Below are 57,671 nucleotides of genomic sequence, written 5' to 3'. Positions count from 1 at the left end.
CAGTACCCAGCAAATTGGTGCTGATAAATGCTGTATAGGTAATCTGTGGGGTTACAGGCGGGTTATAGTCATTTGCAGAAAACATGATGACCTCCGGCGCAAGCAATCCGCCCAGACCATACGTGTGATTCGCTGAATAAATGAGAGGATCTGTTGCAACCGTGCCACGTACAATCGTAATTCGGACTCGAAAAAGAGCGAGTGGAAGTTTTACAGTAATCGTTCCTTTGAGAGAAACTCTGGGATTAGGACCTGCCCCTGCTGTCAGTAACCCGATCTGTGCAAATAATGTAGGTGTGTTAATGACAGGAATAGGAATGGCGATAGAATTAAACGTGGTCGCATTTAAGGATATTCTGGCATCAAGTAATTGGGTCAAGGGATGTCCCTCCTTCGCATTCAGATAGAATACCATATTCAATGAAGTCACATCCGCATGGACGAGCGCTCAGGACTAGCCAAATTAGGAAAGTTGGATTGAGTATTAAACCAGTTTTGAACGTATCTTTTGACACATCAAGAGTGAAATGAGAAAATACGTTTCTATGATATAAAGTAAAAATAAATAATTTGAAGTTGGAGGCATAACAAAATGAATCAGCGCTTTAAAATAACGAGATCCATGCAGCAAAACAGTTCGGAACAACGTATTTCGTTGGAGGAATGCAAAGCGTATTTTGCTACCAAGCCGGAGTTTACCTACTCCACAGTGCTTAATATCGTCGGGGCGGAGAGTACGATGACCATTGAAGGTGACTTTTTTATGTGGGAGCATGAAGGACAACAATACCCATTCCGATTGTATATAGGGGAGTTGTACGTAGCTATTTCGAATGAAGCGATCGTTCAGGTTATGATGGAAGCAGCGTCGCATCTGCATGCGGATATTGTAGAGGGATAGTAGTGCTCCGAGGCGTACGAAGAGGCAAGCTGAAAGAGGAGAGCACCTGTATTTCGACAAAAAAATAAGCAGTGAATATCATACTTTATTGGTTGAATGAGACTAAAATACCATTTTATTTGCATTTTATAAATTGTAAAATGTGGATATCTCATTTCACAGGAGGATGATCTGATTGAGAAGGTTAAGACTACTGCTAATTGTTTTGATGAGTGCGATTTTTGCTTTTGCTTTACCCGGAATTGGGCAGAGTACGACCGCTTCTGCTGCCACTGCGCGGACACCTATTGTCTTTGTTCATGGATTGACAGGGTCGGATAGTAATTTTGCTTTAATTGAGAGATACCTGCGGGGTGAAGGATGGTCAAGTGATGAATTATTTGCCATGGATCTCCCGAGCAAAGCAGGGAATCAGCTGTTGAACTCTGCGGCGATCAGTCGATTTGTGGATGATGTGCTTCGCCAGACGGGACATACCAAAGTACATATCGTAGCTCATAGCATGGGCGGTGCCAACAGCCTGTATTACATATTGAACCGTGGAGGCATAGATAAGGTGGATAAACTGATCACGCTGGGTGGTGCGAATCGGTTGACAACGAACAGAGCACCAAGCGGCGTTAAGGTGACCTCAATCTATTCAACGAGTGATACGATTGTATCACCTGCCTTATCCCGACTGGACGGGGCAAACAATATTTCCATTAATCTGGTATCGCATATCGGATTGCTTTATAACTCTAGGGTCAATGCATTAATCAAGGCTGCTCTTATAGAATAGCTGTGGTTAAAGCGCTTATATGCCTATCATATATTACCTCTTATAACAAGGCTGACCATTTCTGGTCAGTCGTTTTTCTGTTCAGGAGTAAAGTGGTGCTTACAACCCTGGAAGTTGAAAGATAGATAAACAAACGAAGGATAGGACAAGGCAAAGTCATCGCTGTGTTGTTCTTTTTGCATTTGAATGCATTTCAGGGTGCTGTAAGTGCATTTTAACCCATTCCTGCACTTCTGAGCGTCATAAAATAGTATATTAAAATAATAAGTAAAATTGCTTGCGTTCGGGAAAGGCGGGATGGCATGTATCATATAGCTATATGTGATGATGACGGGCAACAGCGGGAGCTGGTGAGGCATATGGTAATTGCGTTTTCGCTCAAAACTCATATTGAGTTTCATATCACGATGTTTAGTTCGGGAGAACAACTTTTGGCTCATTACGCGGATCAGAAAGAGACGTTTCACCTGCTTATTCTGGATGTAGAGATGGGCGGGTTGAATGGTATACAGACGGCAAATGAAATTAGAAAATTGAAGATCATGGATGTGCAGATTATGTTCCTAACCAGTTACCCCGAGTATATGGTCCAAAGTTTTGATGTCATGACGTTCCAATATTTAATTAAGCCGATTCAGGCAAGTGTTCTGGAGGAGAAGTTGATCAAACTTCACCAGTACTTTCTAGCTATGGATAAAAAGTACGTTGTAATTAAATCGGATTACGATGATTTGATGTTGAAATATGAAGATATTTTATGGATTGAGGTCATCAAAAGCCTCACGGTCAAAAACAAGCTTAAGGTTATCACTAGTGATAACGCTTATGAAACGAAAGGTATTTTATCGGCTTATGCTGCCACGCTGAAAGAGCACGGTTTTATGCAGATTCACCGATCCGTCCTTATTAATCTAATGCATGTACACAAGTTCACGGGTGCACAGGTCACGATGCTGGATGGAACCTCTTTGCCCATAGGTCGTTCCAAAATCAAAGAAGTCAAGGACACCTACACCAAATACATGATCATGAGGGTTCAGTAGATGAATATTCTACATCTGGTGCCCGTTATTTTGTTGACCTTGCTCATGACCTTTCAAGCTAATTATTATTTTGATTCTGTGCTGGGCAAGTCCAGACGTAAACCTCGCAGAACGATTTATTTCGTTGTGTTTATCCTGTTGAATTTCTTTTATTTGGCTACGCGATTACCTTCTGTTCTATCGACTGTTCTTGCATTGATTTATATCTTCACTCTGGCACAATCCTACCGGGTAGAATTAAAACTGAAGATTATGTTTACGGTAATGTATGCAGCACTGTTAACGACAGTGAATATCATTTCAGTTTATGTTTTTAGTGTAATTGACGACATCGACTACCTGAAAGAGGCTGTCTATGGCTCGGAAGCGATATGGTTGTTTTCCAAAGTACTAGTGTTAGGGTGCAGTATCATGTTTGTTGTCATTCCCATTGTTCATCTGATTGCCAAACGCAGGAGCTTCAGGGTGCACCATCGGTCTTATCTTTTATTTTTAATCGTAACTGCGATTACGGTGTACCAGATTAATTTCATTTCGATATACAGCGAAAAAAATATTTATTATATTTTTTCCGTCATGGGTTCGCTTTTTCTCAATGTATTTATCGTATATGTATTTGATAATATCGTGGAGAAAGCGCAGCTTGCACATGAGAATGAACAATTGCAACGGCAGATGGATTATCAGGATGCCAATTATGAGAAGACCGTACACAATTTCAAGAGCATTAAAAGTATAATCCACGATATCAATCAGCAGTTCTTATACATTGAAGAATGTGTGAAACGTAATGAATTGGCAGCAGCGACAGAGCATATGCATGTAACCTTGAACACCATTGAGCATGCTTACCAACGTGTAAATAGCGGTAATCTGGTCATTGATGCACTGGTTACCAATACGTTGACGGTTGGACAGGCAAACGGCATTCGGATCGATACGCGCGTTCACCTGCACTCCCAGCATGTAGGCATTGAAAGGTACGACCTGTGTGTGGTGCTTGGAAATGTTCTGGATAACGCTGTTGAGGCATCCAAAAAAGTACGAATTGCCGAAGATCGCTATATGTTAGTATCTATCCATTCTACGGCGTCAGCTCTGGTGATTCAGGTGATGAATCATGCGATACAACCGGCAGCGGGCCTGAAGAGTGACAAATCGGATTCAGAATTTCATGGTTTTGGCCTGACCAATATATCGAGAATATGCAGCAAATATGGAGGACATATGACGATTGAACAGGGACAGGGGTCGTTTAACAATATGGTTGTTCTTCCATACAACACAAACAACGTCTGAATTGTCGTTCAGGGGTTGTTTTTTTCCATTCAGGTTTCTTTTTCGCAGGCGGCGCCTTTACCGGATATGATGAATGCAATCAAGTATATCCATCACAAGGAGGAAGTCTGAATGAAAAGAATAATCACCGTTTTGTGTGCCTTCATGCTTGTTATTATGCCTGTAACAGGTGTTAAAGCTCAGGCAAATGAGAAGCAGACAATCCAAGGAAAAGCCACACAATTAGCTGAAATGCTGGTTCAAAATTATGGTGTCACGAGTGTGCAATATGCCATTATGGACAAAGGAAAAGTCATTGTATCGGACGGTGCAGGATTCCATGACAAAGCGAGCCAGAAAGCAGTGGATAAAGACACGATGTATGGCATAGGCTCCGTAAGCAAAATGGTGGTGACATCAGCGGTCATGATGCTGGTGGATGCGGGTCAGGTTGACCTTGACAAGCCGCTTACAACGTATATTACCGATTTCAGAATGGCTGATCCCCGCTATAAAGAAATCACGCCGCGTATGTTAATGAATCATTCATCCGGGTTATATGGCTCGCATTATGGAAATAGTATGCTGTTTGATGATAACGACACACGTAATCAGGATGAATTACTGGTCAAACTCCAGTCCGAACGTCTTAAGTCTAAGCCTGGTGAATACTCCGTTTATTGTAATGATGGATTTCAATTGCTGGAGATTTTGGTGGAACGCATGAGTGGACAAAGTTACAGCAAATATGTGGAACAGTCTATCAGCAAGCCGCTGCAGCTGAATTCAACGAAGACGCCACTGGATTCATTTAATAGAGACAGGTTGGCTGAGACCTATTGGCCAACATTCGAATCTAAGATGCCTGTTGAAAATGCAAACATCATCGGTACCGGCGGTATTTATTCGACGGCTGAGGAGTTGACAAAATTTGCTGAGGTACTGATGGGCAACCGCCCGGAACTTCTGTCAGAATCTTCAGTCAAAGCGATGCAAAGCGCTGAGTATCGCAAAGGCATATGGGTATCTGATGAAATCAATTCGTTTAACTACGGACTTGGCTGGGATGCCGTTGAGCTTGCTCCGTTCAGTGAGTACGGTGTCAAGGCACTGACCAAGGGTGGGGATACGATGATGTATCACGCTTCCTTAATTACCATCCCGGAGCACGACATCTCCATGGCTGTGTTATCTTCAGGCGGCTCTTCTATTTTTGACCAGATGTTTGCCACTAAAGTGTTGCTGGAGGTACTGAAGGAACAGGGCATCATTGACAACATCAAACCGGATCGTACTTTCTCTGCGCCAGTCCAGACGAAGATGCCTGCTGAGCTGAAAAATTACTCCGGATTGTATGGGACCGTTGGTGCTACTACGGAAATCGATATTCAGAATGGAGCATTTACATTACCAGCTATGCTGGGCGGACTGGTTGCTGAACAAACCTATGTGTATACAGGTGACGGGTACTTTACCAGCAAAGACGGAAGTGTGAACGTGAGCTTTGTGAAGGAACGCAACGCCAAGACCTATGTGAAAGTCCAAGGATATCTTAGCTTGCCAGGGCTGGGACAGATGGGCATGAGTACGTTTGATTATCAGAAGCTGGAGCCTAACAAACTGGACGCAGTTACCCAAGAGAAGTGGGCTGCACGGAACGGTTTGAACTATTTTGCACTGGACGAAAAAATTACATCGATCTTCTATCTGGTTCCATCACAGCTGATTAAAAACGTTAAGGTCAACGCAGAGCATGGCTATGTGAATGGGACTCAAATTAGGGATGTGAATCATTCCGTTAATGTTGCGGAGATCCCTGTTATGAACGGCCGAGATGCATTCGACTTGGAATTAATGATGAAAAAAGATACTGAAATTCTCACACAGAACGGACAACAATACATCTCGGAAAAGGCTATACGGCCGATTTTTAGTGGGAAATCAGGAATTGCGAGCATTCCAGCGAGCGGTCAAGCACGATGGTATGCCATTGGCGGGAAGTCTGCTGAAAAGACGATAACGGTGGATTCTCCTGAGCACGGCGGTTATGCAGTTTATGATGATCAAGGTCAGGTGCTTCATTTCTCCATCGCGACGGGTAAACAGACAACCAAGCTTCCGAAGAAAGGTTTTATCGTATTTGGCGGTAACGCCGGTGACGTTTTCCAGATTCGTCTGAAATAAAGAAAAACGGTTTGCATACAACGTTCATCGCAAAGGGCTGCCATATGGCGGCTTTTTGCCGTATGACACAAAGTGAAATGGAAACATTTTGCTCACCCGCTGCGTTATATATGTGATGGCTTACATATATTTTTCAGGAGGTAAAGTGACCATGTTATCAAAAAAGAACCATCGCATCTCAGGAACTCGCAAGACTGGTAAACTGAAATCCGTTGCTGCTGGGCTGACTGCTGGAGTATTGATGCTGCAATGCGCTGTCGTGGTTTTACCATCACAGGTTTATGCCGAGCAAGCAGATATCTCTGCGCGTAATTGGTATGCCGGACAAAACATGCAACTACCTGAATTGAAACCTTCCTGGACGGCAAAGGTCGATAATTATCTGAATATGAGCGAACGGTTTATGGCGAGTAACGCGGTCGCAGAAGATGGAAAAATATATACGTTTCGAGATTCAAAGCTAATCGCGCTGGATGCAAAGACAGGCAAGGTATTATGGACTTATGGCAGTAAATTAAACCCAACGATCGCTTACCTTGATGGTGTTCTCTACGGACTTAGCGGTAGTCACAAGCCCTATGCTTTGAATGCCAAAACGGGCAAAGTGAAGTGGCAATCCAGTATAACGACTTCTAGCGATACTGATCCATATACCCAAGCAGTAGTCCCAACCAAAAATAGGTTATACGTCATATACGGCAGTCAAACCTATGCATTAAATATCGAGTCAGGCAAGCTTCGGTGGAAAGCCAATGAAGCGGCAGGAGAAGGAAATGGAACAGAGTATCTGGTAGAATCCGGAGACGTTGTACTTCGAAGTTTTATGGTGCAAGGTGCACTGACATCTATTCAGCTTAATGCTTATGATCAAAAGACGGGCAAGAAACTGTGGGATAAATTTGGTCAGGGAGAAGCCATTCAGATCAAAAATGGACTTGTTTATTCGGTGGACTATCACTCACCCGCGCTCCAAGATGATGAGTCTTCACCTATTCGAAAATGGACGATCAACGTTTATAACTTGAAGACAGGGGTGTTAAAAGGAAGTCAAGAATACAGCTGGAAGCTATCTGGACAAGCACCATATGCAAATGGCCGTGGAGGAATTATGGCCTTCGAAGGCAAGCTGTATATGGAACAGGACGGCATAATTGCAGAGTATGCGCTTGATCAATATAAGTCTGGAGCTGCTCCTTTGCGCACGTTTTTGAAACCTTATGGTGATAATATGGAAATGCTTGGTGTTGCACAACAACGTTTGATATTCAGAAACCCTGCGAATGGAGAACTTGCTGGTGTAAAGCTGGCCAATGGACAAAATGTATCATGGAACGGGGATGCTCCTGTTTCTCAGCTTGATGTATATGGAAAAGGGATGTACCGGGCGCAACGCAATGGCACACTGATCGCGATGAATATGGTCACAGGCCAACCTGTTTTTCGTATAAAAACCGGTGGGGATAGGTATAATCAAACGTTGAAAACTGGAGATATGATCATCATCCAGTCGGAGGGTAAACTAACTGGAGTCAGACTGCCAGCATCATTGAAATAAAGATTAGTGTACGGCTATCATCATTATTTGAAAGAATGTTTTAACGGGCATGATTTGACTTCGAGTTCACTCTAAGGTGTAGACTGATTATAGAAGTCCCAACAGGGATAAATACTATAAGCAGTTACAGTCAGAGTATAAGGAGCTGAGTCGAATGAATATAAATAAAGACACAAGAACAGTGCAGAAGAACATAAATTCAGGTTTTGACAAGAGCAGCACAGCGGATGAGGTCTTACATGGCCTGGATCTGTCAGGGCGCCTTGCTGTCGTGACAGGTGGATATTCCGGTCTGGGACTGGAGACAACACGCGCACTGGTCCGAGCGGGAGCACATGTTGCTGTGGCTGCACGCAGACCTGATGCTGCACGTGAAGCTTTGGCAGATCTTGAGAACGTCGAAGTGCACGAGCTTGATCTGGCTGACCTGTCCAGTGTTGCTGCATTCGCAGAACGTTTTCTGGCAAGTGAACGCAGCATCGACATGTTAATTCTGAACGCAGGTATTATGGCCTGCCCGGAGACACGTATTGGACCAGGGTGGGAAGCGCAGTTTGCAACGAACCATCTGGGACACTTTGCGTTAACGACTCAATTATGGCCTGCTTTGGTTAGTGAAGGGGGCGCTCGGGTTGTTTCGCTTTCCTCTGCAGGGCATCATTTCTCGCCGATTCGCTGGCATGATATTCATTTTGAACAGGGATACGAAAAGTTTCCGGCATACGGTCAGTCCAAAACGGCGATCAGCTTATTCACGGTCGAACTTGATAGAATTGGCAAGCAGCATGGAGTTCGTGCTTTTGCTGTACACCCGGGCGGGATTATGACTCCGTTACAACGTTATATGCCCAAAGATGAGATGATTGCACTTGGCTGGATTGATGAGTCCGGCAATGTGGCTAATCCGGGGTTTAAATCACCCGAGCAGGGTGCAGCAACCCAAGTTTGGGCTGCAACTGCTCCTCAGCTTGAAGGCATGGGCGGTGTTTACTGTGAAGATTGTAATATCAGTGAGATGGCTCCCGAAGACGGCGGTTTTTACGGCGTGAAGCCATATGCGATTGATGCAGAGCAGGCGGAGCGTTTATGGGCGTTATCTGCTGAATTGACAAAGACGGATATACCCGTTGACGGACGGTTATGAACTGGACTTCTATTCAAATGATAGAGGGATTCAAGAATGTGTGGTAGAATGTTCAAGCGCTGCGGGTAATAAAACCGCAGCGCTATTGCTTTTTTTTATGCCGGACGATCTGAAAATTGTAGTTCATTTATAATTTAACGTGTACTTGAGTACCAATTCAGCAAACAGGCGAATATCATTATAGTATACGGTTGAATTTCATCGGTCTGTACAGGGAATTATGAGGATAGATTGTCATCGGAGTGTGTTTCGATTTACAATGTAGGAATCATGTTCTTTTTGAAGAACGCAGGGAGAGAAAATCATGAATATTTTTGAGAATCACATACCTAACGAAAAAGTGAAATGTAATGAACCACTAAAAAACCATACGTTTATCCAAATTGGGGGCAAGGCTGATATCCTCGTGCATCCAACCACGGTGGAGGAGATCACCAAAGTTGTGGAAATTGCGAACAGTCATCAGCTGCCGTTGACCGTCATTGGCAAAGGCTCTAACGTTATTATTAAGGATGGAGGCATCCGGGGCGTCACCATTTCGCTCAGCCGTTTCGACCAGATCGAAGTCCATGGTACACGCATGTTGGCGCAAAGCGGCTCCGATATTATAGACGTATCCAGAGCTGCTCTGGAACATAGCCTGACCGGTATGGAGTTCGCTTGTGGCATTCCTGGCAGTACAGGAGGCGCTTTATATATGAATGCCGGTGCTTACGGTGGTCAGATTGCAGATGTGATTGAAAAGGCGACGGTCATTACCCGTGAAGGCAAGGTTATCGTGATCCGGCGGGAAGAGATGAAGCTGAGTTACCGCAACAGTCTTTTCAAGATGGATCATTATATTATTCTGGACGCCGAGTTCATGCTTAGCGAAGGGAATAAAGAAGAAATCTCCAGCAAGATGAAGGAATTAACGTTCCTGAGAGAATCGAAGCAGCCTCTGGAATACCCTTCATGCGGAAGTGTGTTCAAACGTCCGGAAGGACATTTTGCCGGTAAACTGATTCAAGATTGCCAATTGCAAGGCACACGCATCGGAGGAGCTGAAATCTCGACCAAACATGCAGGATTTATCGTGAATGTGGATCACGCTACCGCCAAGGATTATGAGGATCTGATTCAGTTTATTCAGAAAAAGGTGTGGGATACGTTTCAGGTGGAATTGGAAACCGAAGTGATCTTCCTTGGAGAATATTAAGTGAGGATACGACATATGAAGAATGGAGCACTAGGGCATGCGTAAGGCATGACTAGACTATGCGCCGTTAATAAGATAAAGCCGCCGTTTGGCGGCTTTTTTTGTCTTTCATTATAGAAATGAAAGAGTGATTATGATAATTATGGTAATATTAGATAGGTTTATGTTTTATATTATTAATTTATCTATTTTAAGAAGGAGGCTTGAACATGAGTAAAGGAAAAGGAAACATCCTCAAGATTATAGCCGTAACGATCATGCTCTTAGCACTCTCTGTGATATCGGTATACACCTATATGTATATCAAAGAAAAGCCAGGTGGTCTGGCGGATCGGACCTTGTCCAAAGCTATGGGGCTGGACAAAACCATGTCGATTCCGATCGGCAGTACGCCTGAGGATGCAGTTCAACAATTAAGGAATTCAACCTCTAATGTCCATTTAGTTCATAAGGAGCCTGTGGACGATGGGATGATTTTGTTTACGCAGAGAACCAACAGTGAGGCATCAAGTAATTTGCAGCTGGAGTACGTGCGAAAAAATAGTTTTGGGTGGAAGTGGGTATGGGGCGGAGGTTATGGAATCGGAGATATAGATCCGTCTGAGTATGCATTGTATTATATGAACTTACCGATGCTTGACGGGATAGACACTCCTTTTCCGATGGTATTTGGTACAATCGAGCATCCGGGTATCCAGCGTGTAACTGCTGAAACAGAACAGAACGGCTCCATGTCCATAACGGAAGCCAAGTTGATCAGAACAGATATGGAGGAGTACGTCTGGTTTGTGATGTTACCTTCATCGGAAGGTACACCCTATACCATTAAAGTATATGATGAAGAGGGGAAACAAGTTGGCAGCAAGCAAAATGAAATGGTAAACGATAGCGGATCACTGAAGTTGGGTGAAAAGTCAGCTTCGATGTGATCCGCACATGGTCTTCTTGAAGTTATTTTGCTGTGCGATTGGCTTTCACGTGTTTGAGCTGTGCAACGATGATTACACTGATAATGACCAGCAGAAACCATGAACTGATCTTGCTGAAGCTCACCAGTTGCCAACTCTCATGTTGATCCGGATATTTCCAGCCGTTGAAGAAGGTAGCGATATTTTCTGCCAGCCAGATAAAGAAACCTACAATAATGAAAGCAAGAGACAATGGCATACGGTAGGTTGTCAGGCGTACCCGGTAGATAATCCACGTTTTCCAGAAGACTACAAATACAAGTGCTGTCAACCACCAGCGAAAATCCGGGATAAAGTGATGGGTGAAAAAATTAAGATAGATGGCTCCACCAAGCAGCATGGAGGGAATCACACCCGGCCAGCTGGTCATATCCATACGCAGTCTTCGCCAGATTTGACACATGAAGCTGGCTACACTGGCGTACATGAATCCGCTGTACAGCGGAACGCCAAATATTTTGCTATACGCAGGTTCCGGATAAGACCATGATCCCATATGTACTTTGTAAATCTCCAGCAGGAGACCGATCAAGTGGAATACACATATGACCTTGATTTCGTCCAATGTCTCTAACCCACTGCGAAACATCAAATATTGAACAGCAAGCAGAATAAGCAGGATTGCATCATAGCGGTGGATATAAGGAAATGGAATGACCGTTGAAAGAGCCAGTGTACCAAAAATAGCTACAGGAAAAATGCAGCTCATGGCTTGATGATAGCCAAAATGTAATAACTGTATGATCGATTTCATGGGGAGCAGCTCCTTTTGATGCTTCTGATCTTGAATAAATGTGAGAGATATAATGGTACATATACTAATCTAATCGATTTTGTACCATTTGAAAAATAAAGATTGCAGAAGAAAGTTCATGTTTTCGAGGACAAAGCCTTGTCATTTTATGCTTCTGAGCAGCTTTAAATGTATATTCCTTGTTGCATATGATAAAATGGAGTTCACACTTAACATGAAACAGGGAGGCCGTCATGCAACTGATACAACCACAAGATATTCAGCTTCGGCTAGATCGCCTTGTTAATCAGGATGTATATATGCATCTTGAAATGACAACAGGCGCTTACGCTCAACATTACGATAGTTCACGGCATCCAGCTTCGGCCTTTATTACCAATGCGGCTATTCGATATACACAGGGCTCCATCTCAGGTGAGGGACCTTATCGTGTCGGCTTGAAGACGACAGATGGCTGGGTTTATGCCGAAGGACTTACACATATTGATGAGCAGGAACAAGAAAGATTGATTATGGCCGGCCATGACAGCCAAGGCAAACTGGTTGTCGCATTACAGCTGAGCCGGGAGAAGTTCTAATGGGAGCGGAGGAACAACATATGGCAAAGAATTCACATGATGAGCACCAACGCATCCTGGTGGTTTATCCCCATCCAGACGACGAAGCATTCTCGGTATCGGGCACGCTAGCTAAATATATTGATCGTGGAGCACACGTTACATATGCTTGTCTGACTTTGGGCGAGATGGGACGTAACATGGGCATTCCGCCGTTTGCGAACCGCGTGACCCTGCCAGCCATCCGCAAAGATGAGCTTATTGAAGCAGCTAGTGCGATTGGTATTCAAGATTTAAGGATGCTTGGTTTTCACGATAAAATGGTAGAGTTCGAAGACCCTCAATTGCTGGATGGCAGCATTATGGCTCTGCTTGAGGAGATCAAACCTACACTGATCTTTACTTTTTATCCTGGATTCAGTGTACACCCCGATCATGATGCGACAGGAGCCGCAGTGATCCGAGTGGTTAGCCGTTTACCACTGGAGCATCGTCCAGTCGTTCACTGTGTAGCTTTCTCTAATAATCACGAGCAGCATATTGGTAAACCAGATGTAACCGTAGATGTCTCCAAATTTCTGGAGCAAAAGCTGGCCTCGATTCGTGCCCACCGCTCGCAGTTTCAAGCAGCAGAGTTGCTTGGTAATCGCAAGCTGAACGATGAAGAACTTCAAGCACGTTTTGGGCGTGAACGCTTCTGGACCTATCCATTTGCATAAACTGAACATGTCATGTCTAAAGTCGCCAATCTGGCGACTTTTTTCATTCAATCACAATTTGGACACAAAAGGAAGCAGACTATAGCCTAATGGGGCTATATGGGAAATTTATCATTTTCGATACACTGTGTGAAGGACTGGGATAACGCTTTACTGTAACACTATAGACTAGGAATGGAGGGAAGTGGTGATGAAATGCATGAAAAATGCAGAGGAATTGGGGGTTTACACATTCTGAACGTGAATGATCGATGTAAAAACAAAAATAAGCTTAAAAAGAAAAATACAATTAAAAATAGGAATACAAATAAACGATTCCAATTCAGTAAACTAGCACTGGTTGCTCTCATTTTGATCGGATTTGGACTGCTTCCCGCATTTCAAAGAGACGTGGCTGCAACTGGAGTAAATGAAGAAAAGCAATCTGTTCCACTTCAGCCAATCATAGATCAAGCGGATGCTGGAGCAGAAATCCATCTGGAAACCGGTCGATACTCTGGGCCCGTTGTCATTACTAAGCCGCTTACTCTAATTGGGAATACGGCGGTTACCGTACACAATGAACAGGAACAAGCAGCTATATCCATTCAAGCAAGCGATGTAAAGTTGGAAGGGTTCAGGGTTGAGCATAACGGTCGTCAGCCAGCCGCCGCCGTGCAAATTACGGGCAGCAATAGCGAAGTCGCTGAACTTACGATTCGCTCCAAAGGGGCTGGCTTGCTTCTGCGTGATGCAGCTTCTGCCGTAATACAAGACAATACGATTGAATGGGCAGGGACAAGCACCACCCCCAGCAGTCAAAAAGGCAATGGTATCGATCTCTACAATTCCGCTAACAGCCGGATCGAAGGCAATAAGATTCACGGAATGCTCGACGGAATCTATCTGGAGAATAGCCGGAATACTGTGGTGAACGATAACCGTTTAATTCGAACCAGATACGGCATTCATTGTATGTATATCGATGGGTCATCGGTCACGAATAATACTGGAGAAGAAAACATGACAGGCGCGATGATTATGGGTGTGAAAAATACGGTTGTGTCAGGTAATACCTTTCGGAAACAGAGCACGAATGTTCATTCCCAAGGCATTTTACTCTATGACGTACATCGTTCCAAGGTTCAGAATAATACGATTGAAGGCAACCGTGTGGGCATGAATATCGCGGAATCTTCAGGTAATGAAATCCAAGACAACGGCTTAATCCGTAATTTCGTTGGAATCCAGATGGTGCTTGCTGAAGGAAATCAGTTTATGCAAAATCGATTTATTTCCAACGTTATTGATGCATCGGCAATGGACAGCAAGGATAATATTTTGAAGGAAAACTATTGGGATTCGTTTCAGGGACTGGATCTGAATCAGGATGGGATCAGCGAACTTTCATATGCAATTAACCCGTTCTATGAACAACTGGTGAGCCGGAATGCTGCATATCAACTGTTTTTTCAATCACCCGGTATGGTCTTTCTGAGTGAGTTGCATTCGGAAGGGAAAAACAAATGGACATCAGACGAATCACCACAGATGAGCATCGAGAACACAGAATTATCTGGAACACCCGGGACAGATGGAACAAATGTGAAAACCCGCTCAAGTCTCGTATGGGTGATTGGTTTACTTCTGCTCGGCTTGTCTACAAGTACGATGATTTATATGGGGGTATGGAGAAAATGAATAAACGATGGATTATAGCGATAATGTTGCTCTTAGGTACGGTGATGTTAACGGCATGTGGGCAGAAGTATGCGGCAGTGCCGATTAACGAGGACGTGGATATCTGTGTGATCTGTAACATGCAGGTGAAAGATGATGCATTTGCCACACAACTCACAACAAAGGACGGTAAAAATCTGAAATTTGATGATCTCGGCTGCATGAATCAATGGAAAAAGGAAAATGGAACAGACAATATTGGCATGGATTATGTGCGTGATTACAACGACAAAAAATGGATTGAATTCAATAAAGCGACTTATGTTTATGATGCTTCGCTTAGAACACCTATGGCTTACGGGATTGTCAACTTTAAGGATAAAGCTTCTGCTGAAGCATTCGTAGAGGAACAAGGTGTAGGCAAGATCATGACTGCAGAAGATCTCGCCTCTCATGACTGGACTCAGAACATGGATAAAATGAATATGGACGGGGAAGGGCATGGACACGACGAAGGTGAATCGAAAGAAGGATCAGGCAGCCACTGATGCTGACAAGGAATGGTGAATTCAATGTCTGACATGATACAAATTGCCAAGAGAGAGTTAAAAACAGGATTTCGCAATCCCTGGGCATATTCGTTTTTAGTTCTTTTTTGTACATTTAGCTTAAGTTTATTACTTCTCAATGCACAGAATCCGGTACAAGGATACTCGGGTACAACAGGTTCGATGCTGAATTTGATTCTTTATCTATTACCGCTGATGACATTGTTCCTGGGTTCTTTCTCGTTGACCGCTGAAAAGGAGGACGGCAGTTGGCAACTGTTATCGACCTATCCTATCGGAACGCTATCCTTCATTACAGGTAAATATGTTGGACTAGCAGCCGTTTTACTGACGATTGTGACCTTTGGATATGGACTGATGGGAGTTGTCAGCGGCTTGCTTGGCAATCCGATTGATCTGTTGACCTATCTTCTGTTTCTGGCATTCTCTTGCGGACTTGTACTGTTATTTCTGAGCATTGCTCTCTGGATTGGGTCTTTGTCGCGTAATCGCTGGCAAGCATTGACGATTTCTGTATCGGTCTGGTTTTTCGCCGTTATTGGCTGGCCAACATTATTGCTTGCGATATTGGGGCTAATGCCGTACCTCTGGATCAAACCGATGCTAGTGGTGTTAACTTTTCTGAATCCGGCTGAATTGGTACGTCTATTTATCGTGATCAAGCTGGGCGGCGGTTCTATACTGGGACCTGAGTATTATCAATGGGTGACGTGGGTGCAACAGCCATGGGGAAGTACGATATTTATCGGGATCTGCCTGTTATGGGTAAGCTTTTCTATCCTCATGGTCTACGCCATCTGGGAAAGGGGGCGCTCGCGTGCTTGAATCGGAAGTTATGGTAAACGGACTAGTTAAACAAATCAAAAAACAAACCATCGTCCAAGATATCTCCTTTCATCTCGGTTCCGGTCAGGTGCTCGCCGTATGCGGTGGAAACGGTGCAGGCAAAAGTACCTTACTGCGTATGCTTGCAGGCATTCTGCGTCCAACGTCAGGGGAGATTATGGTAAATAACGTACGCTGGTCACAGGATCGCAAGCGGTATGCGAATCAGATTGGGTATATGCCGGATGACTATCAGTTCAGCCAGGGACTTACAGCCGAGGAAGTTTTGTCATTCTGGGCTTCTCTGCGTAAACTTCCCCGAAAGAGAGTGGAGGAAGTATTAGTGATGGTTGGACTTGGCGAGCAAAAACATAAACGGGTGACCACCTTTTCCAAAGGGATGCGGCAACGTGTATTGTTTGCCCAGGCGATGCTTGCAAAGCCCGCTCTTCTGATCATGGACGAACCTACCAATGGATTAGATCCCTTTTGGATGCAGGAGTTTATACATTTGCTGAGAGGGGTCAAACAGGAAGGACACATGGTTGTATTCTCCACACATCAGCTTGAAGTGGCGAATGACATTGCAGATCAGGTGATGTTTATGAATCAGGGATGTAACGTCGGGGAAGGTACCGTAGAAGATATTCGGAATCAGTATGGTTCACTTCATGCTGCTTTTCATCAGAGTCTGGGATTAAAGTGAAGGTGATGTGATCATGCAAAACAAGCCGCAAAGCATGGGTACGAGCAGTGCGCAACAGGACGTACAAAAGAAAGTGGCGAAAATAAGACGTATCGTTACGATGTTTATTGCACTGACAGCATTGGTTACAGGGGTATGGGCTGTGCTGGCGAATTTATCGAACTCTGATTCAAAAAGCAACAATCCTATTCAGGCAGGGGAAGAGGCTCCTGATTTTACAGCTTTTAATTCCAAAGGCGAGCAAGTCCAATTGTCTAATTACCGGGGCAAAGCCGTGATGATTAACTTCTGGGCATCCTGGTGTACGCCTTGTGTAAGGGAAATGCCCTTGGTTCACGAGCTTGCTCAGCAAAATGAAAACAGCGTGGAGACACTGTTTGTCAACGTGGGGGAGAGCAAAGGTACAATTAACGAGTTTATGAACAGCCATCAGTTTGATTTTCCGGTGATCGTTGATGCGACAGGTAAGGTATCCAAGCTGTACCGTATCACGGGCATGCCAGCCACAATGGTTATTGATCGAGCCGGGCAGTTCAGCCATATCTTGCTTGGTGAACTGACAGAGGATATTCCCTTACAGCAATGGCTGGAGGAGAGTATGTGAATGTTGACGATTATCAATCGGAAAATAGTTACAAGAAAGGACAACGATTAGTTATCGTTGTCTTTTTTTCTTTCATAGTTCTATAGCTTAGGACACTTCTTCGTACATCATAGGCTTCACAAACAATCACTTTTCAGTAACAACATTTCAATGAAAGAAAATACAATTCACTCTAAAATCAGCCATTGATTTTAAAGTGAGTTGTATGCTATTCCAACATGATTTTCTCGTTAACCATTTGATAGTAATACTCATCCATCTGTTCTGCCGTAACATCTTCTTCAAGATGATATATCCACCACGTAACAAGTAAACGTATGACCCCTGAATGATATTCGGCTAAAAGCTCTATGGGAGGTGAAAATGGTTTACCTCTTCTTTTAAGTTCCAGAAAATCTCTTCTGGATATATCCCCGATATAATTTCTGAAAAATTCAGTAAATCCCTTGTCATTCTTCTGATTTTGAACAATCGGCTCCAGTAAATTCTCCAACATGATTCTAGATAGGCTTTGTAAAGGTTGCCGTAACCGATCTTCTATATTCATGTGTAAATAATCATGTAACACCCAAGTCAGGGTCGAGTGTAACAGCGCAAATTTATCCTCAAAATGCTTGTAAAAGGTAGTACGGTGAACCATGGCTTTGTCACATATTTCTTTAATCGTGATATTGCTGAATAATTTTCCTTGCTCGGATAACAGGTCTTTAAAGGCAGTAGTTAACAACTTTTGAGTTCGGGCAACTCTTAAATCAACCTTTTTCTCTATAATTTCATCTACACCTCTTCCATATCGTAGTTTAACTATACAGCATGTCTATATTGATTCTTACCAGAAGAGAGATTTTCATTATATATTGGTATTATAAGTAATATTTTTAATGAACAACAAGCGTAGAATAAATAATTTGGAAGAAAGGATGAAGTCATAATGTCTGACATGAAAAAAGCGGTAGTCATTGGGGCTGGGATAGCGGGGTTGATTACAGCCAGAATGTTATCTGATTTTTATGAAGACGTATATATCATCGAAAGAGATGAATTCCCTACGGAGCCATCGAACCGGCAGGGGGTACCTCAATCTTTTCATCCACATCGTGTACAACCGCGCGGCGCGCTGATTTTGGAACATTATTTCCCAGGATACAATGAAGAATTGATAGATTTGGGGGCAATCTCTTCACATGATGAGAGGATTGTCGTTAGCAATCGGTACGGTACATTGGCTAATAAGGAGGATACCTCCTCATTTAAAATTGCATCGTGCAGCAGAGCTTTGCTGGAATGGGTGCTGCGCAAACGAATCCAGGATATTTCTCATATAAGCTTCTTAACCAGCATGGAAGTTACCGGGCTAATGGTCTCTGAAGATCAGCGCTCCATTACAGGCATTTACACCAAAGAGAGAAACGGGGAAAAGCGAGAAGAACAACTTCCAGCGGATATGGTTATTGATGCCTCAGGTCGTTCCTCCAAATTGATCAGATGGCTTGATCAGATTGGATTGTCTGTGCCGGAAGCGGAAGTGCTGAAGGTATCTCTTGGTTACAGCACCCGTTATTACAAAATAAAATCCCCTATTCCAAATGAATTGGTGATGTCTGATTCAGATCCTAGACAAGGTATTCGTGCAAGCATATTTATGCGCACCGAGGGTGATATCGCTGGACTCATTCTTTTCAATGCTGGAGGAGAGGAGTATCCGTCCACTCAGCCGGAGGAGTTTCAAGAACAAATCAAACATCTGTTTGCTTCAGATAAAATTGTAAAGTTAATGGAGCAGTTAGAGCCATTGCATGGGCCTAGGGGGTACCGTATTTCCGAGTCAATTCGCCAGCATTTTGAACTCATGGAAGATTGGCCTTCTGGATTACTCGTTCTTGGCGATGCATTTTGCAGCTTTGATCCCATTCATGGACAAGGTATCACCGTTGCTGCGATCGAAGCGGAAACGATAGGAAAATGTTTGGAATCACAGCGGGTGCATCCTGATCCTCAGTTTGAGCGAGAGGTATTGCTGCGGATGCAGAAGGCCATCGAACCAGCTTGGTGGCTTAGTTCTGTGGCTGACATGCGTTGGAAAGGAGTGGAACATGGTGGGTCTTTCGAACTGAAAGGAGTTAATTTTGCTCAGAAATATATCAACTTATTTACGAAGCAAGCGATGAAAAAAGCGGATCAGGAAAATGATATCCATCTCTTTTTTATGCAATTCCTGATAAATGCGCTGATCCTTCCTCCAAGTGAATATTTTAATAGTGACGTGCTGAACATGATTCTGAACGACAATGGTTCAGAAGAGGAAATGGAATTAAGGGCTGAGATTGGTGTACAAGATCCTGATCTGTTCCAGCAAAGATTGGATGAGATTCTTCCATCATTTGAACTGGAGTATGATGAGCAGATTAAAAAACTGCTGGAATCACTTCAGCCTGCGATGAGCTAATAAAATAACCTGATATCCCTGTGTGGGAATGAACATCATCACCAGACCAAATTGAGAGGGTGATCCCTTTTTAATAGATTGGTGCGCTTGCCATTGTGATTGGCGTTGTAACAACGGTGCTTGATCATTCCCTATCTAAAAGAAAACAAACTAAACACTCTTTGCAATGACAACTGTTAAATGTTACAACGCCGATTTTAAACGTGCATAACTATAAAGAACCGTAATCCTGCATGATACAGGATTGCGGCTCTTTAAGTATTTTTGTTTAGTGTATTACAGCGACTCTACAGGTTATTTTGTTATTACAACGTACGTATGAATCATCTGTTGCACAACTGTCCTAATTCAGGACAGGAGTAGTATTGTACTTTGTCCGTGCAATCCGGGTAGCATCTACCATGTTTTTCAGGGAAGCTACGGTTTCTTCCTGTCCGCGTGTTTTCAAACCGCAGTCTGGATTGATCCAGAACAGCTTCGGATCAAGCACACGCAAAGCACGATCAATCATGTTGCTCATTTCTTCCACGCTTGGTACACGCGGGCTATGGATGTCATATACACCAAGTCCGATACCTAACTCATACGTATTCTCTTCAAAGCTGTGAATCAGCTCACCATGACTGCGTGAAGTCTCAATGGAGATCACATCCGCATCCATTGCTTCGATAGAATCAATCATATCGTGGAATTCGCAATAGCACATATGGGTATGAATTTGGGTTGTTTCCTGTACGGTGCATGTCGTAATGCGGAATGCTTTGACTGCCCAATCCAGATAATTGGCTTGTTTATTTTCCTTGAGCGGCAGACCTTCACGGACGGCAGGTTCATCCACTTGAATCATGCCGATGCCTGCTTTTTCGAGCGCTTCAACCTCTTGTCTGAGTGCGTATGCCAATTGATAGGCTATCGTTTCCCGTTCAATATCATCCCGTACAAAGGACCAGTTCATAATCGTGATCGGGCCTGTCAACATGCCTTTAACAGGGCGGTCTGTTTTCGACTGTGCGTACTTTGTTTCCTCAACCGTCATTTCACCTACAAATTCAACATCTCCGAAAATAACAGGTGGTTTCACGCAACGTGATCCGTAGGACTGTACCCATCCGTATTGTGTAAAGGCAAATCCAGCTAGCTTCTCACCGAAAAATTCAACCATGTCCGTGCGTTCAAACTCACCATGAACGAGTACATCAATGCCGATCTCTTCTTGAATGTTAATCCAGCTGTCAATCTGATCGCGGATAAAGGAAGCGTATTGTTCGTTGCTTAGTTCGTTTTTACGCCATTGTTGTCGAGCTTTTCTAACCTCCGTGGATTGCGGGAAACTGCCAATTGTTGTTGTGGGGAACAACGGCAATTGCCATTTCTGTTGCTGGGCAACATGACGTTCTGCAAATGGACGTGAGCGGTTGGGCTCTTGTACACGGATGGAAGCTACGGCTTCCTGCACGGCTTTGCGGTTACGATCCCCGGAGCTTTGTAATGCCTGTAGTTTCTGCTCGGCGTCTTTAATTTTAGCGGTGATGTCCGCATCGGTGCTGCTGAGTGCTTGGGTCAAAATAACGATCTCATCCAGTTTTTCATCCGCAAATGCAAGTGCATCTTTGAGTTCAGCAGCAAGTTTTGCTTCACGTGCTGTTGTCACAGGCACATGCAGCAAGCTGCAGGAGGATTGCACAACTAACCTTTCAGTTGTTACGAGAGAAGTAAGGGTGCCCAGCAATGTCAGCTTGTCCTGAAGGGATGCTTTCCAGATGCCGCGTCCATCAATGATACCTGCACCCAGCACTTTGTCTGCCGGAAAACCGCTCGTTTGAATGGATTGCAGGTTACCTTCAAGTCCATGCACGAAGTCAAGACCGATGCCTTGAACGGGCAAGTTGATGATTTCGTTGTAGTTTTCAACGGATTCAAAGTACGTTTGCAGCAAGATGTTTAAACCCGGAACAGCGGATGCAAAAGCAGTATAGATTTTGTTCAAGCGCTGCAGATCCGCGTCATTCAATTTGGTTACGAGAACCGGCTCATCAATCTGTACCCACTGCACGCCAGCATCCGCAAGTTCTTGCAGCACCTGAGTGTAGAGAGGAAGTAGCTGATCGATCCATGCATCCGTTTCGGATGCATCATAGCCTTTGGATAGCTTCAGGAAGGTCAGCGGTCCAACGATAACCGGTTTGCCTTCAATGCCCAGTTTCTCTTTGGCTTCCAGGTATGCGATTAGTGGTTTGTTCTCGGTCAATTCCGGCGAAGCATCGTTCAGTTCAGGTACAATATAGTGATAGTTCGTATTGAACCATTTGGTCATTTCACTGGCTGCGGCATCTTTCGTTCCTCGGGCGATGCCGTAATAGACGGAGAGAGGCACAGCGCCTCCGGTATAAGCGAATCGTTTTGGCACAATACCAAACATTACGGCTGTATCCAGAATATGATCATAATAGCTGAAGTCGTTCACTGGAATCAGATCAATGCCTTTCGCTTGTTGCTTGCGCAAATGATCGAGCCGAATCTCCTGCAACCTTGCGTGCAGCTCATTCTCTTCCAACTTTCCTGACCAGAATGCCTCAAGTGCTTTTTTCCATTCCCGATCGGCTCCGATTCGTGGATATCCCAATACGCTGCTTTTTGTCATTTGAACTAACCCCTCTGCAATGTGTTAACAAAAATTTATCACAAATACACGGCTATAACGTAATTCCCTTATATTATATCTAGTTATAGCCTTAGGATATAACAAAAAAAGGTTGGTATGAGTTTAAGAATGTGTAAGTTTGAAAGAGACACCGCTGATGTTACAATGACTAATTATGTTCATATGAATGAGTGAAAGGAAGGAACACCAATGAATCTGTATTACATTCAAACTATATTGCAAGGCTTCAACAGGACAACATCATTTCTGGAAGATAACTTCATTGGCATCCCTTGGTCTGGTCTAGGGGACCTTGAGCTTACACCACCGGAGCAATGGAAAGAACAACTGGCTCAACGTTATAGCCTGGGGGAGACGGAATTAACTCATACACTTGCAACACTACATATGTTTGCTAACCTGATGCAGGATGGGGACTACGTCTTAATAAGGGATGAGGAATGGACCTATGTAGGGGATATCGGAGACTATTATTACGACGACTCCTTAGGTGCTGAAGATGAATTGATCTGTCACCGTCGGGGAGTCACTTGGTTAGGACGTATTCCATACGCAGAATTGAACGATAAAGTCCAGGCTTTGTGGAACACACCATCCATCCTCGTGAAATTTGAGCATCCTGTATCAGAAGCTCAGCTGGATCGCGCGCTTGCAGTCAGCGTAGCAGCCGAAACAAGCAACACTCTCACAGCAAATGTGGATGAAGCTTTGATTCAAGCGGCACTTCAAGTACTGAAAGAAGCCCTGCAAAGCGAAGAAGAAGTGCTGCGAGTGCGAGCGGCGACAGCCATTTTACAGTATGCCAAACCTTAATATATGAAAATAGAAACTGGAATCTGCATTTTTAATTCTAAATCAGCCGTGAGATCTGTTCCTTTATATGCCTATCACTGAGACCACCGTGATAACAAATTACGGATGAAATGTCTAGTGCCAGATACTTTTTCAAGGAGAAGCGCGCTGCCTCTATATCCAGTGTAGTCGGACCATGGATACCTTCAAGCTGGCCGTTAACACTGTACATGGAATCTCCGGCGATGAGCGTTTTGCTACGCATTAAATAAAGACTGATATGACCAGGAGTATGCCCGGGCGTGTGAATAACGCGAATTCCACCACAAAACGGAAGTTCCTGACCATCCGTTACAGTTTCATCAATCTTGCCTTTTGGGGGATGTTCTAGGTGGTCGTCTTTGATAAGCGGGAGATGTCCCTCAATATGCGGCTTGTCCAGTTCGTGTGCATATATCCTGACCCCAGTACCACACTCCTTCAAAATCTCGGGAAGACAGCCTATATGGTCCACATCCTGATGCGTCAAAATCACTACTTTTAGTTGGCTAATCGGCACGCCTATTTTCTCTAATGCAAGACATAAATCGTCATATTGTCCCGGAAAACCGGAATCAATTAACACGGCTGTTTGTTCATCCCATATCAGAACAGGATGAATTATAACCCCTTCAAAAACGAGTTCAAGCATCTTGATTCCTTTTGAAATTAACATCAATATCAAACCTCCCTCCTAATAACAAGTTTCAATACACACCTGATCTTTACATTTCTTAAGTAAACGAATAGGGATTGCGAAAAGATACGGTTGTCCTGAATCCTGTGTATGTGGAATTCAGATTATTACATGGAATCTAATAAAAGAGGGACAACCGTCGTGGTTGTCCCTTGCAGTGTCTAGAGAATCTGTTTACAAAAAGATAAGTAACAATGTTCCTGCCGCGAAGCAGTAGTATGAAAAATACTTCAGATTGCCTCGGGCCATAATGCCCATAAACCATCTCATCGAGAAATAGGTAACGACCAGCGTGGTGATAAACGCGATCAGGTAAGGAATAGCGAGCTGAGCACGATTAGGATCATGCGCTATATCTGAAGCTCCCAGAATCACACCGCCGATACTGATCGGGATGTAAAGCATAAAGGAGAACTTTAACGCCGTCTCCTGTTTCATGCCTACTGCAATGGACGAAATAACGGTAGCACCCGAACGGCTGATACCCGGAATAAGTGCAACGGCCTGAGCGAGTCCAACCAGCACAGCATCCTTCATCTTTAAATCTCCGTCCTGTTTGCGGCCGCGCAGATTACGAATAAGCCAGAGCGCTACACCGGTAATTAGCAGGGCCACTGCAACCGTATAAACAGATGAGAAGATGCTCTCAATCTGATCTTTGAACAGTACAGCAGCAACGGCAGCAGGGATCGTACCGATCACGATATATAAGCAAAACATAAAGTCTGCCCGATATTCCGGTTTGCGGGTTCGAAGATAACCCCATCCACCCGTAATCAGCTTCATGATGTCTTCCCGAAAAATAAAAACAATCGCAATTAATGAAGCAGTGTTCGTCAAAATTTCAAATGAGAGGCCATTCTGCTTCAGCCCCATTAGCCGCTGGGCAATAATTAAATGACCGCTGGAGGAGACCGGAATCGGCTCCGTTGCTCCTTGAACAATGCCCAAAAAAAAGTACTTTAACCACAGTATAATCTGATCCATCTTGTCCTCCTTGAAACTTTTGTTTACATTTTCTAAAGTTCATTCTCTGAATTGAATCTCTCTATCCACTCTAATGATGATAGCCTTTTAACTCACAAGCTGGCAAGTTTGGAATGAAATTGTCAGGAAAATGTAATGTGAAACCTACTTATGGAGTTGATAGACGAAGTTCAGAATGAATATATTAAACTTGTATTGTAAAAAGGCTAGAGTCGTGATATCGTTGATAACGATTATCAATATCATTTAAACGATAGAATCCAATACATTAAAGGTGGGGTTATTTTGCGTAGTACAAAAAGAAGTTCAATATGGATGATGATGGCGCTGGTGTTCATGCTCGTCCTGAGTGCATGTGGTCAGTCTGCATCGAATCAAGCGACGGATGGAGCAGCTCAGACAAATGCATCTTCAGATGCAGGAAGCAAGACGAGTAACAATACAGAGGGTTCAACAGACACCGGAGCAGGTTCAGAGGAAGAGATGGTTTCATTCCAGTCTGACGCTGGTGAAGTACAAGTGCCGAAAAATCCGAAGCGGATTGTGGATCTGACAGCCTTCTCTACAGGATACTTTGTAGCACTGGATACTCCTGTCGTTGGAGCAAATTCAGGGGCGATGAATAACAAATATATCAAAGAGCAGCTTGCTGCACAAGGAACAACAGATTTAGGTGAACAGGCGCCTACGCCAGAGCAGCTGCTTGCTCTAAAGCCTGATCTGATTTTTGTGTACACGGGTACAGAAGGCATCGACAAGCTGACACAGATTGCACCTGTTGTGCAGATCGAATACGGTAAGCGCAATTTCAAAGATTTGATGCTGGAGATGGGCAAACTCACGAACAGAGAAGATGCGGCCAAAGCGTGGGTTACCCAATGGAATGCTCAGATTAACGAGCTGAAACCAAAAGTCGTAGCTGCTGTAGGCAGTCGTACCGTATCCATTTTGAATCCATATGAAAAAGGGTTATATGTGTTCGGTCATAACTATGGTCGCGGGGGAGAGATCATCTACGGCGAGTTTGGACTTAAAGCCCCAACCAAGGCCCAAGCGGAAGCGATTGATAGCGGAACAGGCTGGGCTTCGATTTCCATGGAAGTGCTGTCGGAGTATGCAGGGGACATTATTTTCACCAGCCCGTGGTCTGGAGATCAAAGTGATGCCAAGAAGGTGTATGAAAATACGTTGTGGAAGAACCTTCCTGCTGTAAAAGCAAATCATGTATATCAGCTTGATCCATCGTCTGACACTTATAACGATCCGGTGTCTTTGGAAGGACAGCTTAAATTTATTACAGACAGTTTGCTCTCGGCTTCCAAGTAAGGTATGCAGCCAGATTTCATATAGAAGAGTATGAAGTGAGCGGAAAAAGAGGCTCTCACCGTCTAAGGTGGAGCCTCTTTGCGTGGGCCGGGATATTTTTAATGAGAGGGAATTAGTATTCATTCCCTCCGAGTCGTTGAATATCTTTCATTGGAGGACAACCGAACAAGCGAGAATACTCACGGCTGAATTGCGATGGGCTCTCGTATCCAACCTGGTAAGCAGCCTCTGAGGCGTCCATAGCTTGAGACATTAACAGACGGCGAGCTTCTTGTAAACGCAGTTGTTTGATGAACTGAAGAGGGCTTATCGCAGTGACTGCTTTAAAATGTCGATGGAAGGAAGCCTGGCTCATATTCGCCAGCTCTGCCAGTTCTTCAATCCGGACTGGCTGACTAATATGTGTCACCATGTGTTCGATCACGTTACGAATACGATACGTGTGTGATCCTTCTTGTGTCATCTGCTTCAGTGCACTGCCCTGAGGTCCTTTGAGTACTCTGTACAAAATCTCCTTTTTATACAACGGGAAGAGCATGAAGATATCCTCCGCGTCCCCTTCAAGCAACTGAGCTAATCGGATCACGGCATTCAGCAGTTCTGAGGAGGTTTTGCTCACATACATGGCTCGTCTGGTAGCATCGTTCGACATAGGGGAGAGACGGGTATGCTGAATTACCTCCAGAATTTCACTGCATGCGAATTCAAGCTTTAATGCGAGATAAGGAGCGACAGGCGAAGCCTCTATTACTTGGCCGCTTACAGGCAAATCCATCGTAGCTACAATATAGCTGCCAGGTCCGTACTGAAAACGTTCTTGTCCGAGCAGCATTTCCTTTTGACCCTGGACGACGATACAAAAAGAAGCTTCGTTCAACCTGAAGATCGGCTCAGTGATGTCAGATTCACGAATCAAAGAAAGGGAAGGAAGTTCGGTTGAATGGACACCCTCATTCACCGTGTACTGAAGAATAAGTCCGGCAAGTTCATCTAGCTGCTGCTGATATGGCTTAGACATAGGATGAGATCCTTTCTTTTGCTCTAGGTGCTTGCTACGTGCTCACGATTAGGAGCCAGTGCGGTTTTATGAATGTTCTCCGTTCCAGCTTCAATGGCCTGCTGATAATAGCTGCGCTTATGTTCAATAACCTCCATAGTTCTCCGGAGTTCTTCCATCTGAGCCTCAACGCTGGCTTTGCGCTCGGTAAACATGTCATACCTCTGACGCAAGGTTGCATCACCTTCAGAGCACCAGGCAATGAATTCTCTGATATCCTTGATGGGCATTCCGGTAGCTTTCAGGCATTGGATTATTTTTAGAAAATCGATATCGGAGTCCTTGAATCGTCTCGTTCCGGTTGAATTGCGTTCAACGAAGGGCATGAGACCTTCTTTATCATAGTAGCGCAATGTATAAACAGTCAGATCCAATTTTTTAGCGACTTCACTAATGGAATATGTCATATAGGGTTTGTTCCTTTCAGTTCTAGATCAGATCGAGAGCAAAGTCGGTATGGTACAGGGAATTCGTTGATGCGAGTGAATTCTATCATGCGGTCAGGAGTGATGTCAAAATGATCACTTTTTTTAAAAAAAGTAGAGCAAAACATTTGACCTAGAGTTAACTATAGGGCGTAAGATAAAGAGGATTCCAAAATCATGAGGAGGTTATACATTGATTACAGCTAAAGCCAGAGCCGTGGACGGACCCGATCAAGCTTTTCGTTCCGCAGAGATTAACCGCCGTGATCTGGATACCACGGATGTATTAATTGAGATTAAATTTGCAGGCATCTGCCACTCGGATATTCACACAGCGCATGGAGAGTGGGGACCTGTAAACTATCCACTCGTACCAGGTCACGAAATTGCCGGGATTGTTACTGAAGTAGGCAGTGGTGTATCAAAATATAAAGTAGGCGACCGAGTAGGTGTTGGATGTATGGTCGACTCTTGCGGCGAATGTGAGAATTGCCGTAAAGGAGAAGAGCAGTACTGCCTGAAAGGTAACATTCCGACGTATGCAGGAGTAGACAAATACGGTGAACCAACTCAAGGTGGATATTCCACTCATATCGTGGTAACCGAAGATTTTGTAGTGCGCATTCCTGACAATATTGAGCTGGATGCTGCTGCACCGCTGTTATGTGCCGGAATTACCACGTATTCTCCGTTGCATCACTGGGGCGCTGGCCCGGGTAAGAAGGTTGCCGTCGTAGGGATGGGTGGCCTTGGTCATATGGCGGTTAAAATTGCACATGCGATGGGAGCTGAAGTTACCGTTCTCTCTCAATCCCTGAGTAAAAAGCAAGATGGCTTGCAGTTTGGCGCAGATCACTACTACGCAACGAGTGAACCGGAAACATTCGAAAAGCTGGCAGGATCATTCGATCTGATTATTAATACGGTTAGTGCCAGCATTGATATTAATGCCTATTTCTCGCTGCTCATGTTGGACGGTACACTCGTCAATGTAGGGGCTCCGCCAGAGCCACTCGCTGTAAATGCATTCGCATTGATTGGTCACCGCCGTTCATTCGCCGGTTCTATGATTGGCGGCATACGGGAAACACAAGAAATGCTCGATTTCTGTGCTGAACATAATATTGCCCCTAGCATTGAGGTTATTTCGGCAGATCAGATCGACGAAGCATATAAACGTGTACTTGCTTCAGATGTAAAATATCGTTTCGTTATTGACACTAGCACGATTTAAGAGGGTAGAGTTAATAGATAATTTTGACCTTGGTCAATGCTTTAGTGCAAAATAATAAAGTAGATGCATCAGCAAATAGCCCCTATTTCCGCATAAGGAAAGAAGGGGCTATTTTGTTTTGTTACATATATGATGTTTATTGTGCACCCACGACAGGATGAGGAATATAAGGCTCTTCCAGATAAGCAACATCCTCTGAATTAAGCTTTACGGACAAAGCAGCCGTGGCGACATCCAGGTGTGAATGTTTGGTTGCACCAATAATTGGAGCAGACACCGTATCTTTTTGTAAAAGCCATGCTAGTGCAATATGCGTACGAGGTACATCATACTTCTCGGCAATAGCTGCCACCCGTTCAACAATAACACGATCCGCGTCACTTGTAGCATTGTACTTTGATTTTTGTATCATATCCGTCTCTGACCGATGTGTAGTCACGGACCAATCTCGTGTTAATCTGCCGGAAGCGAGTGGGCTGTACGGTGTGACGCCGATTTTTTCCTCTTTGCATAAAGGCAACATCTCACGTTCCTCTTCACGGTAAATCAAGTTCAAATGGTTCTGCATAGAAACAAATTTGGTCCAGCCATTTTTTTCGGCGGTATACAGCGCTTTCTGGAACTGCCATGCAAACATCGCGGAAGCACCAATATATCTCGCTTTGCCAGACTTCACCACATCATGGAGTGCTTCCATCGTTTCTTCAATAGGGGTGTTGTAGTCCCAGCGATGGATGATATACAGATCAACATAATCGGTTTCAAGTCGTTTGAGACTTTTGTCAATTTCACTCATAATAGCTTTTCTGGACAACCCGGAACCGTTTGGTCCTTCATGCATTTTGCCATGAACTTTGGTCGCGATCACGACCTCATCACGGTTTGCGTAGTCTTTCAAAGCCCGTCCCAGATATTCCTCGCTTGTACCAAGAGAGTATATATTGGCTGTATCGAAGAAATTAATACCAAGATCCAGAGCCTTTCGAATTACAGACCGGGAGTCTTCTTCGTTCAACACCCACTCGTGAACCCATTTGCTTGCGTCCCCAAAGCCCATACATCCGAGACAGAAGCGCGAGACATCAAGTCCTGTATTGCCAAGTTTAACGTAATCCATCGTAATCACATTCCCTTCATTTAAAAATGTTAAGTGTAGGATAGGAAGGTTGCTCGTATTTTATTATGTCATAATCCAGGAATAAAGCTTTAGTTAAATTCAATCAAAAGTTTGCCTAATCCGATCAAAATGGAAAGCAGCAATCCTTCATCCAAGAAAGACTGAAACATTGAAAAGCCCCTTGAAAACAAGGGGCTCAAGCATAAGTGGAGTTGAGTTTTGAAATGTTAATTGAAATGTTAGTAGTACATCAATATAAATAAGAAAAAGAAAAAGATTGAACGCAAAAATACGCTGTGATATAATCATGAGCGCAGTTGTGATTTCGTTGAGTATTCAATTGATGTATCATTATTTCTCCTAATTTAATAATACATCGTATTCTTCGATTTGTCAACGCACTTTTTTGTTCCAATAATTGGGTTGAGGAGTGGTTGTGACTATGACAGAAACAAGCGAATGGTTGTTGGAAAAAGAAAGATTGAATCAGGTGCGAAATGAACTGCAGGTGAGACTTGATGAACTGGAACCTCAGATGAAGGGTCTCGCGGAGCAAGCTACCGAAATTCGCAAACGTTTCTGGGAAGACGTTACGATCAATACCGGTTCCTACACGGATTTTGAAGATGCCTTTTATACGATTAATCAGCAAGCGAGAGTTCTGGCTGAACGGGAGCGTGGACATAAGCTGTTAGTGCAGCAGTGGAAAAACGTGAATCGTTTGCTGCCTGTACCTTACTTCGGTCGTATTGATTTTAAGGAAAAGGGTCTTGGTTTTACGGAGCAAATTTATATCGGTGTGTCTTCTTTTACAGATAAAGAAGGTTTAAATTTTCTGATCTATGATTGGCGTACACCCATAGCCAGTCTGTACTATGACCATGGTTCCGGTTCGGCAAATTACGAAACACCCATGGGGGAAATCGAAGGAACGGTGGAACTGAAACGCCAGTTTCAAATTCAGGAGGGGCAGCTGCTGGGCATGTTTGATGCGAATGAAACGATTGGAGATGCTTTGCTTCAGGAGGTGCTCTCCAAAGGTGCGAATTCTCAGATGAAAAGCATCGTGGCCACGATTCAAAAGGAACAGAATGCGATTATCCGTGATGACCGCAGCCGGATGCTGATCGTACAGGGAGCAGCAGGTAGTGGTAAAACATCCGCTGCGCTCCAGCGAGTGGCCTATCTTTTATATAAGCACCGCCAGACAATTAAGGCAGATCAGATGGTTCTTTTTTCGCCAAATCCGATGTTTGCGAGTTATATCTCGACCGTTTTGCCTGAGCTGGGTGAAGAGAATATTCAACAGACAACGTTCCAGGAATACTTGAATTATTGGCTGGGGTCTAGCTTAAGCCCTGAAGATCCGCTTGATCAGATGGAATATGTGCTTACTGCTGGTGAGGAACAAGGTTATGCGGCTCGTATGGAAGGAATTCGATATAAAGCATCCGCGGAATTCCTGCAAGCTTTGAAAAACTATGGGGAATGGCTCGGACGTGAGGGATTACATTTTATCGGCATCCGGTTCCGTGAACGTGAGTTTATTACTTCAGCTCAAATGAAGGCACAATTTGCTACGTATAATATCCATCTTTCGTTACCAAGTCGTATATTGTTATTACAGGAATGGTTAATGAAACAACTGACAGTTCTAGAGCAACAGGAACGGCAAGCAGACTGGGTGGAGGAAGAGCTGAATTATCTCGATACAGACGACTATGCGGATGCATACGGTAAGCTACACAAGGAAAAGGCTGTGTTTGAAGTGGCGGAGCAGTACGCAGCTCGGAAGAATGCTGGCAAACATCCTGACCTGGATGAAGGCGCATTTGATTTTGTAGAGCGGGAGGAAGATTTGCTGCGACGTAATATCGTGAAGCAGATGTTCAAGCCACTAAGGCAGCGTGTACGGAAGTTCAGATTCGTGAATGTCCAGGCAGCATATGAACAGCTGTTTGTTGACGCGGCAGCCTACCAGGAGCGTACTAATGCAATGGTTGTTCCGTCACTTTGGACTGAAATCTGCGAACAAACCAAAGACATGTTGCGTCAGAACAAGCTATTTCCTGAAGATGCGACCCCTTATTTATATGTAAAAGAACTCATTGAAGGTGTACGAATTAACACCGATATCCGTCATGTGTTTGTGGACGAAGGTCAGGATTATTCAGCATTCCAATATGAATATCTCAAAAAGTTGTTCCCCCGTGCCCGCATGACGGTACTGGGTGATTTCGGGCAAGCGATTTACATGCAGGCCACAGAACTGGCTGCTGCCGATTCTCCTTTAACGGAGCTATACGGTGCGAAAGAGACCACTCTTATTCGGCTGGTGCAGAGCTATCGCTCGACTCGTGAAATTGTTGAGTTCACTAGGGCGATGTTACCGGGCGGTGATGAGATTGTTGCTTTTGACAGAAGGGATCAGAAACCGGCTTTAATCCAGTCAGAGGCAGGAGAGAATCAGCTGCATGAGTTCATCCGATCTGACGTTGAGGCGCTTCAAACCGAGGGTTTTCGTTCGATTGCCATTATAACCAAAACGGCAGCGGAAGGTCGTCTTGCGTATGAAAGTTTACAAGAGATCGGTGTAGAAGGACTGGCACTGATTACGAAAGATACGGAGCAGTTTGAAAAAGGTGTGATGGTGATTCCGGTTTACCTTGCCAAAGGTGTGGAATTCGATGCAGTGCTTGTATATGATGCCTCAGCATCTCGATATAGGGAAGAATATGACCGCAAACTGCTCTATACAGCTTGTACTCGCGCTATGCATCGGTTACATCTATATACATCGAAGGACTGGGCCCCTTTTGTGCAGGCATTGCCTGAAAATCTGTATCATTTAAGACGTGTATAAAACTGCCTTTATATCGTATAAATCTCTGCTTCAACGGGGCAGTTATGCAAAACGGCTGATCATATGTAACAGCTGGTTTAACGATTTTCGCTTTAATAATGTCAAAAGAGAGTCGCTGCGATAGCGGCTTTTTTGGCGTTGCTCTTGACTTTTCTCATGCTCACAAAGGATGTAAAAGGTGGGGGGATGCAAGGTTTTGTGCATGTTTAAGCACTGTAAAAGGATAAAGAGAGCAACAATCTATGAAGTTTTCTATAGAGGTTGACAATCTGTAAAATTTAAAACAAAATATATGCTATAGCATGTATATCTATATGCAAAAATAATGAAAGAAGGATCGCTATGTTCATTTTTATTATGGTTTTACAGGTGATATTAGGTCTCTTTTTCCTATTTACCGGAAGTAAAATTATTTCGGGTAAGATGGCCGATGAATTCAAACGTTTTGGTTTGCCCTCATTTTTTAATGTTTTGACCGGATCGTTTGAGATTGTTGGAGCTATGGGTATGATTGTTGGTTTATGGATACCTGGTTTTGCATTTTGGGCAGGTTTGTTACTTGGTGGCACAATGCTTGCTGGAGCATTCACTTTGATTGTTTTAGCCAAAGATCCAATACAAAAGGCTATTCCTGCAACCGTTCTGTTTGTTCTTAGCTTGGTTGTATCAATGTATTATTTCTTCTAGGAATTGAATAAGGAGGATACGTAAGATGGGACTACAATCGCAACAAATTTTAATTGTTGAAGATGAGCTGAGAATTCGAAATCTTCTGCGGTTGTATTTAGAGAAAGAAGGTTTTCTTGTAGAAGAAGCTACGACAGGAGAGAGTGGTCTGGAAAAAGCACTACATTTTGACTACGATCTATTGATTCTTGATGTCATGTTACCAAGCATGGATGGTTTTTTTGTAACCTCACGAATACGTCAATATAAAACAACGCCCATCCTTATTTTAACTGCAAAAGATAGTGAAATGGATGTCATTCGAGGCTTTGAGGCAGGAGCGGATGATTATGTCACCAAACCTTTTAGTCCTCGTGAAGTGGTTCATCGTATTAAAAGTGTCGTTCGGAGAAAACAAGACGTGAATCATCAAAACCTTACTTCTCTTCGAAGATTGAAATTGCGTGATTTCATTGTGGAAGAGGATCACAAATTGTCTTTTAACGGGAGAGAGATTCATTTGACTCCTAAAGAATACGACTTGTTATTTTATTTAGCAACGTCGCCAGATAAATTATTTTCTAGAAAGCATTTACTTCAAAATGTATGGAATTACGATTATAGTGTGGATTATCGTACCGTAGATACGCACATCAAACGAATCCGGGAAAAGCTGGATGACATTTCGCCGGGCTCCTCCTCTATGATTAAGACCATATGGGGATTAGGATATAAATTTGAGACCCATTTGCTAAAGCATCTGATAACAATCGTTTTAGCCGCCTCATTCCTCGATACGTGTCGTTTGTAACAATCGTTCAGATCACCTATAATTGGTGTAAGAAAATGATGAATGAGGGTACAACAATGGACTTATACAATGTGACTGGTTTTTTAATTCACCGGACGGATCTCAAACTTACGAATTATTTTATCAAACAGTTGAAACCTTACGAAGTCACTCCTGAACAATGGAGCGTTATTTCTTATATGGATATCGATAAAGCTACGACTCAAAAAGAGCTGGCAGAGGCTATCGATCGGGATCAAACGACAGTCGTACGAATGATTCATTCATTAGAACGTAAGGGAATGGTTCGACGTATTGTTAATGATCAAGATAAACGTTCACATCATTTATACTTGTCTCCCAAAGGAGAAGAAGTAAAACAAAAGTTGTTGTTAACGGTCCAAGACGCTCATAATTATGTTACCCGAGGTATAGAGCCAGAGGAACTGGAACAGCTAAAAGTAATATTAGAAAAGCTGTACCTGAATGTGCGAGAGGATTAAGTGAGATCAAGAATGAAATTAAAGTCCATCCAATACATGCTATAGCATGTATATAAGATCATTGGTTAAGTATAAGAATAAAGATAATGTAAAGACCTCCTCATGAACTGAGGAGGTCTTTTGTTGAAGATATATTATGACTTGGAATCCGACATCGGTTTAACTTTGTCGTTGTGGGTACTTAGGGTAGCCATTAGTTTCTCGCCTTCAACATCCAGGTTTGGCAGAATGCGATCCAGCCATTTTGGAAGTGACCAGGCCTTATCGCCAAACATCGCCATAACAGCAGGCACGAGTGCCATGCGGATAATGAAAGCATCAATTAGAATGCCGACAGCAAGTGTGAATCCAATCTGTTTGATCATAACATCATCGGTGAAGATAAAACCGGCGAATACAGAAACCATGATAACCGCTGCGGCAACGACGACGCGGCTAACCTGATTATAACCATGCACAACGGACTCGGTTCCACGGTGACCATGGACATATGATTCACGCATCGAACTGACTAGGAACACCTGATAATCCATGGCAAGACCATAGAGAATCCCGGTTACGATAATAGGCATGAAGCTAAGCAGCGGGCCGCCAGTATCGAAACCAAAGAGGGAATGTAGCCAGCCCCATTGGAACACAGCCGTTGTAATACCGAACGTGGCCAGGATGCTAAGCAGGAAACCAATGGTTGCTTTAATTGGAACGATGATCGAACGGAATACAAGCAGCAAGATAATCAATGAAAGTAGAATGATAATGCCTACATAGATCGGGAATACCTGAGACAGCTTGGCTGACATATCAATATTTACGGCGGTAAGTCCGGTTACGCCAAGTTTGACGTCAAATGTTCTGGCCATACTGGAGTCTGTTGACCGTAGATCGTTGACCAGCGTTTTCGTCGCAGCATCATTAGGGCCTGTCTTGGGGATCAGACTGAAGATAGCCAAGTCTTCCGTCATTCCTAGTGGTGAGACTTGAGTCACGTTATTCTGACCTTGTAGCTCCATGGCGAGTCCGCCCAGAAGTTCTGGTGTCATTTTTGCAGACGCATTACGTGGTTCAGCTACCAGGATCAGTGGTCCGTTAAAGCCTTCTCCAAAACCTTCCGAAATGGCATCATAACTCTGTCTTGCGTTCGTATCCAGATTTGCTGAGGAAGCACCCGGGATACCCATTTCCATTTTGGTGATCGGAGTGGCAGCAAAACCAAGAATGAGGATGATCGCAATAACGGTCGCCCAGCGATTTTTGATAACGAATTTGACCCATTTGTCAGCCACACCATGACTTGACGTTCCCGATGACTTAACGTTCTTCTCGCGAGCTTTTTTCGAGCAGATTCGTTCACCAACAAGACCAAGCAAAGCGGGCAGCAGGGTTAACGCAACGAATACGTTAATCAGAACTGTTGCAGCTGCGACTAACGCCATCGTGGACAAGAAGGTCAATCCAATGACGAGCATACCGCAGAGAGCGATAATAACCGTTAATCCGGCAAAAAATACCGCACTGCCCGATGTACCGATCGCCCGTGCTGTAGCTTCCTGTGCACTCAGGCGCTGATCAATAATTAGTCGGCGCTGACGGTTGACGATAAAGAGTGCATAATCGATGCCGACAGCCAAACCAACCATGAGAGCCAGCACGGATGTAACACTTGGCATGTCAACAAATTTGGAGATTGAGAATGCTCCCCCAACCCCAATGGCAACACCGAGAAGGGCTGTGATCAGTGGCAGGCCAGCTGCAACTACGGAGCCAAGGGTAATCAGCAGTACAATTACCGCGATAACCAACCCGACAATCTCAGCAGAGCCAACACCGATGGACACCGATTTGAGCGTTTCACCTGGCAGCACCTTGATCTGTGTGCCTTGTTCAACCTTCATGACCGATTGAATGACGGAATCAAACACATCTTGTGTAATCGCTGATTGTTCAATCGTGAATTGGAACTGAAACAGTGCCGTGCTTCTATCGGAAGAGATCAATACACCAGGAACGGGAGCATTGTTCACTATTAATGGGCCGTATGGAGGGGGCGATGCCGTGGCTGACTGAGCCATGTTCATGGATTGTGCCGCATCCGCGGACGAGCCTAAACTGCTCGCCTGTGCAGCTGCATAATCCGCTGGATTAATGACTTTGTCCAGCCCGTACACTTCGCTGACACCTTTCATGATGGCAGCTACACGTTCGGGTGTATCCAGCCGTTCGTTGTCTGGCGCTTTAAATACCACGCTTCCTTGACCGCCAGAGGCGGCAGGCAGTTCTTTGGCTAGCTGATCCAGAACCTTCTGTGATTCTGTGCCCTCAATTTTCATCTCGGAACTGATATGAATGCCATTGATGCTGATCATGGAGATGACGATCCCTAGAATGATAACCCAGCCGATAATGAAATAAACGGGTTTGCGAAAAGCGGTTTTGCCTATTTTATATAATAAGGTAGACATTAATTAATTATACACTCCTTCTATTATAAGTATGTCGATTACCGTGGTGGATGATAATAATGCTTGGAAGGATGAGGTTTAAAACCCTTTTCGCAAATGTTCAAACACCTTTTCCATAAACTGTTCAAAAGGGACTGTGTCTGGATGAGTATCGGTATTGACGGTCTGTCCAGGAAGCAGTACTTGAAGTCTCCCTTCAATCAGAGGCAGTACGGTGCCATAAATGGCACTAATGAGCAGATACGTATAAATCTCGTCGTATTGTCCATTCGACAAGTCGAGCAGGGTCTCCTGAGCCTGAGTCTGTAGCCGATGCATCGCAGCCAAGTAGTGAGGTTCAAGCACCGGATAGGTTCGGGACAAGATAACGAGTTGATGGAGTCTGCCAATCAGTTCTGATGTGAGTTGCATTTTCACCAGTTCGTACATAATCTCAAGCAAAGAGGCGTAGTCAGAGAGCTGGGTAATCAGGTGTTCAAGCTCAGCTGTATTCGGCACAGAGAGGGCTCCAAGGGCAACAGCTTCTTCCTTACAAGTGAAGTAGTTGGCAAATGTTCTGCGTGAACATCCTACCTGCTGCACGATATCTTCGACCGTGAATCCGTCGAGTCCATGGTTCAGTGTAAGGTCAAAAGCGACTCCGGCGAGAGCTTTTTCGGTGGCTTCTTTTTTCAAATGTCGCAACGTTCGTTTCATAATGTTATACCGCCTATGCGTTCACCTCCTTGTGATGATCAAAAGAAACACTTAAGAATATCAGTTGTGAAGGGATCATATCAAAAACTTGCACTTTGTGCAAATTTACTCATTGTGCAAATTTTTAGGGTGGATGAATATCCATTAAAAGTTTATGAATATACACTGTGATCAAATGGAGATTCCAACGGATTAACATATTTTATAAATAGTGACTCTATGGATTACTTGTCCGAGAGTGCTTGGAATTATTCTCAAATCAACATTTGGGAATAAATAGGGAGAGAGAATGAACATTTTTTCGAATAAATATGGCTGGAATGAAAAAGAGTATCGATTAAATCAATATAGATAAATAGAAAATTCTTCGAATGTACATTGTTGTGAGTTTATTTTCAATTATATATAGAGTCGCGTTAATCAACCGAGAGAGCATATTTATGCAGATGGACGATAAATCTAATTCTCGTGGGGGGATTTGCTACGAAGCGTTTCAAGGCACTTTTGGTACCGAGCATAAAAAGTATGTTGAAGATTTTCAAGTACATGAGAAGCTTGCTTTATTTCCAATCAAATTTGATTAAAAAATAAATTTTGAAATATCCCTTGATTTTTAGGGGAACGTCTGATAGTGTAATACCTGTGATTTTGGAAAGTTGATTTATCAATATGAATTAGAGCTTTCCAGCAGATAATTTTTGACCACTTCTACCAAGGAGTTAAGGCCATACGGACAGCCGGGTCAAATGCCGATTGGCAACTTCTGTTGCCTTATTGATTGAGTTCAAAGCTCAAATTTTATAAGTTGGTTACTTTACAACCAGTGCATCTGCACATCAACTTGTGAAACGGTCAATAAGAGTGGTAAAGGCGAATTATTTGCTATATAGACTCTGATCCAATATTGATATACATGAAGAAGCTTTCCGCTGAAGGGGTTCTTACGGACTTTTTTGGTCAAGGAGTCTTCACGTCTTTTTTATGATGTATATCGACAAGCAAGTGTGATGGTGTGCGCAAAAGTGCGACATTTTTCACCTTGCTTTTTTTATTGTATCAGGAGCGGGTGGACGTTGCATAATGAAACAATACAACTGCGAACATCTTGGAATTTTACGAAAAAAAACAAAAAAATCCTAATTATGGGGATAGGAGAATGAGGAAATGGGAAAAGCACTAATCATCGGCGCCGGCGGCGTGGCTTCTGTAGCAGTACACAAATGCGTTCAAAACAGCGAGGTTTTTGAAGAAATCTGTATCGCAAGCCGTACCAAATCCAAATGTGATGATTTGAAAGCAAAATTGGATGGTGGCAAAACAAAAATTACAACAGCTCAAGTGGACGCGGACAATGTTGAAGAACTGATTGCATTGATCAATGAGTTCCAACCAGATATCGTAATGAACTTGGCATTGCCATACCAGGATCTGACGATTATGGACGCTTGCCTGGCAACGAAAACAAACTACATGGATACAGCAAACTATGAGCCGGAAGATACGGCAAAATTTGAATATAGCTGGCAATGGGATTACAAAGAGCGTTTCGAAAAAGCAGGCATCACTGCACTGTTGGGCAGCGGATTTGACCCGGGTGTAACAGGCGTATTCTCTGCATACGCATTGAAACACTATTTTGACGAAATCGAATATATCGATATCCTCGACTGCAATGGCGGCGACCATGGTTACCCATTCGCTACCAACTTCAACCCTGAGATCAACATCCGTGAAGTTTCTGCGAACGGCAGATACTGGGAGAATGGTGAATGGATCGAAACCAAACCGATGGAAATCAAACGTGTGTACGACTTCAAAGAAGTTGGCGAAAAAGATATGTACCTGTTGTACCATGAAGAGCTGGAGTCCCTGGCGAAAAACATGCCTGGTTTGAAACGTATCCGTTTCTTCATGACATTTGGTCAAAGCTATCTGACTCACCTGAAAGCTCTGGAAAACGTAGGCATGACTTCCATCGAGCCGATCGAGTTCGAAGGAAAACAAATCATTCCTTTGCAATTCCTGAAAGCTGTTCTGCCTGATCCGGCGTCCCTCGGACCTCGTACAGTAGGTAAAACGAACATCGGTTGTATCTTCAAAGGTAAAAAAGACGGTCAGGACAAAACATATTATGTATACAACATCTGTGACCACCAAGAGTGCTATAAAGAAGTAGGTTCCCAAGCGATCTCTTACACAACTGGTGTTCCGGCAATGATCGGTGCAGCTATGGTAATGACAGGCAAATGGAACAAACCAGGCGTATACAACGTGGAAGAGTTCAACCCGGATCCATTCATGGAAGAATTGAACAAATGGGGACTTCCTTGGGTTGAAGACTTCAATCCGGTTCTCGTGGATGAGCTGCCAGAAGAGTCCAAAGCCAAAGAATCGGAGCTTGTTCGCTAACATGCGATTCGAGCAATTACCGACACCCTGTTTTGTTGTTGACGAAGGTCTGATTGAGAAAAACTTGAAAATCCTGAACGGTGTAATGCAACGTACAGGAGCAAAGATCGTGCTTGCGCAGAAGGCATTCTCTATGACGGCGATGTATCCACTCATTGGAGAATACCTCAGCGGTGCAACTGCGAGCGGTTTGTATGAAGCACGTCTCGGTCATGAAGAGATGGGCAAAGAGAATCATGTCTTTGCTCCGGCTTTTCGTGAGGAAGAGATCGATGAGATTGTTTCCATCTGCGACCACATTATTTTTAATTCCTTCTCGCAGCTGGCAAAATTCAAGGAAAAAGCACTGCAAGCTGGCTGTAAGGTTGGCTTGCGTGTCAATCCGGAATGCTCGACGCAGGAAGGGCACGAGATCTATGATCCGTGTTCTCCGGGTTCGCGCTTTGGCGCAAAGCAGGAGGATTTCCGTGCAGAGTTGCTTGAAGGGGTATCTGGATTGCATTTCCACACACTGTGCCAGCAAAACTCGGACGATCTGGAAACAACGCTGAATGCAGTTGTTGAGAAGTTCGGACAGTGGCTGCCACAGATGGAATGGATCAACTTCGGCGGGGGACATCATATTACCCGTGAAGATTACGATATTCCAAGACTGGAAGCCTGCATTAAACGGATGCAAAATGATTACGATCTCGAAGTATATCTGGAGCCGGGAGAAGCGGTTGCTCTCAACGCAGGTTACCTGGTAACTTCCGTACTGGACTTCCACAAGAACGGCATGGATATTGCCATTTTGGATACTTCAGCAACGTGTCATATGCCAGATGTGCTGGAGATGCCATATCGCCCGCCATTGATCGGATCAGGAGAAGTGGGTGAGAAAGCGCACCTGTATCGTCTGGGTGGCCAAACATGTCTGTCTGGTGATGTGATTGGCGACTACTCATTCGATGATCCTCTAAAAGAAGGCGACCGTCTTGTTTTCGAAGACATGGCGATCTACTCCATGGTTAAAACCAATACGTTTAACGGCATGCCGCTGCCTGCCATTGCGGTTAAACGCAAAGATGGCGATTGCGAAGTTGTACGTGAATTCGGATATCAGGATTTCAAAATGCGTTTGGCTTAATACTATATTATATTTCCTAAGAATATAGAGATATTACAATACGATAATAATATTGCAGTACAACGTAAAAAGGCTGTCCAAGGTCACAACTTCGTGTGACCAGGGGACAGCCTTTTTACGCTACTCATATTATTCGTTTGAATCGACAGGTTTGCTTGCAGCTCTCGCGGCATAGGGGAAGATTGGATCTTTCAGTTCGAACTCATAGGTTAGTCCGTTAACAATACCTACGACATTGTGGCTGTCATACAGATCAAGTAAAAATCCTGCCATCTGTTCGGCTGTATGGAACTTGGGCACACGGCCTTCATATTGGAACTGATCCAGATCAAAGGCACGTTCAGCAAACTCGGTCTCTGTGGCAGCAGGTGCCAGCACTTTAGCTTGCATTGGAGCGCCTTTGCTTTGGAGTTCTTGTGCCATGCCTTCAGTAAAGGCGCTGACATAAAACTTGGTCGCGCAATACGTCACAGCATCCGGTACGATCGTATAGCCGCCTCCTGAAGAGATGTTGATGATCTGCGTGCCCGGAGTATTGGCATAATCCCGAACATAGAGAGTGGAGAGAATCGTAAGTGCTTCAATATTCAGATGAAGCATTTGTTCGATTTTAGGCAAATTTTGCTCACCGACCGAAGCGAAGTTGCCAAAGCCTGCATTGTTGATCCATGTTTCGATGGAGTAACCATTCAGGCTTTCATAGAAAGCATGTACATCCGCGGCAATGGACAGATCCACTGTACGAATAACAACATCCAGTTCCGGGCTCAGTTCGGCAATCTTATTTTTTAACATATCCAAAGCTTCTGTTCTGCGAGCAGCTAAAATGAGATGTTTGCCTCTGGCTGCAAAAGCCAAAGCGGCTTCATAACCGATACCTGAGCTGGCACCTGTAATAACGGTATATTTCATGTGAATTCCTCCTGGGATCAATTCTAAGCTTTATTGTGGGATGACCACGAATTGATTATACTGATTAGAGTTTACTCTAAGTCAAGCACTCAGGTGGAGGAGGTGAAAACAACAATGCATACCATCGGAGAAGTGGCCGAGATGCTGAGCATTAGCGCATACACACTACGATATTATGAGAAAGAACAGATCATAATACCTTTACGGGATTCCAGTGGGGACAGACGCTACAATGAGTCTCATCTCAAATGGCTTCAGTTTGTCATCAAGTTAAAAGAAACACAAATGCCAATCGCAAAGATCAAGCAGTATGCTTCTTTATTCCAGGAAGGGGAGCACACGGCTACAGAACGTTTGAAGCTGCTGGAGGATCATAAGAGATCCGTTGAACAGCAGATGAACAATCTGCATGCAGCGAATGAAATGTTGGAACTTAAAATTACGGCATACCGATCATTTATCGGGAAATAATGTAATGAGGTCGAATAGGTCAGGCAGCTTATAATGCATGTTGATCATGACCTTCTATTGCCAAATGTGTGAATTTTGTTATAGACTATTTTTTATGTTTGTTTATTTTCATGTTCTTTATCGTTCACCAAGGGGGAAATGGAATGCATCAACACAAAGCACACAAGTCCAACCAGCTCAAAATCCTCTCCAAAGTACTACTGATCATTATTGGAGGATTCATCACGGCATATGGCCTGGAAGCCATCTTGATTCCAAACAAAGTATCGGACGGTGGGGTTACCGGTCTAAGTATCGTTGGCTCGAATTTGTTCGGCTTGCCGCTCGGCGTATTAATCGGACTGTTGAACATTCCGTTTGTATGGCTTGGTTACAAGCAGATTGGTAAAAGCTTTGCGTTGTACTCGGTCATCGGTATTGCTTCACTGGCGATAAGCGCTAGTCTCATGCATCATGTACCAACGATTATTAAAGGGGATACGCTACTGGTAACAGTTGTGGGCGGTATCATCATCGGTTTTGGTATGGGTCTTGCACTACGTAACGGTGGAGCACTGGATGGGATCGATATGCTAGCCGTGTTGTTATCACGTAAACTGCCGTTCGGAACGAGTGATCTGATTTTGTTCCTGAACATGTTCGTATTTATCGTTGTTTCGACTGTATTTGGTTTGCAAGGAGCTATTTTATCAGGACTTGCTTATTTCATTGCTTCTAAAGTGATACATATTGTCGAAGAAGGTTTGAGCGGTTCCAAGACGTTCAAAATTATCACAACCCAACCTGAAATTATGGTGGAGACTATTCGTGACCGACTCGGGCGTGGAGCAACGTATACCGAGGCGTATGGCGGTTACTCTAACGAGCAGTTCAAGGAAATCACCTGTGTGATCAACCGGATGGAAGAGAGTAAAATCAAAGAAATTATTAATGAGATTGACCCGACAGCCTTTGTTGTTGTCTACGATGTAGCCGAAGTGAAGGGCGGCAATTTCAAGAAGAAGGATATTCACTAAGAACAAGCGTTGATAAGAGCAATCCTCTTGTCAGCGCTTGTTCTTATCTTCTTTTTAACAAATAGAACCAATCAATCGTTTAACCCAATAACCCAGCCAGGCTTAATCTTCCGTAAAAACCGTAGCAAAGCTGCTATCCACACCTGCGATGTACAGAGGTATCGCGTAAACTTTGGTGATGTGAGTAAGATTCAGATTCAGATTCAGATCTTCAATGACGAGAATGTACTTACCATCGACCCGTCCTTTGCCCAGAATCATCTGGTGAAAAGCAACGGCTTCCTCCGGATGATTCGCTGCGCCAGCAGATATCATATCTATACCTATGGCACGCAAGGAATCAAAAATCATCAAGTACTGTGCTGCCGAGGCGGTTAAACCTGGGTTATGATTAGCGTACCGCTCGGGATCAGATGAGCGAATTCTACCAAAACCGGTGCGAATAAGCAGAAGATCCGCTCCGGCGATCAGATGCTCATAAGGCTCCAGATCAGCTTTGGTGATTAACTCATCATCACTTTTGGGAATATCAATAATCACAGGGTAGTTGAAAATAAAATCGTCAATCGGAATCTCGCTGATCTTTTTGCCTTGGGGATTAAAGTGCCATGGGGCGTCAATATGTGTTCCATTATGATTGAGGCTTGAGACAATAAACTGGTTGTATGGATCACCTTGAGCGATACTGGATTGCTGCTCTATCACGACGGGAGGGTTGTCTTTGTACACCGGCGTATCCACACCTAGCGGATAAGACAATAGAAGACGTGTCATATTTGGAGTTATCTCCTTTCCTTTGTGCGGACTTAGATTACTTGCATAAGTAGGGCTTCAGAATGGAAAGCTTTTGTATATAAGTTGAACTTGGTTGGGTTTGCAGACCCTCTTTAGTTCGATTTATATAGAGCGAGGACATACAAGACATTTCAATATGGAGGTTAGTGTGATGACCAAGCAGGACCCGCAGGAACTTTTGAAGCAAAAGCATGAACAGGATGAGCACAAGAGACAATTCACCAATTTCTCCCGTAACGTATCCGGTCATGGTGAGATGGAAGCAGGTCAGGAATTTAGTCAGGATCACGTGACGGATGACCAGAACCGTATGAAATCGGTTGAGAATAGACGAGCTTATCCAAATTAGTCTGCAAATATGATGGTAAGGTTATAAGCTGGTCCAGTTATGGATCAGCTTTTTGCCATTTGAATTGCAATACTTCACCTAACGAAATTAACATTTAATCAAACTAGTCAACAGGTTCAAAAGGTCGTATAGTAGTATATGTTGAAGGGAAGAGAAGTATATTTCGCTAAGTGCTCCTGAGGGCACAAACAAAATAATTTTACATATAAGGATGGGGAAAAATGGACTTTAAACCGGTTGCTTCATTAATTGATCGCTTAACCTCATGGAGAGTTCCATGGGCAGAAGTGCTTATTATGCATCATAATGAAATCGTTTTCCAGTATCGTAACGGATTTGAGAATCTGGAGGAGAAGACTCCAATTCGGGACAACGCCATCTTTAATTTGTATTCGATGACCAAGATTATGACCTGTGTTGCTGCACTGCAACTGGTTGAGAAAGGGGATATCCTTTTACTTGACCCGCTGTCTCAGTACTTACCTGAATTTAAAGAAATGCAGGTGAAAAAATCACTTCCGAATGGCGAGGTGTACTATGAGAAAGCAACTAGACCCATTACGGTGCGTGATCTGTTTACAATGACGGCTGGTTTTTCATATGATATCCACGCACCAAATATCAAGGAAGCTGTAGAGCGCACGAATGGAACGTTGCCAACGCGAGAGTTTGCGAGAGCTTTGGCGAAGGAACCACTAATGTTTGAGCCGGGCACACACTGGAATTACAGCATGTGTCATGATGTGCTTGGTGCGCTGGTCGAAGTCGTAAGTGGGAAACGATTCGGCACGTATTTGCAAGATGAGATTATTAAACCTCTTGGCATGCATGATACCACCTTTGATCTGAACGAACAGCAACAGTCTCGCTTGATTCCGCAATATCTTTTTGATGAGGAGCAAGATAAGGCGGTACGAATGGACGGTAACGGTTTCCGTGTAGGTACAGAACTGGATAGTGGTGGCGCCGGATTGTTATCCACCGTGAACGATTACGCCAAGTTTTTGAATGCACTGACCGGATTCGGTACAAGTCCTGAAGGCGTGCGAATTTTATCCCGAGCTTCCGTGGAGCTCATGAGAGCCGATCATCTGAATGACATGACACGACCAGACTTTTCATGGGATCATATGTATGGTTACGGCTATGGTCTCGGCGTTCGTACACACATCTCCCCAGCTGGAAGTGGATCACTGAGTCCGGTTGGTGAATTTGGATGGGCCGGTGCGGCGGGCTGTATGGCGATCATTGACCCGGATTCCGGATTGACCGTGATGTATGCACAGCATCTCCTGAACAGTCAGGAGCATTATGTACAGCGGCGCTTGCGCAACGCAGTATATTCTTGCCTATAAGCTGGAACGTAAGCTAAAGAGGTTAAATTGAACTGATATTATTATGGTATCAATATATATATATAAAGAAAAGCCGCTAATTAGCGGCTTTTTGTCATTTGGAGTGAGCGTACCCGGTTGACCAGATAAATTCCAACAGATACCAATATTAAGGCAACAAGGTTTTTCAGTTCCCATATCGTTTCTCCGAGGAATAGTGCAGATAACAATGCGCCAAAGATAGGGATCAGGAAGTTATAGACTGATACTCTGCCAACTTTGTTGTACTTCAGAAGCAGATTCCACAAGCAGAAGGCCACGGATGATAGCAAAGCCAGATAAACCAAATTCAGTGTGGATTCCCATGTAAAATGAGTAACTTGACCTCCGAGCGACAGGCCGAGCAAAGTCAGTACAAGTCCGCCAACCAGCAGGCTGACACCTGTGATCATCATAACATCAATAACCGCAGTTAAACGTTTCGCGTAAATGGCTGTAATCGAGAAAACGAGAGCAGCCATAATGATAAATCCTTCTCCTGTGAAAGAGAATGAAAAGGTAAGTAAGTCTGCATGAAAGTTGACGATAATGACACCAATGAACCCGAGCACACAGCCCATGATTTTGTTACGGCTCAGCTTATCATTTTTATAGATAAAATGGGCCAGCACAACGCTGAAAAACGTCGTTGTTGCATTCATGATGGAGCCTTTTACACCGGTGGTGTTGGCTACGCCTACATAAAAAAACATATATTGCAGTCCTGTCTGCAATACGCCGAGTATACTCAAACTTGCCAACTCACGTCCGCTAAGCTTCAACTTGCGTCTAAAACCAACACGATATAGAAGTAGTAGCAATATACCTGCCAAACTGAAACGATACCCGGCAAAAACGTATTTTGATGCGATATCTTCGGGCAAAATATGAAAAGCAACATATCCGAGTTTGATGGAAGGATAGGCACTCCCCCATAATAAGCAGCATAAGCCTGCAACGAGCATGACGATGAACGGATCGCTAAATCTGCTCCGATGTTCCTGTATGCCTGAGATGGTGCTTTTTGTTGCTGTAATATCTCTTTTCGCATTTTCTGTTGCGGTTGAACTTGTGAGTTTTGTTTCTCTTTCGATCACGCTTAATCTTCTCCTCGCTTGTTGTGCACACCTGTATGTATGAATATAATGTCATGCCTTATAGACCATATCATAAAATACAGCGTTTGTGTTGGGAGAAAAATGGAGAAAGAGTAATTCAGCTCTATTGCATGGTCAAAGCAGCTTGAAAGGGATGTTTTTTTGAAAAAGAAAGTAGTTTGGGTTATATTTCCATTAAGAGACCCCTTGCTAAATAAATAAGAATGTGATAATTTAATGTCTGTAACCGGTTACACATAAGGAGAACATTCCATGACAACGATTAAAGACGTAGCAAATTTAGCTGGCGTATCCGTAGCCACGGTATCCAGAGTCATTAATGACAGGGGTTATGTGCACGCAGACACACGCAAGAAAGTTGAAGATGCAGTTAAGGCACTTCACTTTTCGCCGAATGAAGTGGCACGGTCACTGTACACACGCAAGTCAAAACTGATTGGACTACTGCTTCCCGATATTGCGAATCCTTATTTCCCTCAGCTTGCGCGAGGTGTAGAGGATCGGATGCAGGAGCAGGAGTACAGATTAATCTTTGGAAACAGCGATGAGGATGAACGGAAGGAGCAGGATTACATCCAGACGTTTATCCAGAATAACGTGGTGGGTGTGATCTCGTCCACCAACTATCCTCACTCTTCAATATATGAAAAGCTGAAGATTCCTGTCGTCTTTCTGGACAGAACTTCACTGGATCGACCTTCGGTCTATGCCGATGGCAGAGAAGGCGGAAGGCTGGCTGCCAAGGAAATCATTGAACGAGGCAGCAAACGTATTACCGTTATGCAAGGACCGTCTCATATTCGGCCGGCTCAAGATCGGTTTGAAGGCGCTATTGAAGTCATCCACGAAGCGGGACTCGATTATAAGATCATTCAAACGACCTCATTTTCATTTAATGAAGCGGGGGTGTGGGCGGAGGAATTATTCAGAAAATTTCCGGACACGGACGGCGTTATTGCCAGTAATGACATCGCTGCAATGGCGGTATTGCATGAAGCTTATCGGATTGGGAGGAACGTCCCGAATGACGTACAGGTTATCGGGTTTGACGACATTCCGATGAGTGGATTATTGTCACCTGCATTGTCTACGATTCGTCAGCCTGCATATGAAATGGGCAGAGAAGCAGCAGGGTTACTTATTCAACTTGTGGAGCAAAATAGGATAGATAATAAGAACATACAGTTGCCTGTGTCCTTCATCGAACGGGGAACAACGAGAAAGGTGAGAAACGATGGCTAATATATGTGTAATTGGCAGCAGTTCAATGGACTTGGTCGTGACATCTTCAAGAAGACCGGGCGCGGGAGAAACCGTGCTTGGTGAAAGCTTCAAAACAGTACCCGGCGGGAAAGGCGCCAATCAAGCTGTTGCGGCAGCTCGTTTGGGAGCCGAAGTTGTGATGATCGGCCGTGTTGGAGATGATACCTTCGGCACAGACATTTTAGAAAACTTTAAAGCGAATCGTGTAAATACAAGTAATGTGAAACCGGTTACACATTCCGAAAGTGGTACGGCTCATATCATTTTGGCAGAGGGAGATAATAGCATTGTGGTGGTTGAAGCGGCGAATCGTGAAGTGACACCTGCTTATGTGGATGAAGCTGCTGAAGCGATTCGCAACGCGGATATCGTACTGATCCAGCAGGAGATTCCAGAAGAAACAGTAGTTCATGTCAGCCAGTTATGTGCGGAATACAGGACACCCTTACTACTCAATCCGGCTCCTGCCCGTGCGGTTCCGCAAGAGGTGATCAACAATGCATCGTATATTACACCAAATGAGCATGAGGCTGAAATTTTGTTCAAAGGCATGAAGCCTGCGGAAGCCTTACGTCAATATCCGAACAAATTATTTATTACAGAAGGCAGCAAGGGTGTTCGATATTTTGACGGTAATGAAGAGATTCTTGTGCCAACTTATAAAGTGGAAGCCGTAGATACAACCGGAGCTGGCGATACGTTTAATGCAGCATTTGCAGTCGCTCTGGCTGAGGGCAAATCCATTCAGGACAGTGTACGTTTTGCCAATCGGGCGGCGTCGTTATCCGTTACCAAGTTTGGTGCACAGGGCGGTATGCCAACCAGGGACGAAGTAGAGGAGAAACTATAAAGGAACTAATGAGAAGTCTGCAGATGAAATAAAGGGGAAACTTTATATGAAAAGAAACGGCATCTTGAACAGTCACATCTCTAAAATCTTGTCTGATCTGGGGCATACGGATCAAATCGCCATTGCGGATGCGGGCTTGCCCGTTCCGGATGGTGTGCTCAAGATTGATCTGGCACTCAAACTCGGAACACCCACTTTCAGTGAGGTGCTGGACGTCATAGCGGAAGATATGGTGATTGAGAAAGTCATCGTAGCCAGTGAGATACATGAAGGAAACCCGCAGACATTGGCCTATTTGAAAGAAAAATTTGACTCGGAGGTTATCGACGATAGCCAGGACCATGAGCAGTTTAAAGCTTTGACCCGGCAGGTGAAGGCTGTTATTCGTACAGGTGAGGCTACACCATATGCCAATTGCATTTTACAATCGGGAGTTCATTTCGGTTAAAAGGAGGCAGCACCATGCACATTCAGATGAATAATATCCATAAAGCGTTTGGCACAAATCAAGTGTTAAGCGGCGTGGATTTTGAATTAAAAGAAGGTGAGGTTCATGCCCTGATGGGGGAGAACGGAGCCGGTAAATCAACGCTCATGAATATTCTGATTGGGCTGCACCAGCGTGATCAAGGGACGATTGAGATTGATGGTAAGGAAACGTATTTTGGCAGTCCAAAAGAAGCAGAGCAGCTTGGCATTACGTTTATTCACCAAGAGTTAAATGTTTGGCCAGAGATGACGGTGCTGGATAACCTGTTTATCGGGAAGGAGATATCCTCCTCCATGGGGTTGCTGAACACGAAACAGATGAAAGCGCTTGCTACCGAACAATTCGCCAAACTGTCGGTGGATATCCCGTTGGAGCGCCCTGCAGGAGAGTGCTCTGTTGGACAGCAGCAGATGATTGAAATTGCCAAAGCGCTCATGACCGATGCCAAAGTCATTATCATGGACGAGCCAACAGCGGCTTTGACCGAACGTGAGATTCAGAAGCTGTTTGGAGTCATACGTTCCTTGCAAAAAAATGGCGTATCCATTGTATACATCTCTCACCGGATGGAGGAAATTTTCACGATCTGTGATCGCATTACCATTATGCGTGACGGGCGAACCGTCGATACCAAGGCGATTCCTGAGACAAACTTTGATGAGGTCGTGCGTAAGATGGTAGGACGTGAACTGACTGAGCGTTATCCGTCCCGCAATCCGAAGTATGGCGAAGTGGTGCTTGAGGTGCGAGAAGTAAGCCGGAAGGGATTGTTCGAAAATGTCAGCTTTGATGTGAAAGCCGGCGAAGTACTCGGTTTCTCCGGTCTGATGGGATCAGGGCGTACGGAGATTATGAGAGCGATTTTTGGTCTGGATCGGTTGGACAGCGGAGAAATCAAGATACGTGGCAAAAAGGTAAACATTCGCAAACCGGCGGATGCGGTGAAGCACGGCATTGGTTTTATTACAGAAGACCGGAAGGATGAAGGGTTGGTGCTCGACTTTTCTATCCGTGAGAATATGGCACTGACGAATCTGTTCAGCTTCTCCAACAAAGGTTTCATCTTGAATGCGAAAGAACAGGAGTTTGTGGACACACTGATCAAACGATTGCAGATCAAAACCCAATCCTCGGAAACTGCGGCTCGGAACTTATCCGGGGGAAACCAGCAGAAGGTTGTCATTGCCAAATGGGTGGGTATTGGTCCAAGTGTACTCATTCTGGACGAGCCTACACGCGGGGTAGACGTTGGAGCGAAGCGTGAGATCTATCAGCTCATGAACGAACTCACAGACCGCGGTGTTGCGATTATCATGGTTTCGTCCGAACTGCCTGAAGTGCTGGGTATGAGTGACCGCATTGCGGTTGTGCATGAAGGTCACATTACCGGCGTGCTGCCGAAGGAACAAGCAACACAAGAACACATTATGACTCTAGCTACAGGGGGACAGTAACATGACAACAATGCAGGACACTAAAACAGCCAAAAGCGGGTTCCGCTTGTCTAGCGTAACACAAAAACTCGGCCCATTACTCGGATTAATCATCCTGATTGTTATTGTTTCAGTGCTTAATCCCAGTTTCTTGGAACCGCTTAACATTCTGAACCTGCTACGTCAGGTTTCCATTAATGCCTTGATTGCGTTTGGCATGACGTTTGTTATTCTCACTGGCGGGATTGACTTGTCGGTGGGTTCTATACTCGCTTTATCCAGTGCGTTTGTAGCCAACATGATGTTATCGGGTCTTGATCCGATTCTGTCGATCATTATCGGGGTTGCACTTGGCGGAGTCATGGGTATGGTGAACGGACTTATGGTTACCAAGGGTAATATGGCTCCTTTTATCGCCACCCTTGCAACAATGACCATTTTCAGAGGTTTGACGTTGGTATACACCAACGGTAATCCGATCACGGGGCTTGGTGATAGCCTGTTGTTCCAATTGTTTGGACGGGGATATCTACTCGGCATTCCGGTACCAGCCATTACAATGCTGATCACGTTTGTTATTCTGTGGACGATTTTGCATAAAACGGCCTTCGGCCGCAAAACGTACGCCATCGGCGGTAATGAAAAAGCTTCAATTATCTCGGGCATTAAAGTATCCCGTGTCAAAATTATGATCTACTCCCTTGCAGGGATGCTCGCCGCCCTGGCTGGTGCGATTCTGACATCTCGTCTGAATTCCGCTCAACCTACGGCAGGTACATCCTATGAGCTGGATGCCATCGCTGCAGTTGTGCTGGGCGGAACAAGCCTTTCTGGCGGCCGCGGCCGCATTGTAGGTACATTGATTGGTGTGCTGATTATCGGTGTACTGAATAACGGTCTGAACCTGCTCGGTGTGAACTCCTTCTACCAGATGGTCGTGAAGGGTGTCGTTATTGCTATCGCAGTCCTGCTGGACCGCAAGAAAACTGCTTAAGGGAGAGATAACAACATGAAAAAATGGACACTAACGCTTGTTAGCATGATACTGATCGTTGTACTGGCCGGATGTTCGCTGGAGCCGCCAGGATGGGCGAAACCTAATGCTGCTGGAAACAAGGAACAGAAAAAAATCGGATTGTCGATCTCGACACTGAACAACCCGTTCTTCGTTTCACTGAAAGATGGTGTCGTAGCAGAAGCACAGAAACAAGGCATTCAAGTTGTCGTGGTGGATGCACAGAACGATTCTGCGAAGCAAACGAACGATGTGGACGATCTGATCCAGCAGGGAGTTGATGCCTTGTTAATCAATCCGGCCGATTCCGCGGCGATCTCTACAGCCGTTCAATCCGCTAATAGTGTAGGTATTCCGGTAATTACGCTTGACCGCTCTGCAGATAAAGGTGAAGTTGCGGCTCTTGTAGCTTCAGACAATGCGAAGGGTGGACGTATGGCTGCCGAATATATTGTAGACAAGCTTGGTGAAGGTGCCAAAGTCATTGAACTTGAAGGTGTGCCGGGCGCATCCGCTACAAGGGAGCGCGGCAAAGGATTCCATGAGATTGCTGACCAGAAGCTTAAGGTGGTTGCCAAACAATCCGCTGACTTTGACCGCTCCAAAGGTCTGAATGTTATGGAAAACTTGTTGCAAGGTAACCCAGGAGTGCAAGCTGTATTTGCTCATAATGACGAAATGGCTCTCGGTGCCATTGAAGCAATCCAAAGCTCGGGCAAAGATATCCCGGTGATCGGATTTGACGGTAACGATGATGCCATTAAATCGATTAAGGATGGAAAGCTAACCGCAACTGTAGCTCAACAGCCCGAGTTGATTGGACAGCTTGCCCTGCAAGCCGCACTCGATGTGTTGAGTGGTAAACAAGTGGAGAAATCCATACCGGCTGAATTGAAGCTGGTAACGAAAGATAATGTGAATCAATAATTCAATATTCAAAAGGTAATACACGAATCCCGCTCTGGCTGAAAAAGCCGGAACGGGATTTTTTATCGTGTTCATCATAGTTGATTGAACTCGAATTCAGACTCGTACCTTACTTCAATTGCGTATTACATCGTTTTGGATTGCGCAAAAATCATATCTTTGGATATACATATTCAGTCCATAGATTGTTATACTGTCATTCAAATGGTGAGTAGAAAGGGGCATCCTACTTGGATCATCCGGTTGAAGAAAATTTGAAAATGGTTAGAAAACAAATGGCACTGGCTTGCAAGGCTTCTGGACGAAATGTTACCGATGTAAAGTTGCTTTTAGCCACGAAAACGGTACCGCTTGAGAAGTTACAGATTGCTGTGCAGGCAGGTGAACAGCTGTTTGGAGAAAACAAGGTACAGGAACTGCGAGATAAATATCCTCTTATGGAACAGTCCAAAGCGGTGGAATGGCATTTTATCGGACATCTGCAGACGAATAAAGTAAAGGAGGTAGTTAAGTATGTGACACTGATCCATTCGGTGGATCGTCTGAAGCTCGGGCAGGTCTTACATGACCAGCTTGTCAAAGAACAGCGGACCATGGACATTCTTGTACAAATTAATACGTCCTATGAAGAAAGTAAATTCGGCGCTTCTCCAGAGCAAGCAGTGGAGCTCGTTGAACAATTATCTCAATTTGAAACACTCCATGTAAAAGGATTAATGACGATTGGGAAACTGCATGCATCAACGGATGAGACCCGTCAATGTTTTCGGTTGTTGAAACAGCTCAGTATACAGATCAGGGAGAGAAACATCCCACGCGTCGAAATGGAAATGTTATCGATGGGCATGTCCGGTGATTTCAGTATGGCGATTGAAGAGGGAGCGACCATCGTTCGTGTGGGGACCAATGTATTTGGCCCACGTTATGTACCTGATGAATACTACTGGAACGAACATACAAAGATAGAAGATTAGTTGAGGGGCAGGGGTTTACATTGGAAAAAACATCTCATAGAATTCGCGGACGCGATTTGATATCGCCAGTGACCGCTGCTTTAATTTCTGTAATTGTCAATTATGGAGGGACCTTCATTCTTGTGTTTCAAGCGGCCAAAGCAGCAGGGTTAAGCCCGGAAATGACTGCTTCCTGGATATGGTCCATTTCGATTGGCGTAGGGATCACGGGGATATGGCTTAGTTACCGCTACAAAGAACCTATCATTACAGCGTGGTCGACTCCAGCTGCAGCCTTCCTTGTATCTATGCTGGCTGTAACTCCTTATTCAGAAGCCGTAGGTGCTTATATGATATCCGCCGTTGGTTTTGTCATTTTGGGCATGTCTGGTTTGTTCGAACGGTTCGTCCGATTAATCCCGCCAGGGATCGCTTCTGGTTTACTTGCAGGAATTTTACTCCAGTTTGGTATCTCCGCGTTTGAAGGGGCCAAGGTCGAACCTGTACTGGTTATTCTGCTGTTCACCGCCTATATCGTGTTAAAACGGTTTACATCTCGCTATGCAATCGTTGGAATATTGGTTCTCGGCCTGATCTACCTGGTGATTATGGGGAAAACCGATTTCAGCTCCATTCAGCTCGCGGTTGCATTGCCTGTACTCACTGCGCCTGAATTCTCAATTCAGGCACTTCTAGGTGTGGCCCTGCCGTTATTTATTATTACGCTGACGGGGCAGTACATGCCAGGTATGCTGGTTCTCCGCAATGATGGTTTTCGAACGAGTGCCAACCCTATATTAACGGTAACCGGACTGGGTTCACTAATCGCTGCACCATTCGGCTCACATGCATTTAACGTGGCAGCCATTACCGCAGCCATATGCACAGGAAAAGATGCGCATGAAGATGCGTCCAAGCGTTATATTGCGGGCATTGCCTGCGGAGTCTTCTACATAACTGTCGGAATTTTTGGTGTAACCTTAGCCGCATTATTTTTAATTCTTCCAGCAGCTTTTATCGCCACCTTAGCAGGGCTGGCTTTACTTGGAACGATCGGCGGTAGCCTTGCTAACGCTCTGGCGGATCCGAACGGACGGGAAACGGCATTGATTACATTTTTAGCAACAGCCGCTAATGTAACTTTGTTTGGTATCGGAGGTGCATTTTGGGGACTTGTGGCTGGAGTCATGGCGCATCTTCTAATACATTATAAATTTGGAAAAAAACAACTTGGAACGAATGCTTAAGAAATAAAGAAGGGATGATGGTCAAGATGTTAAAACATATAGAGAATCAAGATAAAACTTTGGCAGCAGCAGCCCGTCACGAGCTTGCAAGACAGCGGGATACGATAGAACTGATTGCTTCAGAGAATTTTGTGAGCCAAGCCGTAATGGAGGCCACAGCCAGCGTATTAACCAATAAATATGCAGAGGGCTATTCGGGCAGAAGATATTATGGTGGATGCGAGCATGTTGATACGGTAGAGGATATTGCTAATCACCGCTTGAAACAACTATTTGGTGCTGAACATGCGAATGTGCAGCCTCATTCCGGTTCACAGGCGAACATGGCTGTATATCTCGCCTCAGCCCGGATGGGTGATACGATTCTTGGAATGAATCTTGCTCATGGTGGTCATCTGACACATGGAAATCTTGTTAATTTTTCAGGAAGATTTTATCACTTTGTTCCCTATGGTGTTGATCCAGAAACGGGTCTTATTGACTTTGACGAAGTCCGAAAACTGGCTCACAAACATCGTCCACGAATGATCGTTGCAGGCGGAAGTGCATACCCGAGGCGCATTGATTTTGAGCTTTTTGCTCAAATTGCTTCTGAAGTGGGTGCCTTACTATTTGTAGATATGGCACACATTGCGGGCATTGTTGCAGCAGGATTACACCCTAACCCCGTACCGCATGCACATATTGTATCAACCACGACACACAAGACGCTGCGAGGTCCGCGTGGAGGTGCTATTTTGTGTAAGGAATCCTGGGCACAAGCCATCGATAAAGCTGTATTTCCGGGAACACAGGGCGGGCCATTTATGCATATTATTGCGGGAAAAGCAGTCGCTTTTGGGGAAGCAATGCAATCTGATTTCACTGTTTATATGAGAAACGTTCTGAATAATGCCAAAGTAATGGCGGACACGCTAATTAATGAAGGGCTTTCTCTTGTTTCTGGAGGGACCGATAATCATCTCATTCTTGTTGATCTGCGCAGCGTTGGCCTTACGGGTAAAGATGCTCAGATTATGCTGGATGAAGCAGGCATCACGGCAAATAAAAATTCGATCCCTTATGATACAGCAAGTCCGTTAGTTACAAGCGGTATTCGGTTTGGAACTCCTGCTATGACAACCAGAGGACTTGGTGCTGGGGAGATGAAAGAAATTGCCGAGCTTATCGCACTTGCTTTTAAAAATCCAGCGAACACTAAAGTAAAGCATCACATATCAGGTTGTGTGCGCGAGATCACATCACGATTTCCTCTGTACGAAGCAGGAACATCGTTCACCTCATAAATAGATACAGCCCGTCTGCAATTTTCTCTTCTTATCCATTTGCATTGCCGGCGGGCTCTATTTAATATTTAATGGTTATAATACGGTGCGGGCCAATCGGGAGATGCCTTCTTCGATTCGTTCCTCATCTACTTTTGCAAAACCTAATACCCACCCCTTACGATCACTCTCCAGACAGTATCTACTCAGCGGATAAACACAGACACCCTGCCTGCGTGCGGCAGAAGTTATTGCTGCTTCATCACATGAATCATCTGCTTCAAGAAGCATATGTAATCCCGTTTCTACTCCGCTTAATCTAAAACGCGAACTAAGACCGGAAGAATGGATGGCTTTGGTCATGACCTCGTGTCTACGGCGATAAACGTTACGAACCCTTCTCATATGGCGCATAAATTGCCCCCGCTCAATAAAATGATTCAGCGTTAGCT

At 44.3% G+C, this 57,671-nt stretch carries 55 protein-coding genes (2 of these 55 only partly in view); 40 read left to right on the top strand and 15 right to left on the bottom strand.

Annotated elements, in window-relative coordinates:
* On the bottom strand, window positions 1-379 hold the 5' portion of the coding sequence (locus tag ACR8BL_RS03090) for a hypothetical protein (RefSeq protein ID WP_434751254.1). 47 nt of this gene lie to the left of the window's left edge; the window shows 379 of its 426 coding nt (coding positions 1-379); the start codon lies at window positions 377-379; its stop codon lies beyond the left edge, outside the window.
* Between the two features lie 213 nt (window positions 380-592).
* Here ACR8BL_RS03090 and ACR8BL_RS03085 point away from each other — a divergent pair, with 213 nt between their 5' ends.
* The 9 genes from ACR8BL_RS03085 (at window position 593) to ACR8BL_RS03045 (ending at window position 11,013) form a co-directional block, all read left to right on the top strand.
* Window positions 593-901 carry a hypothetical protein gene (locus ACR8BL_RS03085; RefSeq protein ID WP_434751253.1) on the top strand — a complete coding sequence of 103 codons (309 nt, stop codon included), beginning with the start codon at window positions 593-595 and terminating at the stop codon, window positions 899-901.
* Between the two features lie 208 nt (window positions 902-1,109).
* Window positions 1,110-1,682 carry an esterase/lipase family protein gene (locus tag ACR8BL_RS03080; protein WP_434752996.1) on the top strand — a complete coding sequence of 191 codons (573 nt, stop codon included), beginning with the start codon at window positions 1,110-1,112 and terminating at the stop codon, window positions 1,680-1,682.
* 302 nt (window positions 1,683-1,984) lie between these two features.
* Window positions 1,985-2,725, top strand: a complete 741-nt coding sequence (locus tag ACR8BL_RS03075; RefSeq protein ID WP_434751252.1) for a LytR/AlgR family response regulator transcription factor — start codon at window positions 1,985-1,987, stop codon at window positions 2,723-2,725.
* Window positions 2,726-4,024: a GHKL domain-containing protein gene (locus ACR8BL_RS03070; RefSeq protein ID WP_434751251.1), complete on the top strand. Its 1,299-nt coding sequence runs from the start codon at window positions 2,726-2,728 to the stop codon at window positions 4,022-4,024.
* Window positions 4,025-4,135: 111 nt separating this feature from the next.
* Complete coding sequence (locus ACR8BL_RS03065) at window positions 4,136-6,187, top strand: serine hydrolase domain-containing protein (protein WP_434751250.1); 2,052 nt, start codon at window positions 4,136-4,138, stop codon at window positions 6,185-6,187.
* A 151-nt stretch (window positions 6,188-6,338) separates the two neighbouring features.
* The gene (locus tag ACR8BL_RS03060) at window positions 6,339-7,742 is read left to right on the top strand and encodes a PQQ-binding-like beta-propeller repeat protein (RefSeq protein WP_434751249.1); all 1,404 of its coding nucleotides are present in this window, start codon (window positions 6,339-6,341) and stop codon (window positions 7,740-7,742) included.
* A gap of 154 nt (window positions 7,743-7,896) precedes the next feature.
* Window positions 7,897-8,886: an SDR family NAD(P)-dependent oxidoreductase gene (locus tag ACR8BL_RS03055; RefSeq protein WP_434751248.1), complete on the top strand. Its 990-nt coding sequence runs from the start codon at window positions 7,897-7,899 to the stop codon at window positions 8,884-8,886.
* A 304-nt stretch (window positions 8,887-9,190) separates the two neighbouring features.
* Window positions 9,191-10,084: a UDP-N-acetylmuramate dehydrogenase gene (gene murB / locus ACR8BL_RS03050; RefSeq protein WP_434751247.1), complete on the top strand. Its 894-nt coding sequence runs from the start codon at window positions 9,191-9,193 to the stop codon at window positions 10,082-10,084.
* A gap of 209 nt (window positions 10,085-10,293) precedes the next feature.
* The gene (locus tag ACR8BL_RS03045; protein ID WP_434751246.1) at window positions 10,294-11,013 is read left to right on the top strand and encodes a hypothetical protein; all 720 of its coding nucleotides are present in this window, start codon (window positions 10,294-10,296) and stop codon (window positions 11,011-11,013) included.
* A gap of 22 nt (window positions 11,014-11,035) precedes the next feature.
* Here the strand turns inward: ACR8BL_RS03045 and ACR8BL_RS03040 are convergent, their stop codons facing one another.
* Window positions 11,036-11,806, bottom strand: a complete 771-nt coding sequence (locus tag ACR8BL_RS03040) for a DUF817 domain-containing protein (RefSeq protein ID WP_434751245.1) — start codon at window positions 11,804-11,806, stop codon at window positions 11,036-11,038.
* 233 nt (window positions 11,807-12,039) lie between these two features.
* Between ACR8BL_RS03040 and ACR8BL_RS03035 the strand changes: the two genes are divergently transcribed.
* From ACR8BL_RS03035 to ACR8BL_RS03005, 7 genes are all read left to right on the top strand, one after another.
* Window positions 12,040-12,384: a YojF family protein gene (locus tag ACR8BL_RS03035; RefSeq protein ID WP_434751244.1), complete on the top strand. Its 345-nt coding sequence runs from the start codon at window positions 12,040-12,042 to the stop codon at window positions 12,382-12,384.
* A gap of 20 nt (window positions 12,385-12,404) precedes the next feature.
* Window positions 12,405-13,082, top strand: a complete 678-nt coding sequence (gene bshB2 / locus ACR8BL_RS03030; RefSeq protein ID WP_434751243.1) for a bacillithiol biosynthesis deacetylase BshB2 — start codon at window positions 12,405-12,407, stop codon at window positions 13,080-13,082.
* A 240-nt stretch (window positions 13,083-13,322) separates the two neighbouring features.
* On the top strand, window positions 13,323-14,762 hold the full coding sequence (locus tag ACR8BL_RS03025) for a right-handed parallel beta-helix repeat-containing protein (RefSeq protein WP_434751242.1): 1,440 nt from the start codon (window positions 13,323-13,325) through the stop codon (window positions 14,760-14,762).
* Window positions 14,759-15,289 carry a nitrous oxide reductase accessory protein NosL gene (locus ACR8BL_RS03020; RefSeq protein WP_434751241.1) on the top strand — a complete coding sequence of 177 codons (531 nt, stop codon included), beginning with the start codon at window positions 14,759-14,761 and terminating at the stop codon, window positions 15,287-15,289. Before ACR8BL_RS03025 ends, ACR8BL_RS03020 begins: the two co-directional genes overlap by 4 nt.
* A 24-nt stretch (window positions 15,290-15,313) precedes the next feature.
* Window positions 15,314-16,135 (top strand): ABC transporter permease, encoded by an 822-nt coding sequence (locus tag ACR8BL_RS03015; RefSeq protein WP_434751240.1) that lies wholly within the window; start codon window positions 15,314-15,316, stop codon window positions 16,133-16,135.
* A complete protein-coding gene (gene ccmA / locus ACR8BL_RS03010; RefSeq protein WP_434751239.1) occupies window positions 16,128-16,841 on the top strand; it encodes a heme ABC exporter ATP-binding protein CcmA in 714 nt (237 codons plus the stop codon). The genes ACR8BL_RS03015 and ccmA overlap by 8 nt, the downstream gene beginning before the upstream one ends.
* A 13-nt stretch (window positions 16,842-16,854) precedes the next feature.
* Complete coding sequence (locus ACR8BL_RS03005; RefSeq protein ID WP_434751238.1) at window positions 16,855-17,445, top strand: TlpA family protein disulfide reductase; 591 nt, start codon at window positions 16,855-16,857, stop codon at window positions 17,443-17,445.
* A gap of 208 nt (window positions 17,446-17,653) precedes the next feature.
* Here ACR8BL_RS03005 and ACR8BL_RS03000 read toward each other — a convergent pair whose 3' ends face one another.
* Window positions 17,654-18,172, bottom strand: coding sequence for a TetR/AcrR family transcriptional regulator (locus tag ACR8BL_RS03000; RefSeq protein ID WP_434751237.1), 519 nt, complete (start codon window positions 18,170-18,172; stop codon window positions 17,654-17,656).
* A gap of 204 nt (window positions 18,173-18,376) precedes the next feature.
* Here ACR8BL_RS03000 and ACR8BL_RS02995 point away from each other — a divergent pair, with 204 nt between their 5' ends.
* Complete coding sequence (locus ACR8BL_RS02995; protein WP_434751236.1) at window positions 18,377-19,891, top strand: FAD-dependent oxidoreductase; 1,515 nt, start codon at window positions 18,377-18,379, stop codon at window positions 19,889-19,891.
* A 343-nt stretch (window positions 19,892-20,234) separates the two neighbouring features.
* Here ACR8BL_RS02995 and metE read toward each other — a convergent pair whose 3' ends face one another.
* Complete coding sequence (gene metE, locus ACR8BL_RS02990; protein ID WP_434751235.1) at window positions 20,235-22,532, bottom strand: 5-methyltetrahydropteroyltriglutamate--homocysteine S-methyltransferase; 2,298 nt, start codon at window positions 22,530-22,532, stop codon at window positions 20,235-20,237.
* Window positions 22,533-22,742: 210 nt separating this feature from the next.
* On the opposite strand from metE, the gene ACR8BL_RS02985 reads away from it, so the two are divergent.
* Entirely contained in the window at window positions 22,743-23,366 is a 624-nt protein-coding gene (locus ACR8BL_RS02985; protein ID WP_434751234.1) for a hypothetical protein, read from the top strand.
* Between the two features lie 37 nt (window positions 23,367-23,403).
* Here ACR8BL_RS02985 and ACR8BL_RS02980 read toward each other — a convergent pair whose 3' ends face one another.
* Window positions 23,404-24,060: an MBL fold metallo-hydrolase gene (locus ACR8BL_RS02980; RefSeq protein WP_434751233.1), complete on the bottom strand. Its 657-nt coding sequence runs from the start codon at window positions 24,058-24,060 to the stop codon at window positions 23,404-23,406.
* 195 nt (window positions 24,061-24,255) lie between these two features.
* On the bottom strand, window positions 24,256-25,068 hold the full coding sequence (locus ACR8BL_RS02975) for an undecaprenyl-diphosphate phosphatase (RefSeq protein WP_434751232.1): 813 nt from the start codon (window positions 25,066-25,068) through the stop codon (window positions 24,256-24,258).
* Window positions 25,069-25,353: 285 nt separating this feature from the next.
* Here ACR8BL_RS02975 and ACR8BL_RS02970 point away from each other — a divergent pair, with 285 nt between their 5' ends.
* Entirely contained in the window at window positions 25,354-26,394 is a 1,041-nt protein-coding gene (locus tag ACR8BL_RS02970; RefSeq protein WP_434751231.1) for an ABC transporter substrate-binding protein, read from the top strand.
* A gap of 112 nt (window positions 26,395-26,506) precedes the next feature.
* Here ACR8BL_RS02970 and ACR8BL_RS02965 read toward each other — a convergent pair whose 3' ends face one another.
* Window positions 26,507-27,412: an AraC family transcriptional regulator N-terminal domain-containing protein gene (locus tag ACR8BL_RS02965; RefSeq protein WP_434751230.1), complete on the bottom strand. Its 906-nt coding sequence runs from the start codon at window positions 27,410-27,412 to the stop codon at window positions 26,507-26,509.
* Between the two features lie 23 nt (window positions 27,413-27,435).
* Entirely contained in the window at window positions 27,436-27,858 is a 423-nt protein-coding gene (locus ACR8BL_RS02960) for a MerR family transcriptional regulator (protein ID WP_434751229.1), read from the bottom strand.
* Between the two features lie 211 nt (window positions 27,859-28,069).
* Here ACR8BL_RS02960 and ACR8BL_RS02955 point away from each other — a divergent pair, with 211 nt between their 5' ends.
* Window positions 28,070-29,110, top strand: a complete 1,041-nt coding sequence (locus ACR8BL_RS02955) for an NAD(P)-dependent alcohol dehydrogenase (protein ID WP_434751228.1) — start codon at window positions 28,070-28,072, stop codon at window positions 29,108-29,110.
* A 136-nt stretch (window positions 29,111-29,246) separates the two neighbouring features.
* Here ACR8BL_RS02955 and ACR8BL_RS02950 read toward each other — a convergent pair whose 3' ends face one another.
* Window positions 29,247-30,227 carry an aldo/keto reductase gene (locus ACR8BL_RS02950; RefSeq protein WP_434751227.1) on the bottom strand — a complete coding sequence of 327 codons (981 nt, stop codon included), beginning with the start codon at window positions 30,225-30,227 and terminating at the stop codon, window positions 29,247-29,249.
* Window positions 30,228-30,669: 442 nt separating this feature from the next.
* Here ACR8BL_RS02950 and helD point away from each other — a divergent pair, with 442 nt between their 5' ends.
* The 4 genes from helD to ACR8BL_RS02930 all read left to right on the top strand — a co-directional run bounded on the left by helD (window position 30,670) and on the right by ACR8BL_RS02930 (window position 35,049).
* A complete protein-coding gene (gene helD / locus ACR8BL_RS02945; protein WP_434751226.1) occupies window positions 30,670-33,090 on the top strand; it encodes an RNA polymerase recycling motor HelD in 2,421 nt (806 codons plus the stop codon).
* 336 nt (window positions 33,091-33,426) lie between these two features.
* Window positions 33,427-33,777 carry a DoxX family protein gene (locus ACR8BL_RS02940; protein ID WP_434752995.1) on the top strand — a complete coding sequence of 117 codons (351 nt, stop codon included), beginning with the start codon at window positions 33,427-33,429 and terminating at the stop codon, window positions 33,775-33,777.
* 25 nt (window positions 33,778-33,802) lie between these two features.
* On the top strand, window positions 33,803-34,567 hold the full coding sequence (locus tag ACR8BL_RS02935) for a response regulator transcription factor (RefSeq protein ID WP_434751225.1): 765 nt from the start codon (window positions 33,803-33,805) through the stop codon (window positions 34,565-34,567).
* 56 nt (window positions 34,568-34,623) lie between these two features.
* Window positions 34,624-35,049 (top strand): MarR family winged helix-turn-helix transcriptional regulator, encoded by a 426-nt coding sequence (locus ACR8BL_RS02930; RefSeq protein WP_434751224.1) that lies wholly within the window; start codon window positions 34,624-34,626, stop codon window positions 35,047-35,049.
* Between the two features lie 134 nt (window positions 35,050-35,183).
* On the opposite strand, the gene ACR8BL_RS02925 is transcribed toward ACR8BL_RS02930, so the two are convergent.
* Both ACR8BL_RS02925 and ACR8BL_RS02920 read right to left on the bottom strand, forming a co-directional pair.
* Window positions 35,184-37,508: an MMPL family transporter gene (locus ACR8BL_RS02925; RefSeq protein ID WP_434756545.1), complete on the bottom strand. Its 2,325-nt coding sequence runs from the start codon at window positions 37,506-37,508 to the stop codon at window positions 35,184-35,186.
* Window positions 37,509-37,586: 78 nt separating this feature from the next.
* Complete coding sequence (locus ACR8BL_RS02920) at window positions 37,587-38,204, bottom strand: TetR/AcrR family transcriptional regulator (protein ID WP_434751222.1); 618 nt, start codon at window positions 38,202-38,204, stop codon at window positions 37,587-37,589.
* Window positions 38,205-38,644: 440 nt separating this feature from the next.
* Between ACR8BL_RS02920 and ACR8BL_RS02915 the strand changes: the two genes are divergently transcribed.
* The 3 genes from ACR8BL_RS02915 to nspC all read left to right on the top strand — a co-directional run bounded on the left by ACR8BL_RS02915 (window position 38,645) and on the right by nspC (window position 41,742).
* Window positions 38,645-38,788: a hypothetical protein gene (locus tag ACR8BL_RS02915; RefSeq protein ID WP_434751221.1), complete on the top strand. Its 144-nt coding sequence runs from the start codon at window positions 38,645-38,647 to the stop codon at window positions 38,786-38,788.
* A 580-nt stretch (window positions 38,789-39,368) separates the two neighbouring features.
* On the top strand, window positions 39,369-40,613 hold the full coding sequence (locus tag ACR8BL_RS02910) for a saccharopine dehydrogenase family protein (RefSeq protein WP_434751220.1): 1,245 nt from the start codon (window positions 39,369-39,371) through the stop codon (window positions 40,611-40,613).
* A gap of 1 nt (window position 40,614) precedes the next feature.
* Entirely contained in the window at window positions 40,615-41,742 is a 1,128-nt protein-coding gene (nspC, locus tag ACR8BL_RS02905) for a carboxynorspermidine decarboxylase (protein WP_434751219.1), read from the top strand.
* Between the two features lie 129 nt (window positions 41,743-41,871).
* Here nspC and ACR8BL_RS02900 read toward each other — a convergent pair whose 3' ends face one another.
* On the bottom strand, window positions 41,872-42,654 hold the full coding sequence (locus ACR8BL_RS02900) for an SDR family NAD(P)-dependent oxidoreductase (protein ID WP_434751218.1): 783 nt from the start codon (window positions 42,652-42,654) through the stop codon (window positions 41,872-41,874).
* Between the two features lie 114 nt (window positions 42,655-42,768).
* Between ACR8BL_RS02900 and ACR8BL_RS02895 the strand changes: the two genes are divergently transcribed.
* Window positions 42,769-43,125 (top strand): MerR family transcriptional regulator, encoded by a 357-nt coding sequence (locus ACR8BL_RS02895; RefSeq protein ID WP_434751217.1) that lies wholly within the window; start codon window positions 42,769-42,771, stop codon window positions 43,123-43,125.
* A gap of 143 nt (window positions 43,126-43,268) precedes the next feature.
* Window positions 43,269-44,141, top strand: a complete 873-nt coding sequence (locus tag ACR8BL_RS02890; protein WP_434751216.1) for a YitT family protein — start codon at window positions 43,269-43,271, stop codon at window positions 44,139-44,141.
* A gap of 102 nt (window positions 44,142-44,243) precedes the next feature.
* Here the strand turns inward: ACR8BL_RS02890 and ACR8BL_RS02885 are convergent, their stop codons facing one another.
* The gene (locus ACR8BL_RS02885; RefSeq protein WP_434751215.1) at window positions 44,244-44,915 is read right to left on the bottom strand and encodes a cyclase family protein; all 672 of its coding nucleotides are present in this window, start codon (window positions 44,913-44,915) and stop codon (window positions 44,244-44,246) included.
* Between the two features lie 172 nt (window positions 44,916-45,087).
* On the opposite strand from ACR8BL_RS02885, the gene ACR8BL_RS02880 reads away from it, so the two are divergent.
* Window positions 45,088-45,285: a hypothetical protein gene (locus ACR8BL_RS02880; protein ID WP_240036701.1), complete on the top strand. Its 198-nt coding sequence runs from the start codon at window positions 45,088-45,090 to the stop codon at window positions 45,283-45,285.
* A gap of 221 nt (window positions 45,286-45,506) precedes the next feature.
* Window positions 45,507-46,640, top strand: coding sequence for a serine hydrolase domain-containing protein (locus tag ACR8BL_RS02875; RefSeq protein ID WP_434751214.1), 1,134 nt, complete (start codon window positions 45,507-45,509; stop codon window positions 46,638-46,640).
* A gap of 80 nt (window positions 46,641-46,720) precedes the next feature.
* On the opposite strand, the gene ACR8BL_RS02870 is transcribed toward ACR8BL_RS02875, so the two are convergent.
* Window positions 46,721-47,755, bottom strand: a complete 1,035-nt coding sequence (locus ACR8BL_RS02870) for a DMT family transporter (protein ID WP_434751213.1) — start codon at window positions 47,753-47,755, stop codon at window positions 46,721-46,723.
* Between the two features lie 273 nt (window positions 47,756-48,028).
* On the opposite strand from ACR8BL_RS02870, the gene ACR8BL_RS02865 reads away from it, so the two are divergent.
* The 9 genes from ACR8BL_RS02865 (at window position 48,029) to glyA (ending at window position 57,240) form a co-directional block, all read left to right on the top strand.
* Window positions 48,029-49,018: a LacI family DNA-binding transcriptional regulator gene (locus ACR8BL_RS02865; protein ID WP_434751212.1), complete on the top strand. Its 990-nt coding sequence runs from the start codon at window positions 48,029-48,031 to the stop codon at window positions 49,016-49,018.
* Entirely contained in the window at window positions 49,011-49,889 is an 879-nt protein-coding gene (gene rbsK / locus ACR8BL_RS02860) for a ribokinase (RefSeq protein ID WP_434751211.1), read from the top strand. Before ACR8BL_RS02865 ends, rbsK begins: the two co-directional genes overlap by 8 nt.
* A 46-nt stretch (window positions 49,890-49,935) precedes the next feature.
* On the top strand, window positions 49,936-50,337 hold the full coding sequence (rbsD, locus tag ACR8BL_RS02855; protein WP_434751210.1) for a D-ribose pyranase: 402 nt from the start codon (window positions 49,936-49,938) through the stop codon (window positions 50,335-50,337).
* A 14-nt stretch (window positions 50,338-50,351) separates the two neighbouring features.
* Window positions 50,352-51,833 carry a sugar ABC transporter ATP-binding protein gene (locus ACR8BL_RS02850; RefSeq protein ID WP_434751209.1) on the top strand — a complete coding sequence of 494 codons (1,482 nt, stop codon included), beginning with the start codon at window positions 50,352-50,354 and terminating at the stop codon, window positions 51,831-51,833.
* 1 nt (window position 51,834) lies between these two features.
* Entirely contained in the window at window positions 51,835-52,806 is a 972-nt protein-coding gene (locus tag ACR8BL_RS02845) for an ABC transporter permease subunit (protein WP_434751208.1), read from the top strand.
* Between the two features lie 15 nt (window positions 52,807-52,821).
* Window positions 52,822-53,754, top strand: coding sequence for a ribose ABC transporter substrate-binding protein RbsB (gene rbsB, locus ACR8BL_RS02840; protein WP_434751207.1), 933 nt, complete (start codon window positions 52,822-52,824; stop codon window positions 53,752-53,754).
* A 230-nt stretch (window positions 53,755-53,984) separates the two neighbouring features.
* Entirely contained in the window at window positions 53,985-54,728 is a 744-nt protein-coding gene (locus ACR8BL_RS02835; protein WP_434751206.1) for a YggS family pyridoxal phosphate-dependent enzyme, read from the top strand.
* Window positions 54,729-54,748: 20 nt separating this feature from the next.
* The gene (locus ACR8BL_RS02830; protein WP_434751205.1) at window positions 54,749-55,954 is read left to right on the top strand and encodes a benzoate/H(+) symporter BenE family transporter; all 1,206 of its coding nucleotides are present in this window, start codon (window positions 54,749-54,751) and stop codon (window positions 55,952-55,954) included.
* Between the two features lie 26 nt (window positions 55,955-55,980).
* Window positions 55,981-57,240: a serine hydroxymethyltransferase gene (gene glyA / locus ACR8BL_RS02825; RefSeq protein ID WP_434751204.1), complete on the top strand. Its 1,260-nt coding sequence runs from the start codon at window positions 55,981-55,983 to the stop codon at window positions 57,238-57,240.
* A gap of 75 nt (window positions 57,241-57,315) precedes the next feature.
* Here the strand turns inward: glyA and ACR8BL_RS02820 are convergent, their stop codons facing one another.
* On the bottom strand, window positions 57,316-57,671 hold the 3' portion of the coding sequence (locus tag ACR8BL_RS02820) for a PLP-dependent aminotransferase family protein (RefSeq protein WP_434752994.1). Its footprint extends 1,075 nt past the window's final position; 356 of the gene's 1,431 nt are visible here — the last part of the coding sequence; its start codon lies off the right edge, out of view — the gene reads right to left on this strand; the stop codon is at window positions 57,316-57,318.

The organism is Paenibacillus amylolyticus, assembly GCF_051136285.1.
Classification (GTDB): Bacteria; Bacillota; Bacilli; order Paenibacillales; family Paenibacillaceae; genus Paenibacillus; species Paenibacillus amylolyticus_F.
The sequence above is the reverse complement of the archived record's forward strand: the minus strand, read 5'-3'. Positions and strand labels throughout refer to the sequence as shown.

Excerpts from the sequence above, each read along its gene's own strand:
- ACR8BL_RS03085 (WP_434751253.1), top strand. The coding sequence starts at position 593 with ATGAATCAGCGCTTTAAAATAACGAGATCCATGCAGCAAAACAGTTCG.
- ACR8BL_RS03080 (WP_434752996.1), top strand. The coding sequence starts at position 1,110 with ATGAGTGCGATTTTTGCTTTTGCTTTACCCGGAATTGGGCAGAGTACG.
- ACR8BL_RS03075 (WP_434751252.1), top strand. The coding sequence starts at position 1,985 with ATGTATCATATAGCTATATGTGATGATGACGGGCAACAGCGGGAGCTG.
- ACR8BL_RS03070 (WP_434751251.1), top strand. The coding sequence starts at position 2,726 with ATGAATATTCTACATCTGGTGCCCGTTATTTTGTTGACCTTGCTCATG.
- ACR8BL_RS03065 (WP_434751250.1), top strand. The coding sequence starts at position 4,136 with ATGAAAAGAATAATCACCGTTTTGTGTGCCTTCATGCTTGTTATTATG.
- ACR8BL_RS03060 (WP_434751249.1), top strand. The coding sequence starts at position 6,339 with ATGTTATCAAAAAAGAACCATCGCATCTCAGGAACTCGCAAGACTGGT.
- ACR8BL_RS03055 (WP_434751248.1), top strand. The coding sequence starts at position 7,897 with ATGAATATAAATAAAGACACAAGAACAGTGCAGAAGAACATAAATTCA.
- murB (WP_434751247.1), top strand. The coding sequence starts at position 9,191 with ATGAATATTTTTGAGAATCACATACCTAACGAAAAAGTGAAATGTAAT.
- ACR8BL_RS03045 (WP_434751246.1), top strand. The coding sequence starts at position 10,294 with ATGAGTAAAGGAAAAGGAAACATCCTCAAGATTATAGCCGTAACGATC.
- ACR8BL_RS03040 (WP_434751245.1), bottom strand. The coding sequence starts at position 11,806 with ATGAAATCGATCATACAGTTATTACATTTTGGCTATCATCAAGCCATG.
- ACR8BL_RS03035 (WP_434751244.1), top strand. The coding sequence starts at position 12,040 with ATGCAACTGATACAACCACAAGATATTCAGCTTCGGCTAGATCGCCTT.
- bshB2 (WP_434751243.1), top strand. The coding sequence starts at position 12,405 with ATGGCAAAGAATTCACATGATGAGCACCAACGCATCCTGGTGGTTTAT.
- ACR8BL_RS03020 (WP_434751241.1), top strand. The coding sequence starts at position 14,759 with ATGAATAAACGATGGATTATAGCGATAATGTTGCTCTTAGGTACGGTG.
- ACR8BL_RS03015 (WP_434751240.1), top strand. The coding sequence starts at position 15,314 with ATGTCTGACATGATACAAATTGCCAAGAGAGAGTTAAAAACAGGATTT.
- ACR8BL_RS03005 (WP_434751238.1), top strand. The coding sequence starts at position 16,855 with ATGCAAAACAAGCCGCAAAGCATGGGTACGAGCAGTGCGCAACAGGAC.
- ACR8BL_RS02995 (WP_434751236.1), top strand. The coding sequence starts at position 18,377 with ATGTCTGACATGAAAAAAGCGGTAGTCATTGGGGCTGGGATAGCGGGG.
- metE (WP_434751235.1), bottom strand. The coding sequence starts at position 22,532 with ATGACAAAAAGCAGCGTATTGGGATATCCACGAATCGGAGCCGATCGG.
- ACR8BL_RS02985 (WP_434751234.1), top strand. The coding sequence starts at position 22,743 with ATGAATCTGTATTACATTCAAACTATATTGCAAGGCTTCAACAGGACA.
- ACR8BL_RS02980 (WP_434751233.1), bottom strand. The coding sequence starts at position 24,060 with ATGTTAATTTCAAAAGGAATCAAGATGCTTGAACTCGTTTTTGAAGGG.
- ACR8BL_RS02975 (WP_434751232.1), bottom strand. The coding sequence starts at position 25,068 with ATGGATCAGATTATACTGTGGTTAAAGTACTTTTTTTTGGGCATTGTT.
- ACR8BL_RS02965 (WP_434751230.1), bottom strand. The coding sequence starts at position 27,412 with ATGTCTAAGCCATATCAGCAGCAGCTAGATGAACTTGCCGGACTTATT.
- ACR8BL_RS02960 (WP_434751229.1), bottom strand. The coding sequence starts at position 27,858 with ATGACATATTCCATTAGTGAAGTCGCTAAAAAATTGGATCTGACTGTT.
- ACR8BL_RS02950 (WP_434751227.1), bottom strand. The coding sequence starts at position 30,227 with ATGGATTACGTTAAACTTGGCAATACAGGACTTGATGTCTCGCGCTTC.
- helD (WP_434751226.1), top strand. The coding sequence starts at position 30,670 with ATGACAGAAACAAGCGAATGGTTGTTGGAAAAAGAAAGATTGAATCAG.
- ACR8BL_RS02935 (WP_434751225.1), top strand. The coding sequence starts at position 33,803 with ATGGGACTACAATCGCAACAAATTTTAATTGTTGAAGATGAGCTGAGA.
- ACR8BL_RS02930 (WP_434751224.1), top strand. The coding sequence starts at position 34,624 with ATGGACTTATACAATGTGACTGGTTTTTTAATTCACCGGACGGATCTC.
- ACR8BL_RS02925 (WP_434756545.1), bottom strand. The coding sequence starts at position 37,508 with ATGTCTACCTTATTATATAAAATAGGCAAAACCGCTTTTCGCAAACCC.
- ACR8BL_RS02920 (WP_434751222.1), bottom strand. The coding sequence starts at position 38,204 with ATGAAACGAACGTTGCGACATTTGAAAAAAGAAGCCACCGAAAAAGCT.
- ACR8BL_RS02915 (WP_434751221.1), top strand. The coding sequence starts at position 38,645 with ATGCAGATGGACGATAAATCTAATTCTCGTGGGGGGATTTGCTACGAA.
- ACR8BL_RS02910 (WP_434751220.1), top strand. The coding sequence starts at position 39,369 with ATGGGAAAAGCACTAATCATCGGCGCCGGCGGCGTGGCTTCTGTAGCA.
- nspC (WP_434751219.1), top strand. The coding sequence starts at position 40,615 with ATGCGATTCGAGCAATTACCGACACCCTGTTTTGTTGTTGACGAAGGT.
- ACR8BL_RS02900 (WP_434751218.1), bottom strand. The coding sequence starts at position 42,654 with ATGAAATATACCGTTATTACAGGTGCCAGCTCAGGTATCGGTTATGAA.
- ACR8BL_RS02895 (WP_434751217.1), top strand. The coding sequence starts at position 42,769 with ATGCATACCATCGGAGAAGTGGCCGAGATGCTGAGCATTAGCGCATAC.
- ACR8BL_RS02890 (WP_434751216.1), top strand. The coding sequence starts at position 43,269 with ATGCATCAACACAAAGCACACAAGTCCAACCAGCTCAAAATCCTCTCC.
- ACR8BL_RS02885 (WP_434751215.1), bottom strand. The coding sequence starts at position 44,915 with ATGACACGTCTTCTATTGTCTTATCCGCTAGGTGTGGATACGCCGGTG.
- ACR8BL_RS02880 (WP_240036701.1), top strand. The coding sequence starts at position 45,088 with ATGACCAAGCAGGACCCGCAGGAACTTTTGAAGCAAAAGCATGAACAG.
- ACR8BL_RS02875 (WP_434751214.1), top strand. The coding sequence starts at position 45,507 with ATGGACTTTAAACCGGTTGCTTCATTAATTGATCGCTTAACCTCATGG.
- ACR8BL_RS02865 (WP_434751212.1), top strand. The coding sequence starts at position 48,029 with ATGACAACGATTAAAGACGTAGCAAATTTAGCTGGCGTATCCGTAGCC.
- rbsK (WP_434751211.1), top strand. The coding sequence starts at position 49,011 with ATGGCTAATATATGTGTAATTGGCAGCAGTTCAATGGACTTGGTCGTG.
- rbsD (WP_434751210.1), top strand. The coding sequence starts at position 49,936 with ATGAAAAGAAACGGCATCTTGAACAGTCACATCTCTAAAATCTTGTCT.
- ACR8BL_RS02850 (WP_434751209.1), top strand. The coding sequence starts at position 50,352 with ATGCACATTCAGATGAATAATATCCATAAAGCGTTTGGCACAAATCAA.
- ACR8BL_RS02845 (WP_434751208.1), top strand. The coding sequence starts at position 51,835 with ATGACAACAATGCAGGACACTAAAACAGCCAAAAGCGGGTTCCGCTTG.
- rbsB (WP_434751207.1), top strand. The coding sequence starts at position 52,822 with ATGAAAAAATGGACACTAACGCTTGTTAGCATGATACTGATCGTTGTA.
- glyA (WP_434751204.1), top strand. The coding sequence starts at position 55,981 with ATGTTAAAACATATAGAGAATCAAGATAAAACTTTGGCAGCAGCAGCC.